General features: G+C 58.0%; 46 protein-coding genes and 3 pseudogenes (1 of these 49 running past the window's edge). 17 read left to right on the forward strand and 32 right to left on the reverse strand.

The annotated features are described in order from the left end of the window. Window positions 1-108 precede the first annotated feature (108 nt). From QRN38_RS15890 to QRN38_RS15965, 16 genes and pseudogenes are all read right to left on the reverse strand, one after another. Window positions 109-288 (reverse strand): annotated as a pseudogene (locus QRN38_RS15890) (RHS repeat protein); the annotation flags it as partial. Window positions 289-363: 75 nt separating this feature from the next. Next, window positions 364-816: an NTF2 fold immunity protein gene (locus QRN38_RS15895; protein WP_057418422.1), complete on the reverse strand. Its 453-nt coding sequence runs from the start codon at window positions 814-816 to the stop codon at window positions 364-366. A gap of 180 nt (window positions 817-996) precedes the next feature. Beyond that, on the reverse strand, window positions 997-1614 hold the full coding sequence (locus QRN38_RS15900) for a hypothetical protein (RefSeq protein ID WP_057418421.1): 618 nt from the start codon (window positions 1612-1614) through the stop codon (window positions 997-999). Between the two features lie 116 nt (window positions 1615-1730). Beyond that, window positions 1731-1906, reverse strand: a pseudogene (locus tag QRN38_RS15905) (RHS repeat-associated core domain-containing protein); the annotation flags it as partial. Window positions 1907-2016: 110 nt separating this feature from the next. After that, the gene (locus QRN38_RS15910; RefSeq protein WP_081025418.1) at window positions 2017-2487 is read right to left on the reverse strand and encodes an SMI1/KNR4 family protein; all 471 of its coding nucleotides are present in this window, start codon (window positions 2485-2487) and stop codon (window positions 2017-2019) included. A 9-nt stretch (window positions 2488-2496) separates the two neighbouring features. Continuing rightward, a complete protein-coding gene (locus QRN38_RS15915; RefSeq protein WP_285362443.1) occupies window positions 2497-3879 on the reverse strand; it encodes an RHS repeat-associated core domain-containing protein in 1383 nt (460 codons plus the stop codon). Window positions 3880-3885: 6 nt separating this feature from the next. Continuing rightward, window positions 3886-4197 (reverse strand): MafI2 family immunity protein, encoded by a 312-nt coding sequence (locus QRN38_RS15920; RefSeq protein WP_055001575.1) that lies wholly within the window; start codon window positions 4195-4197, stop codon window positions 3886-3888. After that, complete coding sequence (locus tag QRN38_RS15925; RefSeq protein ID WP_285362444.1) at window positions 4194-5618, reverse strand: RHS repeat-associated core domain-containing protein; 1425 nt, start codon at window positions 5616-5618, stop codon at window positions 4194-4196. Before QRN38_RS15925 ends, QRN38_RS15920 begins: the two co-directional genes overlap by 4 nt. A 329-nt stretch (window positions 5619-5947) precedes the next feature. Next, the gene (locus tag QRN38_RS15930; RefSeq protein ID WP_010203123.1) at window positions 5948-6400 is read right to left on the reverse strand and encodes an NTF2 fold immunity protein; all 453 of its coding nucleotides are present in this window, start codon (window positions 6398-6400) and stop codon (window positions 5948-5950) included. Then, window positions 6378-7106 (reverse strand): annotated as a pseudogene (locus QRN38_RS15935) (RHS repeat-associated core domain-containing protein); the annotation flags it as partial. The gene QRN38_RS15930 and the pseudogene QRN38_RS15935, both read right to left, overlap by 23 nt. Before the next feature lie 143 nt (window positions 7107-7249). Then, window positions 7250-7498: a hypothetical protein gene (locus QRN38_RS15940; protein WP_007247664.1), complete on the reverse strand. Its 249-nt coding sequence runs from the start codon at window positions 7496-7498 to the stop codon at window positions 7250-7252. A gap of 7 nt (window positions 7499-7505) precedes the next feature. Then, window positions 7506-11618 (reverse strand): RHS repeat-associated core domain-containing protein, encoded by a 4113-nt coding sequence (locus QRN38_RS15945; protein WP_285362445.1) that lies wholly within the window; start codon window positions 11616-11618, stop codon window positions 7506-7508. Window positions 11619-11730: 112 nt separating this feature from the next. After that, a complete protein-coding gene (locus tag QRN38_RS15950; protein ID WP_044393945.1) occupies window positions 11731-12318 on the reverse strand; it encodes a hypothetical protein in 588 nt (195 codons plus the stop codon). 303 nt (window positions 12319-12621) lie between these two features. Further along, window positions 12622-15783 carry a CusA/CzcA family heavy metal efflux RND transporter gene (locus QRN38_RS15955; protein WP_054069289.1) on the reverse strand — a complete coding sequence of 1054 codons (3162 nt, stop codon included), beginning with the start codon at window positions 15781-15783 and terminating at the stop codon, window positions 12622-12624. A gap of 24 nt (window positions 15784-15807) precedes the next feature. Then, window positions 15808-17076, reverse strand: coding sequence for an efflux RND transporter periplasmic adaptor subunit (locus QRN38_RS15960; RefSeq protein ID WP_005763543.1), 1269 nt, complete (start codon window positions 17074-17076; stop codon window positions 15808-15810). Window positions 17077-17144: 68 nt separating this feature from the next. Beyond that, on the reverse strand, window positions 17145-18371 hold the full coding sequence (locus QRN38_RS15965; protein WP_057418147.1) for a TolC family protein: 1227 nt from the start codon (window positions 18369-18371) through the stop codon (window positions 17145-17147). 253 nt (window positions 18372-18624) lie between these two features. On the opposite strand from QRN38_RS15965, the gene QRN38_RS15970 reads away from it, so the two are divergent. The 3 genes from QRN38_RS15970 (at window position 18625) to QRN38_RS15980 (ending at window position 21203) form a co-directional block, all read left to right on the forward strand. Further along, window positions 18625-19299 (forward strand): heavy metal response regulator transcription factor, encoded by a 675-nt coding sequence (locus tag QRN38_RS15970; protein WP_003382360.1) that lies wholly within the window; start codon window positions 18625-18627, stop codon window positions 19297-19299. Next, the gene (locus QRN38_RS15975) at window positions 19296-20687 is read left to right on the forward strand and encodes a heavy metal sensor histidine kinase (RefSeq protein WP_057418148.1); all 1392 of its coding nucleotides are present in this window, start codon (window positions 19296-19298) and stop codon (window positions 20685-20687) included. The genes QRN38_RS15970 and QRN38_RS15975 overlap by 4 nt, the downstream gene beginning before the upstream one ends. Before the next feature lie 114 nt (window positions 20688-20801). Further along, window positions 20802-21203, forward strand: a complete 402-nt coding sequence (locus QRN38_RS15980; RefSeq protein ID WP_057418149.1) for an MAPEG family protein — start codon at window positions 20802-20804, stop codon at window positions 21201-21203. 53 nt (window positions 21204-21256) lie between these two features. Here the strand turns inward: QRN38_RS15980 and QRN38_RS15985 are convergent, their stop codons facing one another. The 4 genes from QRN38_RS15985 to QRN38_RS16000 form a co-directional block, all read right to left on the reverse strand. Continuing rightward, on the reverse strand, window positions 21257-21667 hold the full coding sequence (locus tag QRN38_RS15985) for a DUF1090 domain-containing protein (protein ID WP_005763550.1): 411 nt from the start codon (window positions 21665-21667) through the stop codon (window positions 21257-21259). A 40-nt stretch (window positions 21668-21707) separates the two neighbouring features. Then, window positions 21708-23393 (reverse strand): NAD-dependent DNA ligase LigB, encoded by a 1686-nt coding sequence (ligB, locus tag QRN38_RS15990; protein WP_057418150.1) that lies wholly within the window; start codon window positions 23391-23393, stop codon window positions 21708-21710. Between the two features lie 222 nt (window positions 23394-23615). Next, entirely contained in the window at window positions 23616-24806 is a 1191-nt protein-coding gene (gene metK, locus QRN38_RS15995) for a methionine adenosyltransferase (protein WP_002555698.1), read from the reverse strand. A gap of 20 nt (window positions 24807-24826) precedes the next feature. Next, window positions 24827-25822, reverse strand: a complete 996-nt coding sequence (locus tag QRN38_RS16000) for an ArsR/SmtB family transcription factor (protein WP_005763555.1) — start codon at window positions 25820-25822, stop codon at window positions 24827-24829. 259 nt (window positions 25823-26081) lie between these two features. Here QRN38_RS16000 and tkt point away from each other — a divergent pair, with 259 nt between their 5' ends. The 6 genes from tkt (at window position 26082) to fba (ending at window position 32303) form a co-directional block, all read left to right on the forward strand. Further along, window positions 26082-28079 carry a transketolase gene (gene tkt / locus QRN38_RS16005; RefSeq protein ID WP_007244559.1) on the forward strand — a complete coding sequence of 666 codons (1998 nt, stop codon included), beginning with the start codon at window positions 26082-26084 and terminating at the stop codon, window positions 28077-28079. A gap of 143 nt (window positions 28080-28222) precedes the next feature. Beyond that, window positions 28223-29266 (forward strand): erythrose-4-phosphate dehydrogenase, encoded by a 1044-nt coding sequence (gene epd, locus QRN38_RS16010; RefSeq protein ID WP_005763559.1) that lies wholly within the window; start codon window positions 28223-28225, stop codon window positions 29264-29266. Between the two features lie 21 nt (window positions 29267-29287). Next, window positions 29288-30451 (forward strand): phosphoglycerate kinase, encoded by a 1164-nt coding sequence (locus tag QRN38_RS16015; protein WP_005763560.1) that lies wholly within the window; start codon window positions 29288-29290, stop codon window positions 30449-30451. Window positions 30452-30478: 27 nt separating this feature from the next. Further along, window positions 30479-30712: a lipoprotein gene (locus tag QRN38_RS16020; protein ID WP_003382372.1), complete on the forward strand. Its 234-nt coding sequence runs from the start codon at window positions 30479-30481 to the stop codon at window positions 30710-30712. 86 nt (window positions 30713-30798) lie between these two features. Next, the gene (locus tag QRN38_RS16025; protein WP_003382373.1) at window positions 30799-31125 is read left to right on the forward strand and encodes an MliC family protein; all 327 of its coding nucleotides are present in this window, start codon (window positions 30799-30801) and stop codon (window positions 31123-31125) included. A gap of 113 nt (window positions 31126-31238) precedes the next feature. Continuing rightward, a complete protein-coding gene (fba, locus tag QRN38_RS16030) occupies window positions 31239-32303 on the forward strand; it encodes a class II fructose-bisphosphate aldolase (protein WP_005763563.1) in 1065 nt (354 codons plus the stop codon). A 157-nt stretch (window positions 32304-32460) separates the two neighbouring features. Here the strand turns inward: fba and QRN38_RS16035 are convergent, their stop codons facing one another. Further along, window positions 32461-32880 carry a DUF3010 family protein gene (locus tag QRN38_RS16035; RefSeq protein ID WP_005763565.1) on the reverse strand — a complete coding sequence of 140 codons (420 nt, stop codon included), beginning with the start codon at window positions 32878-32880 and terminating at the stop codon, window positions 32461-32463. Between the two features lie 55 nt (window positions 32881-32935). Next, on the reverse strand, window positions 32936-33346 hold the full coding sequence (locus tag QRN38_RS16040) for a lysozyme inhibitor LprI family protein (protein ID WP_005763567.1): 411 nt from the start codon (window positions 33344-33346) through the stop codon (window positions 32936-32938). 228 nt (window positions 33347-33574) lie between these two features. Between QRN38_RS16040 and QRN38_RS16045 the strand changes: the two genes are divergently transcribed. The 6 genes from QRN38_RS16045 (at window position 33575) to etfB (ending at window position 41333) form a co-directional block, all read left to right on the forward strand. Further along, on the forward strand, window positions 33575-34552 hold the full coding sequence (locus tag QRN38_RS16045) for a dipeptidase (protein WP_003382379.1): 978 nt from the start codon (window positions 33575-33577) through the stop codon (window positions 34550-34552). A gap of 83 nt (window positions 34553-34635) precedes the next feature. Further along, window positions 34636-35166 (forward strand): DUF5943 domain-containing protein, encoded by a 531-nt coding sequence (locus tag QRN38_RS16050; protein WP_005763569.1) that lies wholly within the window; start codon window positions 34636-34638, stop codon window positions 35164-35166. A gap of 15 nt (window positions 35167-35181) precedes the next feature. Beyond that, the gene (gene dgcA, locus QRN38_RS16055; protein ID WP_011103128.1) at window positions 35182-37242 is read left to right on the forward strand and encodes a dimethylglycine demethylation protein DgcA; all 2061 of its coding nucleotides are present in this window, start codon (window positions 35182-35184) and stop codon (window positions 37240-37242) included. Window positions 37243-37364: 122 nt separating this feature from the next. Further along, entirely contained in the window at window positions 37365-39326 is a 1962-nt protein-coding gene (gene dgcB, locus QRN38_RS16060) for a dimethylglycine demethylation protein DgcB (RefSeq protein ID WP_057418151.1), read from the forward strand. Then, the gene (etfA, locus tag QRN38_RS16065) at window positions 39326-40546 is read left to right on the forward strand and encodes an electron transfer flavoprotein subunit alpha (RefSeq protein WP_057418152.1); all 1221 of its coding nucleotides are present in this window, start codon (window positions 39326-39328) and stop codon (window positions 40544-40546) included. The genes dgcB and etfA overlap by 1 nt, the downstream gene beginning before the upstream one ends. After that, complete coding sequence (etfB, locus tag QRN38_RS16070; protein WP_057418153.1) at window positions 40536-41333, forward strand: electron transfer flavoprotein subunit beta; 798 nt, start codon at window positions 40536-40538, stop codon at window positions 41331-41333. The genes etfA and etfB overlap by 11 nt, the downstream gene beginning before the upstream one ends. 584 nt (window positions 41334-41917) lie before the next feature. Here etfB and QRN38_RS16075 read toward each other — a convergent pair. Together QRN38_RS16075 and gbca are read right to left on the reverse strand one after the other, a co-directional pair. Next, window positions 41918-43735, reverse strand: coding sequence for a fibronectin type III domain-containing protein (locus QRN38_RS16075; protein ID WP_057418154.1), 1818 nt, complete (start codon window positions 43733-43735; stop codon window positions 41918-41920). Window positions 43736-43937: 202 nt separating this feature from the next. Continuing rightward, window positions 43938-45236: a glycine betaine monooxygenase oxygenase subunit gene (gene gbca, locus QRN38_RS16080; RefSeq protein WP_007244552.1), complete on the reverse strand. Its 1299-nt coding sequence runs from the start codon at window positions 45234-45236 to the stop codon at window positions 43938-43940. Between the two features lie 297 nt (window positions 45237-45533). Here gbca and gbcB point away from each other — a divergent pair, with 297 nt between their 5' ends. Continuing rightward, on the forward strand, window positions 45534-46634 hold the full coding sequence (gene gbcB, locus QRN38_RS16085) for a glycine betaine monooxygenase reductase subunit (protein WP_005763583.1): 1101 nt from the start codon (window positions 45534-45536) through the stop codon (window positions 46632-46634). 128 nt (window positions 46635-46762) lie between these two features. Here the strand turns inward: gbcB and QRN38_RS16090 are convergent, their stop codons facing one another. Next, window positions 46763-47029, reverse strand: a complete 267-nt coding sequence (locus tag QRN38_RS16090; protein WP_005737430.1) for a hypothetical protein — start codon at window positions 47027-47029, stop codon at window positions 46763-46765. A gap of 128 nt (window positions 47030-47157) precedes the next feature. Beyond that, on the reverse strand, window positions 47158-47388 hold the full coding sequence (locus tag QRN38_RS16095) for a DUF6124 family protein (protein ID WP_005763587.1): 231 nt from the start codon (window positions 47386-47388) through the stop codon (window positions 47158-47160). A gap of 377 nt (window positions 47389-47765) precedes the next feature. Between QRN38_RS16095 and QRN38_RS16100 the strand changes: the two genes are divergently transcribed. Beyond that, entirely contained in the window at window positions 47766-48602 is an 837-nt protein-coding gene (locus QRN38_RS16100) for a 23S rRNA (adenine(2030)-N(6))-methyltransferase RlmJ (RefSeq protein ID WP_057418155.1), read from the forward strand. A gap of 229 nt (window positions 48603-48831) precedes the next feature. Here QRN38_RS16100 and msrA read toward each other — a convergent pair whose 3' ends face one another. The 6 genes from msrA to QRN38_RS16130 all read right to left on the reverse strand — a co-directional run. Continuing rightward, the gene (gene msrA, locus QRN38_RS16105; protein WP_057418156.1) at window positions 48832-49479 is read right to left on the reverse strand and encodes a peptide-methionine (S)-S-oxide reductase MsrA; all 648 of its coding nucleotides are present in this window, start codon (window positions 49477-49479) and stop codon (window positions 48832-48834) included. A 150-nt stretch (window positions 49480-49629) separates the two neighbouring features. Then, window positions 49630-52323 carry a sensor domain-containing phosphodiesterase gene (locus QRN38_RS16110; RefSeq protein ID WP_007244549.1) on the reverse strand — a complete coding sequence of 898 codons (2694 nt, stop codon included), beginning with the start codon at window positions 52321-52323 and terminating at the stop codon, window positions 49630-49632. A 248-nt stretch (window positions 52324-52571) separates the two neighbouring features. Then, a complete protein-coding gene (gene mdtD / locus QRN38_RS16115; protein ID WP_005763597.1) occupies window positions 52572-53984 on the reverse strand; it encodes a multidrug transporter subunit MdtD in 1413 nt (470 codons plus the stop codon). A gap of 9 nt (window positions 53985-53993) precedes the next feature. Beyond that, window positions 53994-55319, reverse strand: coding sequence for a TldD/PmbA family protein (locus QRN38_RS16120; protein ID WP_057418157.1), 1326 nt, complete (start codon window positions 55317-55319; stop codon window positions 53994-53996). Then, window positions 55319-56761: a TldD/PmbA family protein gene (locus tag QRN38_RS16125; protein ID WP_057418158.1), complete on the reverse strand. Its 1443-nt coding sequence runs from the start codon at window positions 56759-56761 to the stop codon at window positions 55319-55321. Before QRN38_RS16125 ends, QRN38_RS16120 begins: the two co-directional genes overlap by 1 nt. A 123-nt stretch (window positions 56762-56884) precedes the next feature. Beyond that, a protein-coding gene (locus QRN38_RS16130; RefSeq protein WP_005613930.1) for a threonine aldolase family protein crosses the window boundary here: on the reverse strand, window positions 56885-57671 show its 3' portion. It continues 254 nt past the right edge of the window; the window shows 787 of its 1041 coding nt (coding positions 255-1041); its start codon lies off the right edge, out of view — the gene reads right to left on this strand; its stop codon occupies window positions 56885-56887.

Consider the following 57671-nt stretch of genomic DNA (forward strand, 5'->3'; position numbering starts at 1 on the left):
ACCCGGAAAGTGTAGACACTCCGGGTTTCTCGGATCGGGCTGACCATCTCATTATTCCAGCTTTTCAGCCGTGACTCCGAGTTTTCTGCCGCTGTCGGTGGGCTTGCGCAGCACTTCGCCGCCGGGTTTGCGTTCCAGCGTGGTGGTGTTGTTCAGGGCATCGGTGACGGCGATCAGTTGATGGCGTTCGTCGTATCGGTAATAGGTGGTCTTGCCCGAGCAGTCCTGAAAGCGTTCGACCTGCGCCAGGCTGTTCCACCACAGGTATTTTGACTTGAGGGCCGCCTCATTGAAGCATGAAGAAGGCTAACGCGATGTTAGCAGTACCCTCTGTCTGCTTGGTTTTTAAAGAGCTATTTAATGTTAAATATAAGTAGTTCTCCATTTGTCATCATCTTGAAATTCGCATTTCTGTATTTTGCATGCGTTATCGACTATCGAGAAGGTCAATCTGTATGTCTGGGCTAGTCCGTGTTTTTTCTTATATATAACAGTTGCCTTTTTTTGTGAGGAAATCTCTAGCTTCACCGAGTTGTGTTCAAATTCATAATCAGGATGCACGCTGCACACTAAATTTTCTAATCTGTCATAGTTTCTGTCTTTCCTGGTGACATGAGCAGAAAAGATTGCTAGTAATTCGGCATACGCACGCTCATCGGCATCAGATGAATCGTTTTCCACATCTCTCATTGCTCTTTTGTGTTCGTAAAGCCAAAGTTCCCAATTGCACATTGCAGTCGAAAAATCACGAAATGAGCGCTCCACAACTTCTTCGCTGATAATTGTTTCGATTTTAGGTTTTAAAATCTGCGCCATCGATTAACTTCCCATTACGGTAAAAGTCATAATAGATATTAGTAGTGACCGTGGGTGTTGTAGGTAAAGCGTTCGCTTGTCTGTTACGAAGCTACTGCCTTTATAAAAAAGGGGCGGCCGAGGCGGTGTTAGCACTAATTTCAGTTCTAGGCTTTTAAAGAGCAAAAAAACATCGAGAGTTCATAAGGTGCAGTTATTTAGAAGTTCAAGGTCAAAAGCCTTGTTTTTAATTATATGCTTATTGGCTTTGACCTTCTCCATTACTCCATTTCTCACTATCAATGGATTGCAAGTGGCGGCACAATGAATAAATGCAGCGGGATATGAGTAATCTCTTGGTGAGTAGAGAACATCATCAATAGTTCGCTCGCTAGGCAGTATGCAGCCAACAACTAGAGGGGTGTAATACTCTTCAAGTGAGAGCCGAATATGTTTACAAACCTCATTTGCATTTTCCGGGCGGGGGACAGCTATGGTTCCATTAATGCTGGGGCTGAACTTTTTGTCCTGTCTTCCATCAGTAATAAATGCAAAACATGAATCGCTGCCCAAATTGCTTTTGTAAGGCATATCTATTTTAGACATGCAATCAAAGATTGGCCCGCCGAAAACGCGCCCGCCGAGCATGAACTCGTGTGACTTGACTAAGTATTGAAAATTGAGCACAGCAATTATTTCCTTATCCAGGCGAAATCTCAGGCCTTTTTTAACCGCTGTGACGGTTAACTCCTTGCACTCAATAGCCTTAAGCTCTTTTTGCAATTCGTTCTCAAAATAGATTCGATCGTCTTTTTTCATAAATCACCGATATTTTAGCACGTGGAAAGTTGCATCATGTACAGCTCCTTTCCCTCCCAAATATTCTCCAGGCTCCCCCTTAGTATCCACTCGAAAAGTTTCTGCGATACCTACAGATAAAGATTATCCCCCTACTCAATCCAATCGGATCCTGCGTAATAAACCGCCCGATCTCGGGATCGTAATACCGAAACGTGTTGTAGTGAAGCCCTGTCTTCACATCGAAATAATGACCCTGAAACCTCAGGTTCTGCTCGACCTCGTTCACCACCAGCTGCTTGATCAGCCCCCACGAGGAGATATTGTCTGTAATTTTAATTGTTTCCTCTAGGAGCATTCCTGCCGGATCTTAAGTGACATTCGCCTCTACGCGCGAATTTCAATTATTAATTCAGGCTATTTTCAAAGCTCTTCGATTGCTTTTCTGATTGTAGATAGTAAAAAGGTTTCGTAGTTTTCAAAAACTTTTTTTTTGACAGGGTCTCTTTTGAATGATAACTCTGTTTCTATTATGGGGTTTTCGTTGGGTCCACTGTTGATCGATGTATCTATAGAATATATTGGGCCGTATCCAGAAGAGTAAATGACCACCATTTTTGAATCCGCATCGCCTTGTGAGCGAGCTTTCATTGTCGCAAAAAATACGCTGGGAATTGAAGTGGCTGCTAATCCGCTTTTGGTTGCTCCATAATATGTGTCTCCTGCAAATGATAATGCGCCAAATTTTTTAAGAAATAGCTTATATGATGCAGGGAACGCGATACCCATTTCTTTCTCGAAATCTAGAATTAGGCTATCGCTTGCACCTCCTGCGCACGTCAACTCTTCACCACTTGCATTAATTTCTGACTCAATAATATCTAGGTAATTCATAGAAACCTCTCAAAAATCTAGGGAACGCTGTTTCCAATAACTTTTTTTCCACGTATTGAAAGGGCCGCGATTCATGCTTGAAGGAGCACTAGCATAAAGCCTTCTACTACCATCTGCTCCCACCCAAGTCTTATCCCATTGATTAGAATACATATGTAGCACTCGATCATTCTTTGAGTGGAAACTGCTTAAAATCTCCGCCATGGATCCCGGTTCGTCTTGAGTAAGATGGTGCAAGTTTACCTCGCTTCCATCTTTGCCTATAGGTGCTTCCCCTTTTCTCATACGCTGAATATTGGTTTTACCTAACTCATCCATATAGTTAGGGTCGAAAAGATCGTTTCGCTGATAAACTTTTCTGCCTGCCACATTTTTTGGTGACCAGCAACTCCATCCAAGTGGATCAACCCACCCATAAGGATTAGGCGCATACAGATAAAGATTATCCCCCCCACTCAACCCAATCGGGTCCTGCGTTATAAACCGTCCGATCTCAGGATCGTAATACCGAAACGTGTTGTAGTGAAGCCCTGTCTCCACATCGAAATACTGGCCCTGAAACCTCAGGTTCTGCTCGACCTCGTTCACTACCAGCTGCTTGATCAGCCCCCACGGCGCGTACTTGGCCTGCCAGACGATGTGCCCTTCGGCATCGGTCATCTCCAGCGGCGTGCCGATCTGGTCGGTGTGATAGTAGTAAATCGTGTTCTCGGTTTCGCCTTCTTTCTGATCAACTCGGGCCAAAGGCGCATAGCTGCCTGGCTCGTAGAGGTAAAGGCTGCTCTGCTCGGGGCTTTCTTCGCGCAGCATGCGCAGGCCCTGCCAGAGGAAGCGTTTCTGGTCGGTCTGGCCTTGGATGTCGGACTGTTTGCCCACGCGTCTGCCGAGGCTGTCGTACTGGTAGCTGCTGGTGACTTCTACCTGGCTGTTGGCCATGGTCTCGGTTTTGACCAGGCGGTTTTCGCTGTCGTAGGTGAAGGTTTGCCAGCGCACGATGCCGACGATTTTCTCGATCAGGTTGCCCCAGGCGTCGTATTTATATTCGTGGTTGCGCCATTCCTTGAGGCGGTTGTCTTTGACGTGGTCGAAGCGGCTGGTGTTGAAGTTGAGGCGGTTGCCGGCGGCGTCGTAGCGGAACGCTTCGCCCTCGAAGCGTTTTTTGGGGTTCTGTTCCAGCAGGCGGCCGTTGGCTTCGTATTCGTAGCTGACTTCGCCGCGCAGTTTGTCGAGGGTGCGGCTCAGTTCACCGGCCAGGTCGTATTCGTAACGACGATGGATTGAGTTGTAGGCGTGCTCGACGTAGCGCTCGGGTTTGATGAGCGGGTTCTGGATCTGTGACAGTTTTTCAGCCGGCAGGGTGGTCGCGTATTGCCAGGCCTTAGCTTGCCCCACTTGTATCTATAGCTCATACTCTCGGCGACAATAGACAAAGCCTCCGAAGCGTTCGAGACTTCCAATCGAATCTTGCTCAAATTTGCATTCCAAGTTTATAAGAAGAATTTTATCTTGACCAATTGACGCTGAAATATTTGTAGCAATGACCTCTAAACTTTCCCAATCAAAGTCTATAGGTTCTCTGTCAAGATAGTAACGAATAAGCAGTGTTCGATCGTCCGTTAGAGAAAGAGCGATCGCTCTAATTGCAGGATATATTTCACCAATTAAAGCGCGCCACACACACAGAACTAACCAGTCAGGCAAGTTTTTCATGGTGCCGCTCCGATAGTGTTAGGGTTTGTTGGGACAATATGTGCTCCGCTTTTTCCTGAGTGTATTGTTCCATATCTCGTTGCCAATCCTGAAGAGCCGTCAATACCAATATTTTTACCAAAATCAACTATTGGCTGTCCTCGTGAACCATAACCTATGACGGAAAACTCTCCAGCACGAGCGCCATTCAAAAGTCTCTGAGGATCGACTCCCTCATTAAAATAACTGCGTCCGGGAATAAAATTGTTATGTCCTATAATATGCTTGCCTTGCTGTCCAGTATGAATGTTGCTGGCTATGTTGTCCAGCGAGGTACCAGTACCTTTCGCGCCACCCGAAGAACTATTGCACAGACCCCAAGGATCAACCCACCCATAAGGATTAGGCGCATACAGATAAAGATTATCACCGCCACTCAACCCAATCGGATCCTGCGTTATAAACCGCCCGATCTCCGGATCGTAATACCGAAACGTGTTGTAGTGAAGCCCTGTCTCTACATCGAAATACTGACCCTGAAACCTCAGGTTCTGCTCGACCTCGTTCACCACCAGTTGCTTGATCAGCCCCCACGGCGCGTACTTGGCCTGCCAGACGATGTGCCCTTCGGCGTCGGTCATCTCCAGCGGCGTGCCGATCTGGTCGGTGTGATAGTAGTAAATCGTGTTCTCGGTTTCGCCTTCTTTCTGATCAACACGGGCCAGCGGCGCATAGCTGCCGGGCTCGTAGAGGTACAGGCTGCTCTGCTCGGGGCTTTCTTCGCGCAGCATGCGCAGGCCCTGCCAGAGGAAGCGTTTCTGGTCGGTCTGGCCTTGGATGTCGGACTGTTTGCCCACGCGTCGGCCGAGGCTGTCGTACTGGTAGCTGCTGGTGACTTCTACCTGGCTGTTGGCCATGGTTTCGGTTTTGACCAGGCGGTTTTCGCTGTCGTAGGTGAAGGTTTGCCAGCGCACGATGCCGACGATTTTCTCGATCAGGTTGCCCCAGGCGTCGTATTTGTATTCGTGGTTACGCCACTCCTTGAGACGGTTGTCTTTGACGTGGTCGAAGCGGCTGGTGTTGAAGTTGAGGCGGTTGCCGGCGGCGTCGTAGCGGAACGCTTCGCCCTCGAAGCGTTTTTTGGGGTTCTGTTCCAGCAGGCGGCCGTTGGCTTCGTATTCGTAGCTGACTTCGCCGCGAAGCTTGTCGAGGGTGCGGCTCAGTTCACCGGCCAGGTCGTATTCGTAACGGCGGTGGATTGAGTTGTAGGCGTGCTCGACGTAGCGCTCAGGCTTGATGAGCGGGTTCTGGATCTGTGACAGTTTTTCAGCGGGCAGGGTGGTTGCGTATTGCCAGGCCTTGCGACCCACGGCGTCGTAGCCGAAGCGGGCTTTGTAGGTAAAGCGTTCGCGGCTGCCGTCCGGGTGGTCGATGCGTAGCACTTCGCCGTCGGGTTTGCGTTTCAGCGTGGTGGTTTCTGATTCAGTTTTTAAAGAGCTGGTTTTTAATACCCAGAATCAATAACTAGCAGAGGTTCAATCAATGGTGCCTCATCGACTCGATGGACGGTAACTACAGCTAGCGCTGGTCCGAAGTCGCCATGTATTGGATCAAATGCTCTGATATGAATATTGAATTTAACTGATTAGTAGTTGCCTGGAATATTTATTATTGAACAATTTTTCTCTCGCTGTAACGGCTAGCTTGTCAGTTACTATTCCAGTGTGATATCCATATTTGCAACCATATTTTAACTGCCAGAAATTTTATTTTAAACGTAAGTGGATATCCATTTTTCTTGATCATTAAATTTACGGTTTTGGATCATTAGTTTGCCGTTAGTTTCGGTAAGACTTAAGCGATATTGCTCAAATGATCCGGAGTTTTTTTCAAACACGACAGTGGCAGTATTTTTTTTTGTAATAGATACTTTGACCGATTTTTCGTTTATGTCATATTCAGGATTTGCTCCGCAAACTAAATTTTCTACCCGGTCGTAATTTCTGCCTTTATCTATAACGTGCTCAGAAAAAATAATCAGCAAATCAGCACGCCCTTTTTCGAGTAGTGTTGATCTGCACCCATTACCATCTAGAACCTCCAGCCTTTTTTTATAAAAGTCCTTCTCCCAGCTATACATTGCGGCTGCAAATGCAGAAAACGTATTTCGGACAATCTCAGCTGTTAAGGCTGCTGTGGTGTTAGTTTGTGAATACTCGTCCATCTATTAATACCCCTTTTCTGTAATAGTTGTAAATAATGTCAGTTGGTCGTGTTCCACCATTGGCATATTTGAAAGCTATGTCTATATTGACTGGGCCGTTGTCTCGCACATCTTTAGCGATGATCTTCTCATAGTTACGAAACAGTCCTCGATTAACTTTTGATAACTGCGGAAATACCCCATCCTTACCCCCCGAACCACCGAGAAGCTTAGCGATTATGTGCCCCGCATCATCATTTGCATTACCAAGGCTTCTCGCCCAACTCCGTGATGACGCGTTTGTAGCCGTTCCGCCTTTTTGGATGTCGTTCTTGGTAATTGTAGCCGTCGCTCGCAAAGGCTGTCCCGCAGCCCCTCGAGTGACATTCGCGCTGACGCACCAGCCTAACGGATCAACCCACCCATAAGGATTAGGCGCATACAGATAAAGATTATCCCCCCCACTCAACCCAATCGGGTCCTGCGTAGTAAACCGCCCGATCTCCGGATCGTAATACCGAAACGTGTTGTAGTGAAGCCCTGTCTCCACATCGAAATACTGACCCTGAAACCTCAGGTTCTGCTCGACCTCGTTCACCACCAGTTGCTTGATCAGCCCCCACGGCGCGTACTTGGCCTGCCAGACGATCTGCCCTTCGGCGTCGGTCATCTCCAGCGGGGTACCGATCTCATGGGGGTGGAAGTAGCAAATCGTGTTTTCTGCCTCACGCAACTCTTGTGTAGAATTGAATCCAAAATATTCAGAGTGTTTAGTAACGACTCTACCGGCACTGGTAATAGTTTGGCCGCCTTTGAATGGCGATAAGGCGGAAGCTAAAAGGCTATTTGTCGCCCCTTTTGAGCAGCAGTTCAGTCAAAAACAATTGAGTCCAAAATAAACTGTAGTTTTACAGGGTCTGCAGCATTCCCAAAATAATATTCATTCCCTCCATCATCGACCAGTTCAGGGGGTGTCGACTTCCAATACAGCACGAAATATTTTTCGTCCAGCAAATCCTCTAATGCGCCTGCATCATCGTATGTTGAAATTCTAATGAAAGGCCCATATTCCGAATGAATAAACACCGTCACCCTCTTTCCGATTTTTGAATCAATCATAGCTCACCTACCACGTAATGCTGTTAAACCAGTCCAACTCCTGCTGAGTAGGCGCTCGTTTGATACCTTTATTATCTAAAGCGTCTTTATATCTAACTGGGCGTGTTGCTCCAGATACATATGGGTTGGCTTCTGTTTCTTTAACTCGAGTGCTAGTCATATCGAATTCTGTACGATCTTTATAGGTTATTTTGACCCCCGGCTCACCAGCCTCACCACCCAGTCGAGTGATGTTCTTTGTCGTTCTGGTAGTAATCGTTCCAATTTCTTTTGTACCACTCGAAGAACTATTGCACAAACCCCAAGGATCAACCCACCCATAAGGATTAGGCGCATACAGATAAAGATTATCCCCCCCACTCAACCCAATCGGGTCCTGGGTTATAAACCGTCCGATCTCCGGATCGTAATACCGAAACGTGTTGTAGTGAAGCCCTGTCTCCACATCAAAATACTGTCCCTGAAACCTCAGGTTCTGCTCGACCTCGTTCACCACCAGTTGCTTGATCAGCCCCCACGGCGCGTACTTGGCCTGCCAGACGATGTGCCCTTCGGCGTCGGTCATCTCCAGCGGCGTGCCGATCTGGTCGGTGTGATAGTAGTAAATCGTGTTCTCGGTTTCGCCTTCTTTCTGATCAACACGGGCCAGCGGCGCATAGCTGCCGGGCTCGTAGAGGTACAGGCTGCTCTGCTCGGGGCTTTCTTCGCGCAGCATGCGCAGCCCCTGCCAGAGGAAGTGTTTCTGGTCGGTCCGGCCTTTGATGTCGGACTGTTTGCCCACGCGTCGGCCTAGGCTGTCGTACTGGTAACTGCTGGTCGTCTCTACCTGACTGTTGGCCATGGTCTCGGTTTTGACCAGGCGGTTTTCGCTGTCGTAGGTGAAGGTTTGCCAGCGCACGATGCCGACGATTTTCTCGATCAGGTTGCCCCAGGCGTCGTATTTGTATTCGTGGTTGCGCCACTCCTTGAGGCGGTTGTCTTTGACGTGGTCGAAGCGGCTGGTGTTGAAGTTCAGGCGGTTGCCGGCGGCGTCGTAGCGGAACGCTTCGCCCTCGAAGCGTTTTTTGGGGTTCTGTTCCAGCAGGCGGCCGTTGGCTTCGTATTCGTAGCTGACTTCGCCGCGAAGCTTGTCGAGGGTGCGGCTCAGTTCACCGGCCAGGTCGTATTCATAACGGCGGTGGATTGAGTTGTAGGCGTGCTCGACGTAGCGCTCGGGTTTGATGAGCGGGTTCTGGATCTGTGACAGTTTTTCAGCGGGCAGGGTGGTTGCGTATTGCCAGGCCTTGCGACCGACGGCGTCGTAGCCGAAGCAACTGGTCAGTTTGCCTTGGGTGCGGTAGATCTCGCGGTGCAGGTCGTCGCGTTCCATGTCGCTGATCAGTTGCCCGTCGAGGTTCAACTGGTGCAGGTGGCCGCTGCCGTAATACAGGTGGTTCAGGTGCTGGCCGGTGGGAAGGGTCAGCGTGGTCAGGTTGCCGAGCGTATCGTAGTCGTAGGTCAACGCGCCTTGGGGCGAGGCTTCTTTCGTCAGGCGGCCGAGGATGTCGTAGGCAAATTCCAGCTTTTCAGCCGTGACTCCGAGTTTTCTGCCGCTGTCGGTGGGCTTGCGCTGAATGGACAGCAGGCGGTCGCTGTCGTCGTACGCGAAATCCTGACGGGCGTCGTCGTTGAGTCTGGCCAGCAAACGGCCAATCGAATCACGCTCGAAATACGTGCTGCGCTGTGGCCGTTCGCCTTTTTCGCCGTAGCCGGTTTCCTCAACCTGAGTCAGATGCCCGCCCAGGTTGTAACTGAAACGGCGGGTCAGCTGGTCGATGCGTTTTTCTTCGATCAGCCGGTCGGAATGGTCGTAGGCGAAAGTGTAGGTCGCATCGTTTTCATTGGTCAGTGCCACCAGGCGCAGGGCCTTGTCGTACTGGTACGCGACCATCAACCCCTTGGGGTCCTGGCGGCGGACCGGCAGGCCACGGGCGTTGCGTGCCAGGTGGGTGGTCTGGCCCTTGCCGTTGGTGTGCGTGAGCACCTGGCCGTGGGCGTTGTAGGTAAAGCGTTCGCGGCTGCCGTCCGGGTGATCGATGCGCAGCACTTCGCCGCCGGGTTTGCGTTCCAGCGTGGTGGTGTTGTTCAGGGCATCGGTGACGGCGATCAGTTGATGGCGTTCGTCGTATCGGTAATGGGTACTTTTGCCCGAGCAGTCCTGAAAGCGTTCGACCTGCGCCAGGCTGTTCCACCACAGGTATTTTGATTTGAGGGTCGCGTCGGTGATGGTGTGCGGCAGGCCGTCTTCGCCGTTGTAGTACTCGGTCTTGTTGCCCAGCGCATCGATTTCGGTGATGAGGTTGCCCCGATCATCGTAACGGGCCTGCCAGGTGCTGCCGTCGGGGTAGGTGACCTGTTTGACCAGCGTGGTCTTGTAATGATGTTTGAAGCGCGTGGTTCGGCCCAGTGGGTCGGTTTCGGCCGTGAGGCGTGACAGTTCGTCGTACTCAAAGCCCAGCTGATTGCCGTCGGGCAGTGTCAGGCCGGTGATGTTGCCGCTGTCGTCCAGCGCGATGCGGTACTGCTCGCCACCGAAATCGGTGCTGGCGATGACGCGGCGGTCCTTGTTGTAGGTCACTTCGGCGCAGCGGCCCAGTACATCGGTTACGCGGGTCTGGCGCGCCTCGAAATCGTAATCGAAGTGAAGGTGCTCGCCGTCGCTGGTCCAGTGTTCGACCACGCGCGGCTTGTCATCCAGCACTTCCCAGCGGTACTCGCAGCCAAGCCCCAGCGCATTGGCATGGCGGGTCATCAGGCCGTCGGTGTAGCTGAAGGTGCGCACCGAATCGCCATTGCGGTTGTACACGCCGTTCAACTGGCCATTGCTGTCGTAGTGGTAGCGCACCAGCGTTTCGACCGCCTTGCCGTCAACGATGCGTTTGACGGTGCTCAGGCGGTGGGACACTTCGTCGTAGTGCAGGTGCACGCGCTGCCCGCCGGTGGCGCAGATGTCGGTCAGCACACCGTCTTCACTGCGCACAAAATGCAGAAAATGCCCGAGGGCGTTTTCGATGCGTTCCAGCGGCACCGGCTGGTTGTCGTCGGGTACTTCGCCGAAGTAGTAGAAAACGTTGTCCAGCGTTTGCACCAGGTAATGACCGCCGTTGGTGCGCACCAGGTACAGCTGTTCCTGTGCGTTGTAGATGCGCTGGTTGTAGTCCAGTGTCACGAACGGCACGCTGCGGCCCTGATTGTCGCTGAGGTACAAAAAACTGCCCTTGCGGCGCAGGCTTTGTTCCCACGGCAATACCCAGCCTTTGCCCAGCACGCTGTCGACATTGAGGTCGCTGGCGTAGAAGCGTGTCCACTCGATGGGCATCCGGCCGGGCAGGCTGAAGTCGAACTCGTCGATCAGCAGTTTGCGCCCGGTGGTGGTGTCCACCGGGTTGCCGTGCAGGCCGCCGAGCACTTTTTCCGCCAGCGGGGCGACGCCAAAGCGAACGATGGCATCGCTCAACACGATGCCGCCCATAAAACGCAGCGCACAAGGGCCAGCGGCTTTGAGCCCGGCCTGCAGGCCCAGCTTGGCGATGCTGCCCACCGCTTTGGCACCGCCTGCGACCACCAGCAGAATGTCCACGGTGTAGCGGGCTGTCGCCGACACTTCATCGTCCACCGCCAGGTAGCGATGGGTGCCGCCGCCAATGAACACGTTGTTGGAGCCGGTGCCGATTTTTGCGCCGCAGGTCAGTTTGTCGCCTTTGCGCGCGGCAGGCTTGCCGTTGATGAACACATTGCTGGAGCCTTCGGCCACCTTGACGATGGGCGAGTGCTTTTCGCACACCGCCGTGCTGTCGATGGCAAACGCGGCGGGGCGACCGTTGATGAACACGTTGGGCGAGCCCGATTCGATCTGCCCCGCCGCAGAGCTGAAGGCGGCGCCGATACTCTCCCCGAGGCTGGCAATGGCATTACCGGCCAGACCGACCGCAAGACCCAGTAAAATCCCGCCCAGCCCGCAGGTGGCGACGGTGAACGACACATACGCCACTGCCGCAATGCCCACAATCGCACCGAGCATAAAGCCTGTCATGGCACTGGTGTGATCAATCTCATCCATCAACCGCGCCGCCTCGAACATCGCCGTTACTCCTGCAGACTGCGGACAGTTGAGGGGGCGTCACCGGGAGTGCGGCTGATGTTGTGCAGTGGATAGTCCATTAAAACGTGTCCTGTCAGCGGTGAAGTAGAGTTCAGGAGGCGGTCAGGCCTTCAAGCATGCTGTCGAAATCCAGCAGCCAGGTGGTGAGCGCGGGTTTTTCAGAGTCGATCACGCAGCCCACGCTCAGCCACTGACGCTGATTGTGATCGGCGACCGGTACGATGGCGCCGATCAAGCGCCCGTGTCGCTCCTCAAAGCCTTCGCGAAAGTGAAAGTCCAGCCCCAGCGCCGCATTACCGGCCAACAGCGTTTCATAGTGGCGAATGATCCGGACCTCGCCATGCAGGGGCTTTAGCGCCTTGACGGCTTCGTCGAATGCCTCGGCAAGGTTTGCCCCTTCAGGCACATCGCGCCGCTGAATGGAGACGACAACAGGCTCTCCCTCAACGTGAACAGTGGCTTCAATCGCGCTACAGCGGAACCCTTCCGGGAAGCCGAAATGGAACCCGCCGAAGTTGAAGCTGCAGGGGGCGTCGAGCAAGGGCTGTGGAACGGGAATGGCCGCTTGAATGAGGTCAAGTTCACGTTGCGCAGCGGCGCGTTCAGCTTCCTCGCGCGCCAGGGCTTCGTTAGCCAGTCGGCGCTCGGAGATACGGTCGTAGAGACTGGGTCGTGTCATAGAGCCTTGGCCTTGTTCATCAATGTCTACATCTCCTTATGCAGGGGGGCGTCGGTCAATGCCGCGCCAGACACCCATTTGTGCGCTGACGATAGGCATTTGAACGAGCCGGTTGCATCTCCAACGGCGAACGGCCGACATGGAAAAAACTGAAAACCCTGTGGGACAAAGGCTACGGACAGGTTCTACTTGCAAAAGTTAAGCGTTCGACCTTTGCTCAACCGAAAGTTCACTATCGGCACGTGAAAGCTTCAGGATGCCCTGTCTTGAGCTTCCTGAAGCGTGAGTGGTTGGCGGTTAAAACTATTTCAGCACCTTAACCTCATCCTCTTCCTGCTCCTCCTCGCGCCGATGCGCCCACTGATACAGCGCCGGCAACACCAGCAACGTCAGCGCCGTAGACGACAGAATCCCGCCAATCACCACCGTTGCCAGTGGCCGCTGCACTTCCGCGCCGGTTCCGGTGGCGAGGGCCATGGGGATGAAGCCCAGGGAGGCGACGAGTGCGGTCATCAGTACCGGGCGCAGGCGGGTGAGGGCACCTTCGTTGATGGCGTCGTGCAACGAGCGGCCTTCTTCGCGCAGGCTGCGGATGAAAGAGATCATCACCAGGCCGTTCAGCACGGCCACACCCGACAGGGCGATGAAGCCCACGCCTGCGGAGATCGACAGGGGAATGTCGCGCAGCCACAGGGCCATGACGCCGCCGGTGAGGGCGAACGGTATGCCGGTGAACACCAGCAGGCCGTCCTTGAGGTTGTTGAACATCATGAACAACAGTGCGAGGACCAGCAGCAATGCCACCGGCACGACGATTTGCAGGCGTTTGGCGGCCGATTGCAGCTGCTCGAACTGGCCGCCCCAATTGGTCCAGTAGCCCGCCGGGATCTGCACGCCGCTGTCGATGGTGGTGCCCGCTTCTTCGACGAACGAGCCAAGGTCGCGACCGCGCACATTGGCGCTGACGATCACCACGCGCTTGCCGTTCTCGCGGCTGATCTGGTTCGGGCCTAATACCAGATCAAGGCTGGCGACCTGGGACAGGGCGATGAAGCTGATCTGCTGGCTGCTCGCGTTCGCGGGCACCGGAATGAGCAGGCTGGACAGCCCGTTCACGTCGGTGCGCAGTTGCTCGGACAGGCGCACCACCATGTCGAAACGCCGATCACCTTCATACAAGGTGCCTGCCTGACGACCGCCCAGCGCAATGGCGATGGCGTCCTGCACGTCGGCTACGTTGAGGCCGTAACGCGCAGCCTTGTCGCGGTCGATGTTGATGGTCAGTACCGGCAGGCCGGTGGTCTGCTCGACTTTGACTTCTGAGGCGCCCGGCACTTTTTGCAGCGTGGCGGCGATTTTGGCGGCGGTCTGGTTGAGCACGTTCATGTCGTCGCCGAACACTTTCACCGCCACGTCACTGCGCACCCCGGAAACCAGTTCGTTGAAGCGCAACTGGATCGGCTGGGACAGTTCGTAGTTGCTGCCCGGCACACTGGCGGCGGCCTTTTGCAGGTCGGCGATCAGCGTTTCGCGGGATTTGTCCGGGTCCGGCCATTCGCTTTGCGGCTTGAGCATCACGTAGCTGTCGGAAATGTTGGGCGGCATCGGGTCGGCGGCGATCTCGGCGGTGCCGGTACGGGCGAAGACGCGCTGCACTTCCGGCACTTTTTCGATGATGGCTTTTTCCAGACGCTGCTGCATGTCCACCGACTGGCTCAGGCTGGTGCCGGGTACGCGCAGCGCCTGCAAGGCGAAGTCGCCTTCGCTGAGGCTTGGGATGAACTCGCTGCCCATGCGGCTGGCAGTGAAGCCGGACAGCACGATCAGCACGAAGGCCATGCCGAAGGCGATGGCGCGATGGCCCAGCACCCAACTCAGGATCGGCGCATAGCGCTGGCGAGCGGTGCGCATCACAAAGCCTTCTTCTTCCTTGACCTTACCGGTGACGAACATGGCGATGGCGGCCGGCACGAAGGTCACCGAGAGGATCATGGCGCCGAGCAGGGCGATGACCACGGTGAAGGCCATCGGGTGAAACATTTTGCCTTCCACGCCGGTGAGGGCAAAGATCGGCAGGTACACGACCATGATGATCAACTGGCCGAATATCAGCGGCCGACGGGCTTCTCGGGCGGCGGCGAACACTTCGTGGAAGCGCTCGCTGCGGGTCAGCATGCGGCCGTATTTCTTTTGGGCATGTGCCAGCCTGCGGATGGCGTTTTCGACGATCACCACCGCGCCATCGACAATGATGCCGAAGTCCAGCGCGCCCAGGCTCATCAGGTTGGCGCTGACCTTGTTGGTGAACATGCCGGTGAAAGTGAAGAGCATGGCCAGTGGAATCACCATGGCGGTGATCAGTGCGGCGCGGATGTTGCCCAGGAACAGAAACAGAATCACGATGACCAGAATCGCGCCTTCGATCAGGTTCTTTTTCACCGTCGCGATGGCCTTTTCGACCAGGTTGGTGCGGTCATACACCGTGACCGCCTCGACGCCTTCGGGCAGTGTGCGGTTGATGTCGGCAAGTTTGGCCGCCACGGCCTGCGAAACGGTCCGGCTGTTTTCACCGATCAGCATGAACACCGTGCCGAGCACCACTTCCCGACCGTTTTCAGTCGCGGCGCCGGAGCGCATTTCCTTGCCGATGCCGACCTCGGCCACGCTGCTGATTCTGATCGGCGTGCCCTGCACATTGGCGATGACGATGTTGGCGATGTCGTCCACCGTGCCGAGCTGGCCCGGTGCGCGGATCAACAGTTGCTCGCCGCCGCGCTCGATGTAACCCGCGCCAACGTTGGCGTTGTTGCGCTCCAGTGCGGCCACCAGGTCGTTTAGGGTCAGCTTGTAGGCCGCGAGTTTTTTCGGGTCGGGGGCTATCTGGTATTGCTTGGCGAAACCGCCGATGGTGTTGATCTCGGCCACGCCCGGCACGTTGCGCAGTTGCGGCTTGATAATCCAGTCCTGGATCACTCGCAGGTCCGTCGGCGTGTAAGGCGTGCCGTCTTCTTTCAGCGCGCCGTCGCGGGCTTCGACCGTCCACAGAAAAATCTCGCCGAGGCCGGTGGAAATCGGCCCCATCATGGCATCGACGCCTTCGGGCAACTGGTCCTTGGCAATCTGCAGGCGCTCGCCCACCAGCTGGCGAGCAAAGAACAAGTCCGTGCCGTCTTCGAAAATCACCGTGACCTGGGACAGGCCCGAGCGCGACAGCGAGCGGGTCTGTTGCAGGCCAGGCAGGCCGGCCATGTTGGTTTCGATGGCGAAGGTAACCCGCTGCTCGGTCTCCAGCGGTGAGAAGCCGGGCGCGGAGGTGTTGATCTGCACCTGAACGTTGGTGATGTCGGGGACGGCATCGATGGGCAGTTTCTGGTAACTGGCAATGCCCAGCCCAGCCATGAGCAACACAGCGAGCATCACGACGATGCGCTGTTCAATCGCGAATTGAATCAACCGTTCAAACATGGAGGTGTACTCGTGTGGCGCAGATCAATGGGCGTGCTCGGCGGAGCCTTTGCCCAGCTCCGACTTGAGGATGAAGCTGCCAGCGGCGGCCACTTGCGTGCCGGCGGCCAGGCCTTTGACGATTTCCACATGACCGCCATCGCGGCGGCCGAGCGTCACCGGCGTCAGCTGAAAACCTTCAGCGTTACGCACGAACACCGACGGTTTTTCTTCAATTGACTGGATTGCGGAGTCGGGCACGCTGACCGCGACACTGGACTGCTCGGCAGCCACTTCGACCGACACGAACAGGCCGGGACGCCATGCGCCCTGCGGGTTGGCAAGTGTGACGCGTACGGCGGCGGCGCGGGTCTGTTCGCCCAGCAAGCTGCCGACGTAACCGATCTTGCCTTCGACCCGCGCATTCAGATCAGGCGCGCTGACGATGACCGGGCGACCGACCACCACCTTGTCCAGATCCCTTGGCGCCACACCGAAGGTCGCCCACACGCGGGACAGATCCGACAGGGTGAACGCGTTGCTCGCTTCGTTGACCATCTCGCCGATGCCGAGGTGTTTCTCCACGACCATCGAGTCAAAGGGCGCGATCAGCTCGTAGCGATTGCCTGCGGAGGGGCTGAGGCTGGCACCGATGGCGCTGATCTTCTGCCGGGCATTGGCGAGGTTGATGTCGGCTTCCTGAAAGTCCTGGCGCGCTTGCAGGTAATCCTGCTCGGCGGAGATCTTGTCTTCCCAGAGTTTCTTCTCGCGTTGCAGGGTCAGGCGCGCCAGTTCCTGACGTCGCTGCGCGGCATTCAGTTCGCTGCGTTGGTCGGAGATCTGCTGGCTGGCGATGACCGCCAGCACCTGGCCCTTTTTCACAGCCTGACCCAGATCGACCTTGACCGACTCGACCACGCCGCTGACCCGGGGCACCACATGCGCGGTGCGGTCTTCATCGAAGCGGATTTCGCCGGGGAAGGTCACGGTGGTGCTCATTTGCCGAGGCTCGGCGGTGGCCAGTTCGATGCCGGCCGTCTTGATCTGCTCGGCGGTCAGCTCGATGTGGCCTTCTTCCTCCTCTTCATGGGGCTGTTCTGCGGCTGCGGCACTCGCCTTTTTCGGGTCGCTGGCGTGGTCATCGTCGCCGTGGGCGTCCTCTGACTCATGGCCATGCTCCTTATCTGCAGGCTTTTTGTCCGAGGCGTCGGTTTCAGCGGCAAAGGGCAGCATCTGCTGGCTCACCGTCAGACTGCCCAGACCAATGATGACCACCACCGCCAGTGCGATGGCAATGCTTCGTTTGTTATTCATGAAGGCTCCCGGCGATCAGGTACGTGCAGCACCTTTGGATACGCTCGATGTAGGCGGAAAAAAGACAGTCAGGGGGTGAAGCTGAACCGGTTGAGATCACCGTGGATACGCTCGATGGCGACCCGCGCTTCGGTGGCCGTAGCCAGTGACTCCAGGTACTGGCTACGGGCCGAAATCAATGTGCGTTGCGCATCCAGCACTTCGAGGAAGCCGAACTTGCCCATCTCGAAACCACGGGTTGCGGTGTCAACGGCGCTTTGCGCGGCAGGCAGGATGACCTTGTTGAATGACTCGACTTCCTGTGCCGCGGTGCTCCACTGATCGAGGGCTGATTGCGTCTGGGTGCGCAGCTTGAGTTCGACGGCATTGCGCACGTCACGGGACTGGTCGGCACGGCGTGAGGCGGCGAGCACATTGCCCTGATTGCGATCGAACAACGGTAGCGGCATCGACAGCCCCACAACGTTGACCCGCTCGCGCTCTTCGCGGCTGTACTGGCTGCCGACGCTGACGGTCAGGTCGGGAATGCGCTTGGCGCGTTCCGAGCCGAGTGCGGCTTCGCGCTGTTCGATCCGGGTCTGGGCCAGGCGCAGCTCGGCGGACTGATTGAGGGCGGTCATCATCCTTGCACTCGATGGCGATTTGCCCGGCGACAGGTCGGTGTAATCCAGGCGCTCGAAAGAGGCGGTCGGCGAGCCGGTGGCGCGTGCCAGTTCACGGTTGCTGTTGATTTTCAGGGTTTCGGCACGGCGTACCAGCAAGTCGGTTTCTGCCAGCTGCACTTGTGCGCGGGTGGCTTCGACCGGCGAGACCTTGCCCGCCCGCACACGCCCTTCGGCGACATGCAGGCCGCGCTCGGCCAGGGCCCTGGACTGACGCGCCAGCTCCAGACCTGCCTGCGCCCGCGCTGCGGCATAAAACGCCTGAACCACGTCGGCGCGCAGTTCGTTGCCACGCTGTTCAAGCTCCAGTCTGGCAGCGTCCTGACCCTTGCCGGCCGCTTCGATACGCGCACCGCGTTTGCCGCCCAGTTCCAGCGCCTGGCTGAGCATCACGGTGGTGGTGCTGGTGTCGCGGCGGGTGTCTTCCACTTCCCACGACAGCACCGGGTTGGGGATCAGTCCGGCCTGCTGGCGATCACCCTCTGCAACACCGATTTCCCACTGCGCGGCTGCAAGCTCAGGGTTGTGGGCAAAGGCCGCTTCCAGTGCCTGCGGCAGGCTGATGCCCTGGGCACTTGCCACACCGGGGGCAACAAGCGGTAACAGCAACAGGCAAAATGCGCCGACTCTCATGCCGGGCACCTTGCAAAGCGGTCTGTACGTTGCATGCGTACATCGTTGTGCAGTCCCATGAATCACCCCTCAAAACAGAAAATAACAACCAGGCACCTGGGCGCTGAAGTTGGCTGGGGTGACTTTATGCAATGGGAGTTATCAGAGGGATTGCCGGAAAATTACGATTCTGTTATCCAGCAAGATAAGCGTTTCTTTTCAGTACACTGCACGGCATCGTCATCATCCGTTCATCAAACAGGAAGCCTGACTTATGCGAATCCTTGTCGTCGAGGACGAGCCGAAAACTGCCGAGTACATGCATCAGGGTCTGACCGAGAGTGGCTATGTCGTCGATATCGCCGCCACCGGGCTCGATGGGCTCTACCTCGCGCAGCATCAGGCTTACGATGTGGTGATACTGGACGTGAACCTGCCGGAAATGGACGGCTGGGAAGTGCTGAGCCGCCTGAGAAAAACCGTCAATACGCGCATCATGATGGTCACGGCGCGAGGGCGTCTGGAAGAAAAGGTAAAAGGCCTGGAAATGGGCGCAGACGACTATCTGGTCAAGCCGTTTGAATTTCCCGAGCTGCTGGCGCGGGTTCGCACCCTCATGCGCCGCAGCGAGCAGACCACGACGGCCAAGGTGTTGCAGGTCGGCGACCTGGAGCTCGATCAGGGTCGGCACCGGGCGTTTCGCGGCAAGCAGCGCATTGATCTGACCACCAAGGAGTTCGCGCTGCTGCACCTGTTGATGCGTCACAGCGGCGAGGTCATGTCGCGCACCCAGATTATCTCGCTTGTCTGGGACATGAACTTCGATTGCGACACCAACGTGGTGGAAGTGTCGATCCGCCGCTTGCGGGCGAAGATCGATGATCCGTTCGAGACCAAGCTGATTCACACCCTGCGCGGCGTGGGCTATGTGCTGGAAGTGCGCGAATGACGCCGACCCGTCTCTCGACGCGCCTGGGGCTGACGGTTACCGCGTTGATTGCCTGCCTGGTGCTGGTGATGGAAATGCTGGCTTATATGGCTATTTCCCGGCAGCTCGATGTACGCGCCGAAGACAGCCTGAACGAGAAGTTCGCGCAGATCGAACACAGCATGAGCGAGGGGTTTCTCGGGGTCGAGGACATCGTTCAATACCCCCACACCCTGCGTGACCAGATTGTCGGCCACGACAGCTACACGCTGACGGTGCTCGATTCGAGCAAACCACGCCAACAATTGATGATGGTCGGTAACGAGGAAGGCCGGAACCTGCCTATCCCCGAGGCCGATCGCATACCCCAGGGGTTTCAGGAGTTGCAGTCGGTACACGGCCACAAGATTCTGATGGGTTATCGGGAAATACGCCTCAAGACCGGCCAGGACATTCTGGTCAGGCTGTCAATGGACCGGGAAAGCGACAGCACTCTGCTGCATGCTTATCTGAAATCGACATTCTTTATCCTGCCGTTGATTCTGCTGCTGGTCGGCTTTGGCGTCTGGTGGGTGGTGCGTCGTGCCCTCAGGCCGTTGCGGGCGTTCCGTAAAGTGACCGCGCTGATCTCGGCCCGCGATCTGTCGCATCGCATGAAAATAAAAGGCTTGCCTGATGAGCTGCGCGATCTGGCCCATGCGGTCAATTTCATGCTGCACCGGCTGGACGGCGATGTGCAGCAACTGGCGCAGTTTTCCGACGACCTGGCGCACGAATTGCGCTCGCCGATGAACAACCTGATGGGCAAGGCGCAGGTCACGCTGTCCCGGCCGCGCCCTTCGGAAGAATACAAACAGGCGCTGGAGTCTTGCACCGAAGAACTGGAGCGCATGTCGCGCATGATCAGCCAGATGCTGTTTCTTGCCAGTGTAAGTCAGCCCGCTGCGCCGTTGCCGCTTGAGGTGATCGATCTGGGGGAAGAAGCAGAGAAGGTCGCCGAGCTGTTTTCATCGTCGGCCGAAGATCGCGACATCACCCTGCAGGTGCACGGGGCTGCGAAGGTGTCGGGCGACAAACTGATGATCCAGCGGGCGATTTCAAACCTGCTGTCCAATGCCATTCGCCACGGCTTGGCTGGCAGTGTCATTACCATCACCCTTGATACGCACGAGGATGAAGTCTGGTTGGCAGTGCGCAATGCGGGCGACGGTATCGACGCCGACCACTTGCCGCGACTGTTCGACCGTTTTTACCGCGTGCACGTCAGTCGTGCCCGGCAGCAGGGCGGTACGGGGCTGGGGCTGGCCATTGTGCGTTCCATCATGAGCCTGCATGAGGGGCAGGTGACGGTGCAGAGCGAGCCAGGACAGTTCACTACCTTCAACCTGATTTTCCCGAGACGGGTCTAAGTGGGCGGTTATAGGTCGCACGTCGAGAACCTTTCGCTGAGCTATGGTTCATAAGGTTGTAACCGGGTGTGCCCGGCATGCTTCAATCGAAGCTGAACCTATAAGGATGGACGTATGACAGTTGCTTTCTGGTGCGTGCTGGTCGCGATATTGCTGCCGATTATCTGTGCGGGCATCGCCAAGTTCGGCAGCGGCAAATTTGGCAGCGGACACAATCATGATCCGCGCGCCTTTCTCGACAGGCTGGAGGGTTTTCCGCGACGCGCGCACGCCGCGCAGCTCAACAGCTTTGAAGTGACCCCTGCGTTTGCCGCCGCGGTGATCATTGCGCACATCGCGGGCAATGCGCAGTTGGTCACCATTGATGTACTGGCGGTGCTGTTTATCACCAGCCGTCTGCTCTACATCATTTTCTATCTGGCAGACCTTGCGGCGTTGCGTTCGGCTGTCTGGCTGGCCGGCATGGGCCTGATTATCGCGCTGTTCGGGGTGTCGGCTTTCCCGGCGGTGTCCTGACACATGCTGCGGCGCTGTCGGTCAGCCGAAGCGCCGCGTCCTGGCAACCTTGATCAATCGTCTGACTGGACTTTTTCGAGGTCAGTCTGGGCTTCCTGCAGTTCCTTGCGCGACTCGGCAAGCTTGTCTTTGCGCTTGTTGATCTTCTCTGGATCACCCTTGTCCATGGCCTTGTTCAGATCGGTCTGACGACGGCTGACCTCACGTTTGGCGTCCAGCACCTTTTGTTCGCGCTGTTTGAGCAGCGAGGTTTCCGTGCAGTTGGCATTGACTTCGGCGAGCGCCTTTTCCAGCCCGCTTTGCTCGGCCTTGTTGCCCTCGGTCTTGGCATCCTGAATCTGGCTGCTGATTTGCTGACTTTTGATCAGGCACTCAGAGGGTGGCGGTGCCTGTTCGGCGGCCAGCAAGCTGGTTGCCAGCAGAGTGCAACTGGTGAAAAGGATCAGCGGTGACAAAAACTGCATATGAACTCCGTTTGAATACGGACAAAAAAATGAACGTCCGTTACTTAAAACCTGAAATGCCCTGAGCCTGCAATTGCTGGCTTAGTGCCTGTACGTGTGGGTCCTGAAAAAATGCCCTGAGTTTTGCCGCGCGCCCTGGACCAATACCCGGTTCTGCCTGCCATTGCTGGACACTGCGTTCGGCCAGGTCGTGCCAGTTATCAGGCAGTTTTGCATTCCCGGCAGGCGGCAAGCCAATGGCCTTGAGCCATGTCTGGAAGGGCCTTTCACGGGCTGTTTGCAGGCTGTCGAGCAGTTTATCGCTGCTGCGCTCGGCGAGGCCGGGAATGTTAGCAAGCTCAGCATGATTCAGGGTCATCCAATCGAGCAAGCCACTGATGTGGCCACTTTCAATGAGCTTGTCCCAAGTCCCCGGACCCACGCCGGGCAAGGCTAAACCCTTCTTGCCGCTGAGCCACACCAGCCTGGCGCGGAACTGGCTTTCGCAGCCGGGTGCGGCTTGCCAGCAGCTCGATTCATGATAGTCACTGGCGTGCGGAACGCTCATTTCAGCGCGCTCGGCGGCACGAGAGACCACGCCGTCGAGCCGAGGGATGGTCAACCCGGCCAGGCTCACGGCGATATGGTCGCCCGGCCTTATGTCGAGTTTTTCCCAGCGTGACAGTGAACCTGCGCTGATATGGCTGACGGTGCGATCATCGAGGCGCACTGGCGTCAGTTCCAGCACCGGTGCGATCTTGCCGGTGCGGCCGATGTTGAAATGCACCTTGCGCACCTCCGCCAGCGCTTGGGCATAGGGATGTTTCCAGGCAGCAATCCAGTAGGGCGCGCTGGCCTGCCAGCGCTGCGCCGGTGGCCGCTGACCCTGGCGCATGATCACGCCGTCTGTGGCGAACGGCAGAGGGTTACGATACCAATGCTCGCGCCAATCTGCTGCCTGAGCGTGGTTTTCCAGCGGGTGCGTGTACGCAACACTGTGGTTAAAACCCAGGGCTTGCAGGCCGGCGAGTCGCTGAGCCATATCGGCAGGCCCGTCTGGCCAGTCCCAGACGAACAAGCCGATGGCGTCGGCCTGTTGCGGGCTGATGGTCTGCCGGGCCAGCATGCCTGCCACCTTGCTGCGAGCGTTGACGCTGCCGGACGTCGCCTGTACGTGGTCGGTCAGTCGCCAATACAGTTCGCCCTGCAGGATCAGCGAGTCGGGCTGGGGTAACTGTTGAGGGATCGCCTTGATCAGCCGTGCCTGTGGGGCCCAGTCCTGGCCTTGTGTCCCGTCACCGCGACTGATCGCCTGCACGAGCCTGCCCTCGTCGTAGACCAGCGTGACCGCCACGCCATCGACCTTGGGCTGAATCCACAGATCGGTTCTGCCCTTGAGCCAGGCCTTGACGTCTTTCTCGTCCGCGAGTTTGTTCACACCTGTGTGCGGGACGGGGTGTGCCAGCGGGCCAGTGGCGGTTTTCAGCGGATTGGCCTGAGGTGTAGACACTGCAAAGCACGAACGCCAGTCGTTCAGCTTTTGCCGGGATTGGTCATAAAGCTCGTCCGGGATTTGCGAGAGGCCTTGCCGGTGGTAACTGTCGTCCCAGCTGGCTATTTGCTGTTGCAGAGCTGTGATTTCGCTGCTCGCCCTGGCGTGAGACCAGTCAGGGCACTGGCTGGCATGGCTGAGCGTGGTGAACAGAGTCAGAAAGGCGCAGGTCATCAGGCGTAAGGCAGGCAACATCGAAGCATCCTTGCTTTGGGGATAGGCTCGATGAGGCTAGTTGCTGGTGTGGTTTACAGACGGGTTGCTTGGTTACCGGGTTTTGCCGAAGCCCGGTGCCGCATGTTTGATGAGAGGACGCAGAGCGTCCAGAACGGCATGCGACGCAGAGCGTCGCACGATAATCTTCAGGCGAAAAAAAGCCCCGAACGACTTGGTCGTTCGGGGCTTCTTTCGGGGTTTTTACAGGCCGGCAGCGGCACGCAGGGCGTCGGCGCGGTCGGTTTTTTCCCAGGTGAAGGCGGTGAAGGTGTCATCGCCAACGGTCATTTCGACCGGGGTACGACCGAAGTGGCCGTAGGCCGCAGTGGCCTGGTACATCGGGTGCAGCAGGTCGAGCATGGTGGTGATTGCGTAAGGACGCAGGTCGAAGTTGTCGCGGACCAGCTTGATGATCTTGTCGTCCGACAGCTTGCCGGTGCCGAAGGTGTTCAGCGAGATCGACGTAGGCTGAGCCACACCGATGGCGTAGGACACCTGAATTTCGCAGCGCTCGGCCAGACCGGCAGCGACGATGTTCTTGGCCACGTAACGACCGGCGTAGGCCGCCGAACGGTCAACCTTCGATGGATCCTTGCCGGAGAACGCACCGCCACCGTGACGGGCCATGCCGCCGTAGGTGTCGACGATGATCTTGCGACCGGTCAGACCACAGTCGCCTACCGGGCCACCGATGATGAAGTTGCCGGTCGGGTTGATGTGGAACTGGGTGTCCTTGTGCAGCAGGTGCGCAGGAATGACGTGCTTGACGATCAGTTCCATTACGCCTTCGCGCAGGTCTTTGTAGGACACATCCGGGTTGTGCTGGGTCGACAGGACGATGGCATCGACGCCGACCACTTTGCCGTTTTCATAGCGGCAAGTGACCTGGGATTTTGCATCCGGGCGCAACCACGGCAGCAGGCCGGATTTGCGGGCTTCGGCCTGACGCTGTACCAACTGGTGAGAGAAGGTGATCGGCGCTGGCATCAGCACGTCGGTTTCGTTGCTGGCATAGCCGAACATCAGGCCCTGGTCGCCAGCGCCCTGATCTTCAGGCTTGCTGCGGTCAACGCCCTGAGCGATGTCCACCGACTGCTTGCCGATGATATTCATCACGCCGCAGGTCGCGCCGTCGAAGCCGACGTCGGAGCTGTTGTAGCCGATGTCGAGGATGACGTTACGCACGATGTCTTCCAGATCGACCCAGGCCGAAGTCGACACTTCGCCAGCGATGATTGCAACGCCGGTCTTGACCAGCGTTTCGCACGCTACACGGGCGTATTTGTCTTCAGCGATGATGGCGTCCAGAACCGCGTCGGAAATCTGGTCGGCGATCTTGTCCGGATGCCCTTCGGACACGGACTCGGAGGTGAAAAGTGAGTATTCGCTCATCTCTACGGGTTTCCTTCATTTTACCGATGGTGAGTGTTGCCAGCCGGTCGCTGAAAATGGCGAACCTGGATCTGGAAACCATTACGTAAGCCTACATAGAGGCTTTCCCCGGGAACTAGCCCCGCAGCGATGGCCCAACGGGCCAGGTCTTCCTGCTCGAAACCTAACCAGAGATCGCCACAGGCCTCTCTGGCCCAACTCTGGTCATGACTACACAGTTCTGTTACCAGCAAGCTACCGCCGGGTTTTACATGGTCGGCCAGTTGCCTCAAGGCTTCGGCCGGTGCTGCAAAGTGGTGAAGCACCATGTTGAGGACGACACAATCGGCACTGACTTTAGTGTCGGTCAGTGCATCGGCCAGTCTCAGCTCAACGTTAGCCAGTGCCCTGCGCTCGCACAGGCCCCGCGCCAGTTCAAGCATGGCCGGGCTGCTGTCCATGGCAATCACCTGCTGGAAGCGTTGCGCCAGCTCTGGCAGAAAGCCGCCGTCCCCGGGGCCTACTTCCAGCGCCGTTGCCTGCGCACCGAAGCTCAGTTTGTCGAGCAGCGTCAGCAGGCTCTCGCTGTATTGCGCCAGCCCTGCAATCAGGTCTTGCTGAGCGCGAAATTTCTCTGCAGTGCGGGCAAAAAAGTCCTGGCTGGCCAGTGCGCGCTGGCGATGCACCAGGCTGATACGCCCCTGAACATCATCGGGCAAGCCTAGCGTATCGATTTCATCGAGCAACGCTGCATGCAGCCTGCCGCCGGGCAGATCGGTATGCGGCAGGGCGCGACGGTAGAAAATCGCATTGCCTTCACGCCTTGTCGCAACCAGATCAGCCTGTGCCAGCACTTTGAGGTGGTGACTCATGCCGGACTGGCCAATGGCAAAAATCTGCGCCAGTTCCAGCACGCCAAACGAATCGTTGCTCAGCGCGCGCAGCACATTCAGTCGCAAAGGGTCGCCGCCGGCCTTGCACAATGCAGAGAGGTCGTCGCAGGCGTCATGGCGAATGGCAGGTACGCGCAGGTTCATGGTTGCGCAGTCTAAAGAGCGATCCTGAACGTCGCAAGGGCAATATCAAAAAGTTTTGATATTGCTTGATGGGTGGCATCGGTCAGGCGTTGTGAACTTGTCGCGCTGATGGGTAATCCAGTTCTTACAGGCCAAATAATGTCCGTGATGCAGGAAAAAAGCCTATGGTCGACTATCTGTGATTGCCCCCGGCCTGTCCCTGAGGGAAAATGGCCGTCTTTTTTCCGATCCTAATTTTACAATTCCCAGGAGATCAGCGATGCCAAGCCGTCGTGAGCGTGCCAATGCTATTCGTGCCCTAAGCATGGATGCCGTGCAAAAAGCCAACAGCGGCCATCCGGGTGCCCCGATGGGCATGGCGGATATCGCCGAGGTTCTGTGGCGCGATTATCTGAAACACAACCCGACCAACCCGTCGTTTGCCGACCGTGACCGCTTCATCATGTCCAACGGCCACGGCTCGATGCTGGTCTATTCACTGCTGCACCTGACCGGCTATGACCTGTCCATCGACGATCTGAAAAACTTCCGTCAGTTGCACAGCCGCACGCCGGGCCACCCGGAGTTCGGCTACACCCCAGGCGTTGAAACCACCACTGGCCCACTGGGTCAGGGTTTTGCCAATGCCGTCGGTTTCGCCGCTGCCGAGAAGACACTCGCTGCACAGTTCAACCGTCCAGGCCACTCCATCGTTGATCACCATACCTACGTGTTCATGGGTGATGGCTGCATGATGGAAGGCATTTCTCACGAAGTCGCCTCCCTGGCCGGTACGCTGCAACTGGGCAAACTGATCGCGTTCTACGATGACAACGGCATCTCCATCGACGGCGAAGTTGAAGGCTGGTTCACCGATGACACGCCAAAGCGCTTTGAAGCCTACGGCTGGCAGGTCATTCGCAATGTCGACGGTCATGACGCCGACGAGATCAAGACCGCCATCGACACGGCCCGCAAAAGCGATCAGCCAACGCTGATCTGCTGCAAGACCACCATCGGTTTCGGCTCGCCGAACAAGCAGGGCAAGGAAGAATCCCACGGTGCACCGCTGGGCGCTGACGAAATCGCCCTGACCCGCGCTGCCCTGAAGTGGAACCATGGTCCTTTTGAAATCCCGGCTGATATCTACGCCGAGTGGAATGCGAAGGAAAAAGGTCTGGCTGTTGAAGCCGAGTGGGACCAGCGCTTTGCTGCCTACTCTGCTGCCTTCCCGGAGCTGGCCAATGAATTTATCCGTCGCATGAGCGGCGAACTGCCTGCTGACTTTGCCGAGAAGTCGGCGGCTTACGTTGCCGAAGTCAACGCCAAGGGCGAAACCATTGCCAGCCGCAAGGCCAGTCAGAACGCGCTGAGCGCACTGGGCCCGTTGCTGCCGGAAATTCTCGGCGGTTCGGCTGACCTGGCCGGTTCCAACCTGACCATCTGGAAAGGCTGCAAGAGCATCACCGGCGAAGACCCTAACGGCAACTACCTGCATTACGGCGTTCGCGAATTCGGCATGGCCGCCATGATGAACGGTATCGCTCTGCACGGTGGCTTCGTGCCATACGGCGCAACCTTCCTGATCTTCATGGAATACGCGCGCAATGCGGTGCGTATGGCCTCGTTGATGAAGAAGCGCGTGATCTACGTGTTCACCCATGACTCTATAGGTCTGGGCGAAGACGGTCCGACTCACCAGCCAATCGAGCAGCTGACCAGCCTGCGTACCACGCCGAACCTGGACACCTGGCGTCCGGCAGATGCCGTTGAATCGGCTGTGGCCTGGAAATACTCGCTGGAGCGTAACGACGGCCCGTCCGCGCTGATCTTCTCGCGTCAGAACCTGACTCACCAGGCGCGCGAACAGCAGCAAATAGATGCCATCGCTCGTGGTGGTTATGTATTGCGCGACTGCGCTGCAGAACCCGAGCTGATCCTGATCGCGACCGGCTCTGAAGTCGGTCTGGCCGTTGAAGCCTACGAAAAGCTGACCGCTCAGGGTCGCAACGTTCGTGTGGTTTCCATGCCATGCACCAGCGTGTTCGAAGCGCAGGATGCAGGCTACAAGCAAGCCGTTCTGCCGCTTCAGGTCAGCGCACGTATCGCCATCGAAGCGGCCCATGCCGACTACTGGTACAAATACGTGGGCTTGGAAGGTCGCGTGATCGGTATGACCACCTTTGGCGAGTCGGCGCCTGCGCCGCTGCTGTTCGAAGAGTTCGGCTTCACGCTGGAAAACGTCCTGAGCATTGCTGAAGAGCTGCTGGAAGACTGATCAGCTGCTTGATGGTTTGTGTTTGATTTTGTGGGAGCGGACTTGTCCGCGAATGCAGCAACTCGGTAAATCAGCTACACCGAGTGCTCCCATTCGCGGACAAGTCCGCTCCCACATGACTGTTATCCCCTGGCGAAAATGTCATGCCCCAGCCCCGCCCTTACAAAGTTGCTCTGAACGGTTACGGCCGTATTGGCCGTTGTGTTGTACGCGCGTTGTGCGAGCGGGGGACCAAGGCCGGGTTTGAAGTGGTTGCCATCAACGATCTGGCTGACATGGCCAGTCTCGAATACCTCACGCGCTTTGACTCCACACACGGCCGGTTTCCCGGCGAAGTGCGGGTCGAAGGGCAATACCTGCATATCAACGACCACCGTATCAAGGTGCTGCGCAGTGCGACGCCGGAGGGCATCGACTGGGCCGGGCTGGAAGTCGATCTGGTGCTTGAATGCTCAGGTGTTTACAACACCCGTGACGACGGCCAGCGTTTTCTCGCGGCCGGCGCGCCACGGGTGCTGTTTTCCCAGCCGATGGCCAGTGAGCGCGATGTCGATGCCACTGTGGTGTTCGGCATCAATCAGCAGAAAATGACCGGCCGGGAATTACTGGTTTCCGCAGCGTCGTGCACCACCAACTGCAGTGTGCCGCTGCTGCGTTTGCTGGATCAGGCCATCGGGCTTGAATACATCACCATCACCACAATCCACTCGGCGATGAACGATCAACCGGTGATCGATGCTTATCACCACGAGGATCTGCGCCGCACACGCTCGGCGTTCCAGTCGATCATTCCGGTGTCCACCGGTCTGGCGAGGGGAATCGAGCGGCTGCTTCCGGAACTTGCCGGCCGAATTCAGGCCAAAGCTGTTCGTGTGCCGACCGTCAATGTGTCGTGCCTGGACATCACATTGCAAACGGCGCGGGACACCGATGCCGTGGAAATCAACCGTATCCTGCGCGAGGCTGCCACCAGCGGCCCGCTCAAGGGGCTGCTGGCCTACACTGAGTTGCCGCACGCCAGTTGCGATTTCAATCATGACCCGCATTCGGCGATTGTCGATGCGAGTCAGACCCGCGTTTCTGGTCCAAGGCTGGTGAATCTGCTGGCCTGGTTCGATAACGAGTGGGGCTTTGCCAATCGAATGCTCGACGTCGCTGATCACTTTTTGCGCGTCGCTGACCAATAACAGTAAAAAACAGGAATGCTCATGACCGTCTTGAAGATGACCGACCTCGATCTGCAAGGTAAACGTGTACTGATCCGCGAAGACCTCAACGTCCCGATAAAGGACGGCGTTGTCAGCAGCGATGCACGTATTCTTGCTTCGCTGCCGACCATCAGGCTGGCGCTGGAAAAAGGCGCGGCTGTCATGGTCTGCTCGCACCTTGGCCGTCCGACCGAGGGCGAGTTTTCTGCTGAAAACAGCCTCAAGCCGGTTGCTGAATACCTGAGCAAGGCATTGGGTCGTGACGTTCCGCTGGTCGCCGATTACCTGGACGGCGTTGACGTCAAGGCGGGCGATATCGTGCTGTTCGAGAACGTTCGCTTCAACAAGGGCGAGAAAAAGAACGCCGACGAGCTGGCGCAGAAGTACGCGGCCCTGTGCGACGTGTTCGTGATGGACGCTTTTGGCACCGCTCACCGCGCTGAAGGCTCGACCCACGGCGTGGCCAAATACGCCAAGGTTGCCGCTGCTGGCCCGTTGCTGGCTGCCGAACTGGAAGCGCTGGGCAAGGCGCTGGGCGCTCCGGCTCAGCCAATGGCTGCTATTGTTGCCGGCTCCAAAGTGTCCACCAAGCTGGACGTGCTCAACAGCCTGAGCGCGATCTGCGATCAGTTGATTGTTGGCGGCGGGATTGCCAACACCTTTCTGGCTGCAGCCGGTCACAAGGTCGGTAAATCGCTTTACGAGCCAGACCTGCTCGACACCGCGCGCGCCATTGCCGCCAAGGTCAGCGTGCCGTTGCCGACTGACGTGGTGGTTGCCAAGGAATTCGCCGAGAGTGCCACTGCAACCGTCAAGCTGATCGCCGATGTGGCCGACGACGACATGATTCTGGATATTGGTCCACAGACTGCTGCGCACTTCGCAGAACTGTTGAAATCTTCCGGGACTATCCTGTGGAACGGTCCGGTTGGCGTGTTCGAATTCGACCAGTTCGGTGAAGGCACCAAAACGCTGGCCAAGGCCATTGCTGAAAGCAAAGCGTTCTCCATCGCGGGCGGTGGCGACACCCTGGCCGCGATCGACAAGTACGGTGTGGCAGATCAGATTTCCTATATTTCGACCGGTGGCGGTGCGTTCCTCGAATTCGTGGAAGGCAAGGTTCTGCCAGCGGTTGAAATGCTCGAACAACGTGCCAGGGCCTGAGTAGTGGCTTTGGACAAGGAGTAGTCAATGGTCAGGGCGTTACCGTGGTTTCTCATCGCAGGTTTGCTGGCCGGTTGCGCGGGCAAACCTGCGGCTGATGAGGTGGAGAGTGATTCCCAGACCCAGCCGCTCCAGCTGAGCTGCTATCAGGCGGGCTGGCAAGCCGAGACCGTGCCGGTGATCTACAAGCGTGGCGGGCCGGAGGTGTGGGATCGGTACGAATTCATGCCGCGCAAAACCGGCAGCGTGGGTTGCCTGTAGTTCAGGCCTGAGACCGGTCAGTCACGATTGACCGGCTTCGGTGGTTTTTATTGAATGAATATTTTTCCGAGCAGCCAGGAGACGTGATGAAAGGCGTGATTGCCCTTGGGGTTTTTGCACTGCTTGGCGGTTGTTCGAGCATGAGCACACCGCAGCAGAATGACCCTTGGAACCGTTGGGTCTGCGACAGCAATGCAGAGGTCAACTGGCGCTACATCGACTCGGCCAAAAAGGAAGTCGATGTTCGCCTCAATCAGAGCGACCAGGTGTTCAGGCTCAAGGCTGAACCCGGCGCTGCCAGCGGAACGCTGTACAGCAACAACGTGTTGGCATTCGTCAACAAGGGTAGCGAGGGCCTGATCTACTGGGACGCTACCAACGATCTGATCGGTCGCGGCTGCAAGGCCCGATAAGCCGGATCACGCGCACACACGCCCGGCCCTTGTGGCCGTGCCTATAACTTGAATAGCAGCCGCCACTACGGCAGGCTTGCACGATAACGACCCTACCGGGAGAGAGACAGACAATGGCACTTATCAGCATGCGCCAGATGTTGGACCACGCAGCCGAATTCGGCTATGGCGTTCCAGCTTTCAACGTAAACAACCTGGAACAGATGCGCGCCATTATGGAAGCGGCCGACAAGACCGACTCCCCGGTGATCGTTCAGGCTTCTGCCGGTGCCCGCAAATACGCCGGTGCGCCGTTCCTGCGCCACCTGATTCTGGCGGCAATTGAAGAATTTCCGCACATCCCAGTGGTCATGCACCAGGACCACGGCACCAGCCCTGATATCTGCCAGCGCTCGATCCAGCTGGGCTTCAGCTCGGTCATGATGGACGGCTCGCTGCGCGAAGACGGCAAGACCCCGGCTGACTATGACTACAACGTCGATGTGACCCGTCGCGTAGTGGCCTTTGCCCACGCCTGCGGTGTTTCCGTGGAAGGCGAGCTGGGTGTTCTGGGTTCGCTGGAAACCGGCATGGCCGGTGAAGAAGACGGCGTTGGCGCAGAGGGCGTTCTGGACCACAGCCAGATGCTGACTGACCCCGAGGAAGCGGCTGACTTCGTCAAGCGCACCCAGGTTGATGCACTGGCCATCGCCATCGGCACCAGCCACGGCGCGTACAAGTTCACCAAGCCGCCTACCGGCGACATCCTGGCGATCGAGCGGATCAAAGAGATCCACAAGCGCATCCCGAACACTCACCTGGTGATGCACGGTTCTTCGTCGGTCCCACAGGAATGGCTGAAGATCATCAACGAGTTCGGCGGCGACATCAAAGAAACGTACGGCGTGCCGGTCGAAGAAATCGTTGAAGGCATCAAGCACGGCGTGCGCAAGGTCAACATCGACACTGACCTGCGTCTGGCTTCTACCGGTGCCATCCGCGAATTCATGGCCAAACACCCAAGCGAGTTCGACCCGCGCAAGTACCTGGCCAAGACCGTTTCGGCCATGCGCGACGTGTGCATCGCGCGTTACGAAGCATTCGGCACCGCTGGCAACGCCTCGAAGATCAAACCGGTCTCCCTGGACGCCATGTTCGAACGCTACGCCCGTGGCGAGCTGGATGCCAAGATCAACTGAGTTGATCGAGCATTGAAGAAACCCGCAGAAATGCGGGTTTTTTTATAGCGCTTTGAAATTGGTTGCGAGGCTTGGATTTGTGACGCAGAGCGTGCGGTTATCGTGCGACGCTCCGCGTCGTATGCCGTTCTGGACGCTCTGCGTCCGGTCTTCGCAACTAAACGCTTTTCATCAACCCCGCACACGCCGCCTTGTACGCCTCGTGCTGATACTTGTTCAGGGTGTCGGGCAAGGCGAAGTTGTGTTTCTTGTTCTGCGCATTGATGGTCTGCGGCGAGATCAACAGGACTTCGCAATCGGACATCAGTTGAAAAATGGTTTCGATCTTGAACGTGGTCGGGCCGCCGGCGAATTCGCCTTTCTTGCTGCGTTTTTTGATCACCACATGGCTGACGCCGTTTTCGCGCACGAAGCCTGCGAGCTGTGAGGCGAAGACTTTGACGTTGGCGGCCTCGTCGTCGTCTTCCAGCGCAAGCTTTTTGGTGGCGAGTGGCAAATGCCCTATATCACCGCCTTGGCGGGTGGCGAGGGCGAAAATGGCTTCGCTGCCTTTGATTTCTACACCGCAAATAATCATGAGAAAACCTGATGAGCTGGTTCATATAAAGAAACAGGTTATCTCATCGTAGCCGTTATTCCTGCGCAATCGACTCCAGGTATTCCGAACGCTCATCGCTCATGCGCGCAATACAGTCGTTTTCACTGATGGTGAACGCCTTGCTGCCGGCGGCAGAAGGGAACACATCGACCGCGCAATCGGCATCACGCAGCTTTTCCCACGCCTGCTGAGCCGTCTTGAGTTTGCTCGTAAAGTCGTTGTACTGCGTCTTGTTGGCGACGAACTGCGACTGAACACGCTTGAGCAGGTTGTTGAAATTTTCCTTAAGCAATTCTTCTGCGGTCGTGCGGCTGTAAACCGAGCATTCCAGGGTCTGCTTGTCGTCGTCAACACCGTCACAAGGCGAAGCGTCCGGGTTCTGAGCAGCCTGCACGCCTGTTACAGCCGTCGCCATCAGGGCCAAGGTCAGCAAAAACGTTTTCATCGAGTCGCTCCGATCCATTGATACGCTGGATTCTGTCTCAAGCGCGAGACAATGAACAGGTTTACGACATCGCAGGACGATACGCCGTCACCCTTTGTCGCATCTTGACGCTTTCGGCAAACCCCCTGTCGTTTTTGCACCCGGCTCACCTGACCCTCCGGCATATGCTGGCCTCATTAGCGCCGACAGCCGATTCGGCGCGCCGCAAGCAAAAAAGGGGACAGCCTGATGAGCCCAGCCGAACTGCACGCCGACAGCATCGTTATTGACGGGCTGATCATCGCCAAGTGGAACCGCGAGCTGTTTGAAGACATGCGCAAGGGCGGCCTGACCATGGCCAACTGCACCGTATCGGTATGGGAAGGCTTTCAAGCCACTATCAACAGCATCTGTACCAGCCAGAAACTGATGCGCGAGAACAGCGACCTGGTCATGCCGGTGCACACCACCGCCGACATCCGCAAGGCCAAGGAGCTGGGCAAGACCGGCATCCTCTTCGGCTTCCAGAATGCGCATGCCTACGAAGACCAGATCGGCTACGTCGAGATCTTCAAGCAGCTCGGCGTCGGCATCGTGCAGATGTGCTACAACACGCAGAACCTGGTCGGCACCGGGTGTTACGAACGCGACGGTGGCCTGTCGGGTTTCGGCCGCGAAATCGTCGCTGAAATGAACCGCGTCGGGGTGATGTGCGACCTGTCCCACGTAGGGTCGAAAACCTCTGAAGAAGTCATTCTCGAATCGAAGAAACCGGTCTGTTATTCCCACTGCCTGCCCTCCGGCCTCAAAGAGCACCCGCGCAACAAGTCCGACGCTGAACTGAAGTTCATTGCCGACCACGGCGGCTTTGTCGGCGTGACCATGTTCGCGCCGTTTCTGGCCAAGGGCATCGAGTCGACCATCGACGATTACGCCGAAGCCATCGAATACGTGATGAACATCGTGGGCGAGGATGCCATCGGTATCGGCACCGATTTCACCCAGGGCCACGGTCAGGACTTTTTTGAATACCTGACCCATGACAAGGGCTACGCCCGCCGCCTGACCAGCTTCGGCAAGATCATCAACCCGCTGGGCATCCGCACCGTGGGCGAGTTCCCCAACCTCACTGAAACCCTGCTCAGGCGCGGTCACCCCGAGCGCGTGGTGCGCAAGATCATGGGCGAGAACTGGGTCAACGTGCTGGCGGACGTCTGGGGCGAGTAACCCGCCAGCCAAACCTTATCGAATTGAACCCCCATGGCCCTGATGGCGGTGGGTGTAGCCCCTCTTATCTGGAGTTTGACCCCATGGCTAAAATCGCCCCGCAACTGCCCATCGAAGTCGACAGCGAAACCGGTGTCTGGACCTCCGATGCGTTACCGATGCTCTACGTACCACGGCACTTTTTCGTCAACAACCACATGGGCATCGAAGAAGTACTGGGCGCCGACGCCTACGCCGACATTCTCTACAAGGCCGGCTACAAATCTGCCTGGCACTGGTGTGAAAAAGAGGCCGAATGCCATGGTCTGCAGGGTGTTGCGGTGTTCGAGCACTACATGAAACGCCTGTCGCAACGCGGCTGGGGGCTGTTCAGGATTCAGGACATCGATATCGAGAAAGGCACCGCCAGCGTCAAGCTTGAGCATTCATGCTTTGTGTACGTCTACGGCAAGGTCGGGCGCAAGGTCGATTACATGTTCACCGGCTGGTTCGCCGGTGCGATGGACCAGATACTCGCCGCCAGTGGCAGCTCGATCCGGACCGTTGCCGAGCAGATTTACGGTGGCTCCGAAGAAGGTCACGACGACGGACTGTTTGTCGTCAAGCCGCTGTAAATCGAGGATCGCGTTATGGCTTTCGAAGCGATGTTCCAGCCGATCCAGATCGGCAAACTGACAATCCGCAACCGTGTGCTCAGCACCGCGCACGCCGAGGTGTACGCCACCGACGGCGGCATGACCACTGACCGTTACGTGAAGTATTACGAAGAGAAAGCCAAGGGCGGTATTGGCCTGGCGATCTGCGGCGGCTCGTCGAGCGTGGCCATTGACAGCCCGCAAGGCTGGTGGAAGTCGGTCAATCTGGCGACCGACAGGATTATCCCGCATTTTCAGAACCTCGCCGACGCCATGCACAAGCACGGCGCGAAGATCATGATCCAGATTACCCACATGGGCCGACGCTCGCGCTGGGATGGTGATCACTGGCCGACCCTGATGTCGCCATCGGGCATCCGCGAGCCGGTGCACCGGGCGACCTGCAAGACCATCGAACCGGAAGAAATCTGGCGCGTGATCGGCAATTACGCCAGCGCAGCGGCTCGCGCCAAGGCTGGTGGGCTGGACGGCGTCGAATTGTCTGCCGTGCATCAGCACATGATCGACCAGTTCTGGAGCCCGCGCGTCAACAAGCGCACCGATGAATGGGGCGGCAGTTTCGAGAACCGCATGCGCTTCGGCCTGGAAGTCATCAAGGCGGTGCGCAAGGAAGTCGGCCCTGATTTCTGCGTGGGCCTGCGCATCTGCGGCGATGAATTTCACCCTGATGGCCTGAGCCACGAGGACATGAAACAGATCGCCAAGTATTACGACGACACTGGCCTGATCGATTTCCTCGGCGTGGTGGGCTCGGGCTGCGACACCCACAACACCCTGGCCAACGTCATCCCGAACATGAGTTACCCACCGGAGCCGTTCCTGCATCTGGCGGCCGGTATCAAGGAAGTGGTGAAAGCGCCGGTGCTGCACGCGCAGAACATCAAGGACCCAAACCAGGCCACGCGCATTCTGGAAGGTGGCTATGTCGACATGGTCGGCATGACCCGCGCGCACATCGCCGACCCGCACCTGATCGCCAAGATCAAGATGGGTCAGATCGACCAGATCAAACAATGCGTGGGCGCCAACTACTGCATCGACCGTCAGTATCAAGGGCTGGATGTGCTGTGCATCCAGAACGCCGCTACGTCCCGCGAATACATGGGCGTGCCGCATATCATCGAAAAATCCGCCGGGCCGAAACGCAAGGTCGTGGTGGTCGGGGCTGGCCCTGCCGGCATGGAAGCTGCGCGGGTTTCTGCCGAGCGCGGCCATGACGTGACCCTGTTCGAGAAGAAGGCGTTTATCGGCGGGCAGATCACCACCGCATCGAAAGCACCGCAGCGCGACCAGATTGCCGGCATCACGCGCTGGTTCCAGCTGGAACTGGCGCGCCTGAAAGTCGATCTGCGCCTTGGCACCGCCGCCGATGCGGCGACCATCCTCGACCTGCGCCCGGACATCGTGGTGCTGGCAGTGGGCGGTCATCCGTTTCTGGAACAGAACGAACACTGGGGCGCGGCAGAAGGGCTGGTGGTCAGCAGTTGGGACGTACTGGACGGCAAGGTCGCGCCAGGCAAGAACGTGCTGGTCTACGACACCATCTGCGAGTTCACCGGCATGTCGGTGGCTGACTTCCTGGCCGATAAGGGCTGCCAGGTCGAGATCGTCACCGATGACATCAAGCCGGGTGTGGCGATCGGCGGTACGTCGTTCCCGACCTACTACCGCAGCATGTACCCCAAGGAAGTGATCATGACCGGCGACATGATGCTGGAAAAGGTCTATCGCGAGGGCGACAAGCTGGTCGCGGTGCTGGAAAACGAATACACCGGGGCCAAGGAAGAACGGGTGGTCGATCAGGTGGTGGTGGAAAACGGTGTGCGCCCGGACGAAGCGATTTACTACGCACTCAAGGAAGGCTCGCGCAACAAGGGCCAGATAGACATCGACGCACTGTTCGCCATTGAGCCGCAGCCTTCATTGAGCCAGCCGGGCGACGGTTATTTGCTGTTCCGCATCGGCGACTGCGTGGCGCAGCGCAATACCCATGCAGCGATCTACGACGGCTTGCGGCTGTGCAAGGATTTCTGACCGCAGCGGCAAGTTGTCAGCTGCAAGCTGCAAGTAAGAGCTTTTGCCCCATGCTTTTTCTTGCAGCTTGAGGCTTGCAGCTTAAAGCCCGCACCTTAAAGCTCGCACCTGAGGTCAACGTGATGCTAGACACCCTTCTCCCCATCCTGCTGTTCAGCGCCCTGGCCCTCGCGGCGCTGGGTGCCTGGCGGCGGGTGAATATGTGGCGCATGGGCCGTGCTTCCAGAGTCGATCTGCTCGGCGGGCTGTTGGCCATGCCCAAGCGCTACATGGTCGATCTGCACCACGTGGTTGCCCGTGACAAATACATCGCCAACACGCATGTGGCGACGGCAGGCGGCGCGGTCGCCTCGGTTGTGCTGGCGATTCTGGTGCATGGTTTCGGTCTGCATAACCGTGTGCTGGGCTACGCGCTATTGCTGATGACCGCAGTAATGTTCGTCGGCGCAGTGTTTGTCTATCGCCGTCGCCTCAACCCGCCTGCGCGTTTGTCCAAAGGACCGTGGATGCGCCTGCCGAAAAGCCTGATGGCGTTTTCCGCGAGCTTCTTTCTGGTCACGTTGCCGGTGGCCGGTATTCTTCCCGAACACTTCAGTGGCTGGGTGCTGGTCGCCATGCTCGGGTTGGGGGTGTTGTGGGGCGTGAGCGAGCTGTTCTTCGGGATGACCTGGGGCGGCCCGATGAAGCACGCTTTCGCCGGGGCCTTGCACCTGGCCTGGCATCGCCGTGCCGAGCGTTTTGGCGGTGGACGTTCCACCGGGTTGAAACCGCTTGATCTGAATGATCGGACTGCACCGCTGGGTGTCGAGAAGCCCGCAGACTTCACCTGGAACCAGTTGCTGGGTTTCGACGCCTGCGTGCAGTGCGGCAAATGTGAAGCAGCGTGCCCGGCGTTCGCGGCGGGTCAGCCGCTGAACCCCAAGAAGCTGATCCAGGACATGGTCGTCGGCCTTGCCGGCGGCACCGACGCAAAATTTGCCGGCAGCCCGTACCCATCGCTTGATGGCAAAGGCAAGCCACTGGGCGAGCATGGCGGCAACCCGCATCAGCCCATCGTCAACGGTCTGGTGGATGCCGAGACGCTGTGGTCCTGCACCACCTGCCGCGCGTGTGTCGAAGAGTGCCCGATGATGATCGAGCACGTTGATGCCATCGTCGACATGCGCCGCTACCTGACCCTGGAAAAAGGCGCAACGCCGAACAAAGGCGCGCAAGTGCTGGATAACCTGATCGCCACCGACAACCCCGGCGGCTTCGCACCGGGCGGACGAATGAACTGGGCCGCCGACCTGAACCTTGATCTGCTCAGCGTGAGGAAGACAGTAGACGTGCTGTTCTGGGTTGGCGATGGCGCGTTTGACATGCGCAATCAACGCACGCTGCGTGCGTTCGTCAAAGTCCTCAAGGCGGCCAGGGTGGATTTCGCCGTGCTGGGCCTTGAAGAGCGCGACAGCGGTGACGTGGCTCGGCGTCTGGGCGATGAGGCGACTTTTCAGACGCTCGCCCGCCGCAACATTCAGACCCTGGCCCAGTACCACTTCAAACGCATCGTGACCTGCGACCCGCACAGCTTTCATGTGCTGAAAAACGAATACGGCGCATTGGGCGGTGACTATCAGGTGCAGCATCACAGCACCTTCATGGCCGAACTGGTACAGCGCGGCACCCTGAATCTGAGCCAGCACAAAGGCGCCAGCGTCACCTATCACGACCCGTGTTACCTGGGCCGCTACAACGGCGAATACGAAGCACCGCGTGAAGTGCTGCGCGCGCTGGGTATCGAAGTCAGGGAGATGCAGCGCTCCGGCTTTCGTTCTCGCTGCTGCGGTGGTGGGGGCGGCGCACCGATTACGGACATCCCCGGCAAACAGCGGATTCCCGACATGCGTATGGACGACATTCGTCAAACCGCTGCCGAGGTGGTGGCGGTGGGTTGTCCACAATGCACGGCCATGCTTGAAGGTGTGGTTGAACCGCGCCCGCTGATCAAGGATATCGCCGAGCTGGTGGCTGATGCGCTGGTTGAAGAAGTTATCCCCAGCCCGTCTGTTGCCGCCAAACGTGAACCCGCGGAGGTGCACTGATGAGCGACATTATCCGCCGCGATCCTCGTGCTCAATGGATCGCTCGTAATCGACTGCACCCGCTGCACGCGGCCATGCAGCCCGCACAAAGCAGCTGGATGGGTCCCAACGGCTTGATGCGCAAGAACGTGCATGGCCTGGGGTTTATCGGCCCCAATGGCATCAAGCGCATCGACCGTAGCGGCGCGCAGCAGGGCGGGACGAGCAAGCGTTCGGTGGTGTCCGACGTCCAGTTGCCGCTGCATGTGATCGCTACGCCAGCGTTCTATATCAACGTTGTTCCCGACATGGTCGGCGGTCGTTTGAGCAGCCATGATCGCGACGTGCTGGGCCTGGCGCGTCAATTGGCGGGGGCCGAAGGCGCGGTGCTGGCGGTGGTGTTCGGCGAGCATAAAGAGACGGCGTTCGACAGTGCAGGTGTGGACCGCCTGTTGTTGCTCGACGGTAACGAGTTCGATGGCTACTCCCCTGAACAGCGCGTGCAGGGTTTGCGCGCTGTGGATAACCAGTTTGGCCCGCAACACTGGGTATTTCCTGACAGCCGCACTGGCGGTGGTGAACTGGGGCGGCGCTTTGCGGCCAGCCTTGGCGAACGTCCTGCAACGCGCGTCTGGCAGGTCAAGGGCGAGCACTGCACAAGCCGCGCCGGGGCAGGGCGCGAAGACCTTGTGCGTCCCTTGGCGCGTTTGATGCTGGCCGACGTCGAGTGTGCCGAGCCGGTCAGTGAAACCCGTCACGAAGCATTGCCTGTCGAGTTATCCACAGGCGCTGCACGCAGCTTGTCGCGCATTGAAGACCTAGGCGCAGTGGCGGTTGACCCGGCAGTTATCCCCATGGCTGAAGCGGAGTTCATTCTGTCTGGCGGTAATGGCGTCAAGGACTGGGATCTTTTCCACCGCGCCGCGCTGGTCCTTGGCGCAACCGAGGGGGCTTCGCGGGTGGCGGTGGACGATGGTTTCATGGGGCGCGAGCGTCAAGTGGGCGCCAGCGGCACTTGGGTCACCGCGCGGGTTTACCTCGCTGTCGGCATCTCCGGGGCGATTCAGCATCTGCAAGGTATTGGTGCCTGCGACAAGGTCATTGCGATCAATCTGGATGCGGGCTGCGACATGATCAAACGCGCTGATTTGTCGGTCATTGGTGATGGTGGCGAAATCCTCACCGCCTTGGTCGCAGCAGTCCAAGCCTGGCGTAACGGGGAGAAGCGTGATGCGGCCTGACGTGCCTGTGGATAAACATGGCGTACAGATCATCAGCCTGGTTTCCGTAGGCGCGCACCCGACATCAGGCCGTGCGCGGCGCGCCGAACAGGATGCGCGGGCAGTGGAACTTGGCTTGCAACTGGTTGGGGATAACTTGCAGGTGCTGCACGCCGGCAATCCTGCAGAGCCAGCATTGCGCGCCTATCTGGGCATGGGCTTGAGCGAACTGCATGTGCTTGAGCAGCCAGACGGTGCTGACTCGCTGGCCGCGCTGACCGATTACATACGCGACTCTGACGCACAGATGGTGCTGGCTGGCAGCCAGGCGGAAACCGGCGAAGGCTCGGGCATGCTGCCGTTTCTGCTGGCCGAGGGGCTCGGCTGGCCGCTGGTGACGGGGCTTGCTGAGGTCGAGTCGCTGAGTAACGGCACTGCACTGGTTTTGCAGGCATTGCCACGTGGTCAGCGTCGTCGTCTCAAGGTTCGTTTGCCGTTTCTCGCCACTGTGGATAACGCAGCGCCTGCGCCTCGGCAAAGTGCTTATGGGCCTGCGCAGCGCGGAATTCTGGATGTGGACAAGATTGAAACGGTGATTGACGACTTATTCACAGCTCAATCACTGCAGCCTGCCAAGCCGCGCCCCAAGCGTCTTAAGGTGATCAAGGCCAAGAGTGGCGCGGACCGTATGAAAGCGGCTACTGCCAAGGCCAGCGGGGGTTCGGGACAGGTCTTGAAGGGCCTGTCACCCGAAGAAAGCGCGGCGGCGATACTGAAGTTGTTGATTGACGAAGGCGTTGTCAGGTGAGGTGATCGAGTTACACACATTCTCTGTGTGTGCGCCTGTGGATAACGTGTTGGCCGGTTACCAAACGTCACGGATAACGTGGCCTGTAGGGTGGTGATCAAAAAATGAGCAGCTTGGCTTCGACGGTAGTGATCTTGAATGTGGATAAAAAAACGTCTCGGAAACGAGTTTGCGTATTTGCCCACAATCTCTGTTGGTGTGCCTGTGGGTAAGTTGTTCATGGTTGTCTGCACGCCTTTAAATGCTTGATCTCTAGAGGTTTGTGCAAAAAATGATCAAAGTTTGAGCCAGTGTTGACGGTTTCTTTCGCAGGAGGCGTAGGTGGACTTGCTTCAAGTTTTCCACAGGGGACAACTCCGCCGACCTAAGTTATTCCCAAAGTCTGTTGGTGCATCTGTGGATAAATTGTTTGCGTCTGGCTGTAGCCTTTGAAGTACGGGCTTTGCAGTGAGCTGGTTGAAAAGTAACCAGCTCATCTGTACGCCTTGTCCAGTCGCCTGGGCGAGTGGCTTCATCACCCACGTGAGTATGCTTTATTACCGGGAAGGTTTAACTGCTGCTCCCCGGTAATGCCGTTTGAGCAGTTAGTGTTGAGAACCCGTTGACCGCCCAATTAACTTCCACAAGGACGCGGAGCCGAGTTGTTCTGGCGACCATTCAGGGATTGATCGATGGGCCTGAATGCATTCGTAGGTAATGCGCTGATGGGTCACCAATTGGCCTATCTGATACTGCACGTCTGGCGCCCACACCGTGGCATCACCGCCGCTTTCGAATTCAGTCGTGACGGTCAAAGGTACGCTTGCACCAGAAAAACCGTCATTTTGGCTCTGCGCGATAATCTTGTAACTGTATTCAGTTAAAGGAGTGAGTCCAGCGTCGGTATAGGTAGTTTGTGGTGCGATACCAATACGCATCTCATTCCGGTAAACAAGATACTGCTTGATGCGCCCTGTAGGAGCTGTCCACTCAAGGGACACGCTGTAAGCAGTGATATCCGTTGCTTTAAGATCAGTGGGTGCTGATGGCGGTTGATCGTGATCCATGTACACCGTCAGCACTGGGGACAGGTCCGATGTATTCCCCTCAATGTCAGTCGCGCTGATCTGATAATCGTAGACAGCGCCAGGTGAAACATCTGTATCGACAAACGGTGGCGCCGTTGGATCGCCTACAGGCGTGCCGTTTCTGAACAAATTATAGACTCGGATCGGGTGTGTACCTTCCGAAAGCCGCCATATCAGCGTTACCGAATCCTTGGTCTGCCATGACAATGTCAGGTCAGCAGGCGCTGGAGGTTTGTCCGGCACAGGTGTTTCGCCGCCGGTGAGGTACCCGTAGCGGTTCACGAACTCCCAATTGTAGTCCTTGCCGGTCTTGTCCTTGCCCGCATCCCAGTTGACAGACCAGGTCATCAGGCCGCGGATGGGGTTGCCAGCATCTTTCAGTTCTTGCAGTGCGTCTTTGACGTCCTGTGGGTTAATGACGTAACCGGTAGCGGCGGCGTCATTGTTGGTCGGTAGACCAATGGCCAGTCTGTCGGCCGGAATTTTAGTGAAGCCACGCGTACCGTGGATCAAACTGTCGGTCAGATAGTAAAGAAACGCTTTCTTGTGGGCGTCGTTGTTTTGAGTGACCCACAGGTTCAGCTCTTCGACCCATATGCCATCGCCGCCCTGGTTGTAATACTGCGGCGCGATAAAGTCATAGATGTCTTCCAGTGCATTGATATAAGCGAGGTAGGCACCACCGCTTCTCAACGATTCGAGGAACGTCACAAACTCCTTGAGGATAGGGAAGTAGGTGGTGATCTCTTTCAAGACAGGAAGTTTCTTGCTGGCTCTCAGGTAAGGAAACTCCGGGGCCATGCTGATAATGAAGTGCTTGCCTTCCGTTTCGTAGTGTTCGCGCACCATCCTCAGCGCCGCTGGCAATACCGTACGGTTATCAGCAAACGTGATAGCGGCCTGCTCAAGGTCGATGTCCAGCCCGTCAAAGCCGTAGACTTCAACCAGGCGAATAATTTCATAGGCCAGTGGTTCTTCCTGGCCCGCGTGCAGCTCAATGTGCGCATCAGCGCCGCCAAGAGAAATCAGCACCGCACGGCCTTGTGCATTCAGGGCTGCCACTTGGGCGCGAAACGCCTCGTCACTGAGGTTATAAGGCTTGAAGGTGGGAATGCCGGCGCCTTTCATGAAAGCCACTGCCACGACGTTATACGCTTCGGATATATCGGTCAGTTGCATCTCCTTGAACAAGCCCTGCTGGTAGCCCTGGCCGGGTTCGGAAGGCCAGTTGTGCCAGAAGCCCATGAGAATATTTTTGCCTCTTATATCCGGCATGTCAGAGGCTGCGTCGACTTTCTTGTTTTTATATTGATTGATGATTTTTGGGTTGAGCATGGTTCGTGTCTCCGTCCGTTGGATTGACTTCAACTGGAGTTGATCACGAAAGGATTTTTCACGTAACTGTCAGAAATGACGGTATCGATGGAGCAATTTTTTTGCAGGGGAGCGGGAAAGTCGTCAGTCGAGGATCATGCGAGCAGGCTCACCTCGCAGGAGAGTGAGCCGTACCTGGTATTGCCAAAGGCGTGGGAGCCCGCTACTCGTGATTCACCGCCACCCCTTTCAGATAAGGCGCGGGCTCTGCGCCGAGGTTTTCCAGCATACGTGCGCTGTACCAGTCGATGAAATTGACCACGCCGAACTCATAGGTTTTCGAGTACGGGCCGGGCTGATAGGCAGTGGAGTTGATGCCGCGCTGGTTTTCTTCGGCCAGACGGCGGTCCTGGTCGTTGGTGGCGTCCCAGACCTGACGCATGCGCGCCACGTCGTAGTCCACACCCTCTACCGCATCCTTGTGGACAATCCATTTGGTGGAGACCATGGTTTCCTGTGCACTGATCGGCCACACCGTGAACACGATGATGTGATCGCCCATGCAGTGATTCCAGGAGTGTGGCAGGTGCAGAATGCGCATCGAACCCAGCTCCGGGTTCTGGATACGCCCCATCAGTTTCTTGCAGCCGACCTTTCCGTCCATGGTCATCGAGACGGTGCCCTTGAGCAGCGGCATGCGCACGATGCGGTTACGCAGGCCGAAACTGGCGTGGGCGTAAGGGATTTTCTCGGCGTCCCACGCGGCGGCGGACGCGGCGACATGATCCTTGAAGGCCTGGTCGGCACGCGGGTCGGTGACGTCGTCCCATTCCAGCAGGGTCTTGAGCAATTCAGGGTGCGCGCCACCGCAGTGATAGCACTCGCGGTTGTTCTCCAGCACCAGCTTCCAGTTGGCCTTCTCCATCAAGGTGGTTTGCACCGCCACCTTGGTGTTTTCCATGTCGTAGGGTTCCATGTAGTGCTTGAGTGTCGCCAGGAACTCATCGATGGCAGGCGGATTCTCCGCCAGGCTGATAAAGATGTAACCGCCTGCGGTCTTGACGTGCACCGGCTTGAGGCCGAACTGCTTCATGTCGAAGTCGTCGCCCATTTCAGTACCGGCGTAAAGAAGGCGGCCGTCCAGTTCGTAGGTCCACTGGTGATAATGACAGACCAGTTTGGCGACCTTGCCTTTCTCGGCCGTGCACAGGCGCGAGCCGCGATGGCGGCACACGTTATGGAACGCGTTGACTGCACCGTCCGGGCCACGCACTACCAGGATCGGGTTCTTGCCGATCTGCAGGGTCAGGAAGTTGCCCTTGGTCGGGATCTCGCAGGTCATTCCGGCGATCAGCCATTCTTTATGAAAGATTTCCTGCATGTCGATTTCAAACAGCCGGTCATCACTGTAAAAAGGCTGCGGCAGCGAGTACGTGCGCTCGCGATTCTGCAGCATCTCGGCAGTGGCCTTGCGTGCAGGTTCCAGCGGATCGCCCAGGCTCAAGGTTGCGGTGACGTCCATCGTTAAAATCCCTCATGACCGCGTCATGGGCGGCCTGCGAATGTGGCTGATACGGTTGTGGTCAAGACGATAGATCAGTCGTTCACGCTTATGACCCTTGATGGCGAGTGTGGAGCCGGGCGCAGAGCTGACCTTATCCATGGGCGACATGGCCCAATCTGTTCCCGACGCGACAGCCCTTGTTCTTCGGGGCTGGTCGCGGTAAGTACGTGAATGTCGTTGATGGATAAACGGTCGCTTCGCGCGTTACGCAGAATCGGCACATGAGAGGCCGACAGTCGGCCGTGGAGATCAAGTATGTCCCAAAGTTTCCTCAGCCCGGTTACCACCCAGACATGGGCCAACGGGCGTCACCTGGTTCGGGTCGTCAAGGTGATCCAGGAAACCTGGGATGTTCGCACCTTTTGCTTCATGGCCGACCAGCCGATCATGTTCTTTTTCAAGCCCGGGCAGTTCGTGACCCTGGAGCTTGAGATCGACGGCGTGCCGATCATGCGCTCGTACACCATCTCCAGCTCGCCGTCGGTGCCCTACAGTTTCTCGATTACCGTCAAGCGCGTGCCAGGCGGCAAGGTCTCCAATTACCTGCATGACACGCTGAGTGAAGGGCAGGAGCTGGCGGTGCATGGCCCGGTCGGGCTGTTCAATGCCATCGACTTCCCGAACCCGAAAATCCTGTACCTCAGTGGCGGTGTCGGTATCACGCCGGTGATGTCCATGGCGCGCTGGTTCTACGACACCAACGCCAATGTCGACATGGTCTTCGTGCACAGCGCGCGCTCGCCCAAGGACATCATCTACCACCGCGAGCTGGAGCACATGGCCTCGCGGATCGACAACTTCAGCCTGCATCTGGTCTGTGAAAAGCACGGGCTGGGCGAGCCGTGGGCCGGTTATCGCGGCTACCTGAACCAGAAAATGCTCGAGCTCATGGCCCCGGATTTCATGGACCGCGAAGTGTTCTGTTGCGGGCCGACGCCGTACATGACCGCGGTCAAGCGCCTGTTGCAGGAAAACGGCTTCAACATGGCCCAATACCATGAGGAATCGTTCGGCGCGACACCGCCCGAAGCCCGCGCCGATGCGGTCGAACAGGCTGAAATCGCTGCCGACGCACCTGATGTCGACGCCGCTGACCTGCATCAGGTCGAGTTTACCGACACCGGCAAGAGCATCCGCGTGGCCCCGGGCGAAACCGTCCACGCCGCCGCCGCCAAGCTCGGCCTGATGATCCCCAAAGCCTGCGGTATGGGTATTTGCGGCACGTGCAAGGTCATGAAGCTGAGCGGCGAAGTGGAAATGGAACACAACGGCGGCATCACCGACGAAGACGTTGCAGAGGGCTACATCCTGTCGTGCTGCAGCGTGCCGAAGGGCGATGTGCGGATCGAGTATTGAGACCGGACGCGGAGCGTCGCACGACAGTGGGGGGTATCGTTGCGCACGCTCTGGCGTGGGAATGCAGTGCGTGACGCTCTGCGTCACAGATCTGCGCTAAAACGCGTACTCAGGATCTGGCTGGGGCTTCATGACCCCTTCTGACCCTGCCGGTAAATCGCCAGCGCGGGCAGCAGTTGCTGGTCGATGGCCTGGCGGACGGCGGGGAGGAGCGTGGCGCTGCCGCTCAGTAGCTGTTCTACCAAACGTCGCAGGGCGGTAGCGCGTTCGGCGTTCAGGCCGCAGACGGCGTGGGCGCAGGCCTGTTCGGCTGTGGCGCCGCCGGGCGTTTCGAACCCCAGGGCCCTGAGTTGGCCGAGCAGGTCTTCCTGGTCAATCAAGTCTGCGTGCATCATGGCGTCTGTTCCTTTGATCGGGCTTTTTTCCGATTCTGGGAGGGCCGCCTGCCAAGGGCAAGTGCTGTGCGTCGCGCATGGCAGGATTGACTACAGGTACGTCGTTTTCAGTTCAGCTCAGGTCGTGGTCATTGGGTTTGCAGGTTTTCTATCGTGTTGTCGACCATGACTTTTGCCATTTCCACCAGGTGCATGATCGTCAGCGTCATGTCTCGCTGCGCGCCGGTCATGCCGTCGCTGAATTCGTAGGCACTGGTGGCGGCGCAGCGCAGCAGGTCGCTGGCATACATCAGTGCGTCTTCATGGCTGATGGTGGGGTTGGCGCGGTAAGGGGGTGGATCGGGGACGAGTTTGAGCATGTGATGTATCTCCTGGAGTTTTAAAAGACCATTACCGTCGGCTACCAGGCGAGGGTGGTAGTCATGCGCAGGTAGTAGCCCGGTCCAGGAACCCCGGTGCATCCGAAGATGCCCCGCGCACGACCACCATAAAAGTGCAGGCCGTTGAAAGCACCTTGCACGAAGTGGCGCGATGCGCCTGGATAACGAGGGCTACTAATCCTCATCGCTGAATATGCAGCGACGGGCGCAGAGTAGTCATCGAAATCGGCAGGCACAATAGGCCGGGAGCTTCTCGGAAATTTCCTTCAAGTGATACAGACAAATCCCGCAAATTCGTTACAAATTCTTGTTCGTTGCTCAGGTTTGCTAAACTGCGCAGCTTGCCAGGAGCTGCCATGAATTACCGTCACGCCTACCATGCCGGCAACCACGCCGACGTGTTCAAACACCTCACCCTGACTCGCTTGATCGCCCTGATGGCGCGCAAGGAGCAGCCGTTTGCCTACCTCGACACCCACGCCGGGCTCGGGCTTTACGACCTCAAGGGCGATCAGGCTACCCGCACCGGGGAATGGCTTGAGGGTATTGGCCGCCTGTGGAATACCCCAGACCTGCCAGCGCTGGCGGCTGATTATCTGCAAGTGCTGCACGACATGAACCCCGATGGCGAACTGCGCTATTACCCCGGCTCGCCTGAACTGGCCCGTCGGTTGACCCGCGAGCGCGAGCGTGTGCTGCTCAATGAGAAGCACCCCGAAGACGGACGTCTGCTCAAGGAAAACATGAAGGGCGACCGCCGTGTGGCGGTGCATCTGGGTGAAGGCTGGCATGTGCCGCGTGCCTTGCTGCCGGTTGCTGAAAAGCGCGCTGTCATGCTCATCGACCCGCCCTTCGAGCAGCTCGATGAAATGAAGCGTTGCGCGGTGGCGCTCAAGGAAACCATCGGGCGTATGCGTCAGACGGTGGCAGCGATCTGGTACCCGATCAAGGACCCGCGCCTGTTGCGGCGTTTTTATCAGGACCTGGCCGAGACCGGCGCACCCAAGCTGCTGCGCGTCGAATTCTACGTCCACCCGCTGGACACACCGGCAAGCCTGAACGGCTCCGGTCTGGCCATCGCCAACCCGCCGTGGGGGCTTGAAGAAGAATTGCGCCAGTTGATGCCGTATCTGGCCGAAAAGCTGGGCCAGACCCAGGGCGGCTGGAAGATGGACTGGTTGATTGCCGAGTAGGCGTGCCTGCATCCAGAACCGCATGCCCACGCAGAGCGCTCAGCGTGACACACAGGTCCTGACAGGCTTTAGAAGACGGTGTAGGGCGGACCGGGCGACGCTTCGCTTGTCAGCGAAGAGGGTCGTACATCCGCAAAAAAACTGTCGCCCCCACCATCGCCTTCGCGGACAAGTCCGCTCCCACACAAGCGCTCCTACGCTCTCCGGACAGAAGTCCGAGGGGAGTGCCTCAAGCAGGCAGACAAACCCCGGTGCCGCCCAGGCCGCAGTAGCCCTGCGGGTTTTTGGCCAGATATTGCTGGTGGTAGGTCTCGGCGAAGTAGACCGTCGGGGCTTCTTCGATTTCAGTGGTGATACCGCCCAGACCGGCTTTGCTCAATTCGGCCTGAAACGCGTCGGCGCTGGCTTTGGCGGCTGCGAGTTGCTCAGGGGTTGTGCAGTAGATCACCGAGCGATACTGAGTGCCGATGTCATTGCCCTGACGCATGCCCTGGGTCGGATTGTGCGCTTCCCAGAACACTTTCAGCAGCAAGTCATAGCTGATTTTCTCAGGCTCGTAGACCACCAGCACCACTTCAGTGTGACCCGTCAGGCCCGAGCAGACTTCCTCATACGTCGGGTTCGGCGTAAACCCGCCCGCATAACCTGCAACGGTGCTAACCACACCTTCCTGTTGCCACAGGCGGCGTTCTGCGCCCCAGAAGCAACCCAGACCGAAGATGGCGAATTCCACGTTGCTGGTGAACGGCCCCAGCAGCGGGTTGCCGTTGACGAAGTGAGTTTCCGGGAGCGTCATCGGTGTTTCACGACCCGGCAGTGCTTGTTCAGCGGTAGGCAGTACGTTTTTGTTCACTAGAATTTCCGAGCGCAAAGTCATGAACCATATCCTCTCGTGTGGAGACAGGCAGCGGGGGCCAGGACGGATGATCAATACAAATACATAAGTCCCGTTACACGCAGAAACAAGTGCTGCCGTGTAATAACAGACTTACAGTGTGCCCGAGAGAGCGGGGTGCAGGGAAGGTTGTCAGGCAGACGGGCGACGAGGGTAACGCGTCAGTTTTTCGATCAGCTCTTCGCCGGGGATGGGCCTGTCGAACAGGTAACCCTGGCCGACATCGCAACGATGGCGACGTAAAAACGCCAGCTGGGCTGCGGTTTCAATGCCTTCGGCGACCACTTTGAGCTTGAGGTTGTGAGCCATGGCGATTACCGCCGAGGTGATTTCCATGTCGTCTTCATCGTCCGGAATGTCGCGGATGAAGCTGCGATCAATCTTGATCACATCGATGGGGAATTTCTTCAGGTAGCTGAACGATGAGTAACCGGTGCCGAAGTCATCCATCGCCAGCGACAGGCCGAGCTTCTTCAGCGAGTCGAGTTGCTGGCGAGTATCTTCTGTGGCTTCCAGCAGCAGACCTTCGGTCAGCTCAAGTTCCAGCAGCGACGGGTCGAGCTGTTCCTCTTTGAGGATGGCGGCAATCGAGGACACCAGTTCCGGGTCGGAAAACTGTTTGGGCGATACGTTGATCGCCACTTGCAGGTTACCGAAGCCTGCAGCGGTCAGGTCCTTGCTCATGCGGCAGGACTGCCGGGCGACCCATTTGCCGATCGGAATGATCAGCCCGGTTTCTTCAGCCACGCTGATGAACTGGTCCGGACGGATCATGCCTTTTTCAGGATGATTCCAGCGCAGCAGCGCTTCCATACCCAGCAATCGGCCTGTCAACAGGCACAGCTTGGGCTGATAAAACACTTCCAGCTCATTCTGGGTCAGCGCGCGGCGCAGGTTGTTCTCGACGAACAGCTTGTAGCTGGCCTCGGCATTCAGCGCTTCGGTGAACACCTGAACCTGATGTTTGCCGTTGGCCTTGGCCTTGTGCAGGGCCAGCCCGGCGTTTTTCATCAGGGTTTGCGGGTCACGACCGTGCAATGGCGCGCAGGCCAGGCCCACGGAGCCTGTCACACTGATCAACTGGTTATCTACGAACATCGGCTTGTCCAGCGTCGCCAGCACCTGGCTGGCGGTGGCCTGCCCGGCTTCCTGACCGGTGTTGTCCAGTAGCACCGCGAATTCGTTACTGGCAAAGCGCGCCAGCACGTCGGTCGGGCTCAGTGTGTTGCGCAGGCGGCGTGCGAGGCTGATCAGCAACTTGTCGCCGGTCTGGTGGCCGAGGCTGTCGTTGATGCGCTTGAAGTTGTCGATGTCGACCAGCAACAGGCTCATCGGCGTGTCGGTGTCACGGGCAAAGCGTTCGTCCAGATTGCGGATGAAGGCCGGACGGTTGCCCAGATTGGTCAGGTTGTCGGTGTACGCCAGGCGCTCGATGCGCTGCTGGGCAAGCTTGCTTTGAGTGATGTCTTCATAAATGCCGATGTAGTGCGTCAGCTCGCGGTTGTCGCCGTATACCTTGGAAATCGACAACTGACCCCAGTAGGGTTCGAGATTCTTGCGGCGGCTCTTGAATTCGCCCTGCCAGCTGTTACTGCTGGTCAGGCTGGAGTTGGCCTCGAGCAGCAACTGGTTGAGGTTTTCCAGCGCGGGCAGCTCCGACAGCTTGTTGCCGGAGACTTCCTCGGAGCTGTATTGAGTGATCGCCGTGAAGCTTGGGTTGACGTACTCGACCACGCCATTGCAATTGACCAGCAAAAAGGCGTTGGCGCTTTGTTCGACGGCGCGCTGGAACAGGTGCAACGCGTTGGTCGCGGCCCGGCGGTTATGATTGTTGATGACCTGAGCGAACTGGTCGGCCAGCTCGCCAGCAAACGCGATTTCGTCGGACTGCCATTCACGCGTCGAGCCCGACTGCTCCAGGCAGAGCACACCAATGACTTGCCCGTCGATACGGATACTGGCGTCCAGGACCGCGCGCGTCTCTCCAGGTCTCAGGCTTATCGCCATTTCCCGGGTGCGCGGGTCTGTCTGGATATTGCTGGCGTCAATCGCCCTGCTGGTGTTCAGGGCTTGCAGATAAGTAGGGTAGGCGCTGATGTCAATCGCCGTACGGGTCTGGTAGTCGCCACTTTCACGACGATAGTCGGTGATCGGCTCGAGACGCTTGTCGTTCAGGTTCCAGATGCTGGCGTGATCGACATCGTAGATGTCGCACGCGCTTCTGGTAATCAGCTCTGCCGCTTCCAGCAGGGTATTGGCCGTGGTGTAACGGTGGCGGGTCAGGCGCAGGATAAGGTCTTGCTGGGCGCGCACTCGTTCAAGGTGTGCAAACTGGTCACGCTGGGCACGCTGGTTGAGTTCCAGGGCAATCTGCAGCCGTGAGTTGCGGGTTTCCAGGTCAGAGTCAGTGACTGATTCGCCATCGGTGACAAGGTCTTCCACGATCATGAAATAACCGCGCAGCAAATGACGATTGTGTTGTTTGTAGGCTTCGCCGATTTCGAGCAGGCCAAGTGGGCCTTTAGGGCTGTGCAGCGTATAGCGGATCAGGTAATTCGGAGACGAGGCCAGTTGCAGTTGGATGTCATCGTGCAGTTGATAACGTGCTTGCGGCTCCATGAGGCTGGCGTAAGGGGATCCAATCAGGGCGCAAAGGTCAACAGCCGGCAGCCCGAGCTGTTTTTCACAGTTCGGGTCGAGAAACAACAGCGCCCAATTGGCTTCATTCAGCCGCTCGAAACGCAGCATGCCCAGGCGCGATGGCACCGGCAATTGCGTCACTACCTCGGCTGCGGATCTACCGGCAGCATCGGTTTGGCTTTTCATGAACAAACTCGCTTCCGGAATACTAGTCGCGACGGGGGTAAACCCACGTTCGCTTATGGCAAGGTTGCATCATGCGGCCCGTGCTTACAAGAGACCACAGTGGCTTAGTGCTATAAAAGTGTCGGCCGCAGGCGCAGGTTCTTCAATGTAACTGGTCGGATACTCGAAATTACCCGTTTTAAGCACAAAACCCCTGTTTTCAGGGGGTATCGGCCGTGCGGGTTCAAGCTTCTCGAGAGGGCGTGCGGTCAGGCCTTCGCCGCCTTTACCTCTTTGGGCGGCAATTGCAGGAAGATCCCGGCTGCGAACATGGCCAAGACTCCGACGCTCAGGAAGGTCAGCTGGAATGCACCTAGCACACTGCTGACCTCGCCGCTGGTCACCTCCTCACTGAAGCCGCCCAACAAGGCCGCAGCGCTGGCAACCCCAAGGCTCAGCGACAACTGTGCCACCACCGAGAGCAGGCTGTTGCCACTCGCGGCGCTGGCGTCGTCCAGGTCGATCAGGGTCACGGTGTTCATCGCCGTGAACTGCAAGGAATTCACCGCGCCGAGCAGCCCCAGGTGGATCAGCAGAATCCAGTACGGCGTCTGCCCGTCCACCAGCGCCAGGCTGGCCAGCAGAATGCCGAGCAGCAATGTGTTGCTGGTCAGGATGACCCGATAACCCAAGTGTTCGATCAACCAGCGCGCCACGGTCTTGGCGAACATTCCCGCCGCCGCCAGCGGCAACATGCTCATGCCGGCCTGCGAGGGCGAATACCCCAGCGCGACCTGCAGCAGCAAAGGCACCAGAAAGGGCAGGGCACCGCTGCCCAGCCGGGCGAACAGGTTGCCCATGATGCCGACCGCAAACGTGCGAGTACGGAACAGCGAGGGTGCGAACAGCGGCGACTCGATGTGCCCGGCCCGCAGCCAGTAGGCCGCCAGGCAGCCCATCCCGGCAAACAGCAGCAGCACCACGCGCATGTGCGGCAGGTGCAGTTCGCCCAGGCCTTCCAGCGCAATGGTGATCAGCACCATCGCTGCGCCAAACAGAATGAAGCCGATTCCGTCGAAATGCGTTCGGCCACCGCCGGGCAGATCCGGGATGAAGTGCTTGACCGCGTAACAGCCCAAGAGCCCGACCGGAATGTTGATCAGGAAAATCCAGTGCCAGCTCAGGTATTCGACCATCCACCCGCCCAGCGTCGGACCCAATAAAGGGCCGAGCAAGCCGGGTATGGTGATGAAGCCCATGATCCGCACCAGCTCTGATCGCGGGTAGGCGCGCAGCACAATCAGCCGCCCGATAGGCACCATCAGCGCACCGCCGAGCCCCTGAATGATTCGCGCCGCGACCAGCATGGTCAGCGAATTGGACAGCGCGCACAGCAGCGATCCGAAACTGAACAGCAAAATGGCGCTGAAAAAGATGCGTTTGATCCCGAAGCGATCGGCAATCCAGCCCGAGGCCGGGATCAGCAGCGCGATCGTCAGCATGTAGGCGATGACCACCGACTGCATGCGCAGCGGATCTTCTGCCAGAGAGCGGGCCATGGACGGCAGGGCGGTATTGAGAATCGTGCCGTCCAGGCTTTGCATGAAGAACGCAATGGCGATGACCCAAGGCATCCAGCGCAGGGTCTTTTCGTCCATGATCGGCGCTGCTGAGTTCTGCATAGGCTCCTGCTATAACGTGAAGGTGATGTGGCTGACCAGCGCACCCGGCAGTTGAATGGAGCCGGTCTGGCGCTGAGTGTAGGTACTCGATTGCAGGATCAGTTCCCGCTCGCGGGTCAGGTCTTCCAGCGCGCTGCCCAACAGGCTGTAGGCGCTGTCATCGAAGCGCATGGTGCTGACCGGTGCGACGATCCTGCCCTCTTCGACCCAGAACGTTGCGAAACGTGTCATGCCGGTCAGACGCGCGGCGGCTTTGTCCGAGAAGTTCAGGTACCAAAGGTTGCTGATGTAAAGACCTGTGCCCAGCTTTTCAAGCACCTGATCGAGCTCCAGCGAACCACCGGAAATGTCCAGCGCGCTGGGCCATTCACCGTAATCCGCGCCATTGGCGGGCAGGTCGTATTCGGCAGCGCTGCTTGAATCCACCAATCGCTCACGGGCCTGACCGTCGACGATCAGTGTCAGGTCCTTGCGCGGGTAGCCTTCGCGCGAGAACGCCGGCGAAAGCGAGCCACTGACGTGCTCCTCGACATTGAATAACGGGCTGAACCGGGTATCACCGTCATACAGCCGTTGCAGCGGGCTGCGTTTGCTGGCCAGCGCCTGCGCGGAGAAGCCACCCCAGGTGAGCATGCCGATGATTTCGTCAACGGCTGCCGGGGCCAGATAGGCGCGGTATTGGCCCGGTTCAAGGGTGTGCAGCGGGCGACCGAGAAACTCCAGTTGCTCACGCGCCTGCTCGAAACGTCTTACGAAGGCCTCATTGTTCCAGTGATGACCGGCATAGTTGGCTTTCACCGCCTGCCCGTTCTCATGAAACAGGCTCCAGTCGAAATTGAAGCTGTTGGCCTGATGCCAGCCCAACGCGCCCCAGGAACTGGCGAAGCCCCGATACAGCGGGCCTGCGGCATAAAAACCCACCAAATCCAGTTCGCCCGATAACTCGCAGATCTGCTCGACGACCTTTGCGCTGTCGGGCAGCGGCAGGTCCTGAACATTACTGCTCTGCCAGGCCTCGGTGTTGGGCAGCAGATACGGATCTTTCGCCAGGGCAGGCAGCGTTTCGCGCAATTGCTGCAAGGCATCGGTCAGGCGCTGGGTGTCTGTCTCTGAATCGCCTGAAAGTGTCACTTCCAGATTGGCATGCCGTCCGTCATCGATCAGCTTGAACGTCGCGATGACCTGCTGCACGCGGCCGGCCTGGCGTACCTGGCCGTGGTTGAAGCGAATGAAGTCCGACGCTTCGGCGTCGTAAGCCAGGGTGAAGTGTTCGGTCGGGCTGATGGCAGCCTTGAGCACGGCGACCAGCGCCTCGAATTGCTGTTGGTGCGACATCAGGCGTCTCCTCCGAATACATCGACATTGGCAAATACACACGCCGGAGAGGCGTGACCGACACGGATCACCTGATTGGGCTCGCCCTTGCCGCAATTGGGTGTGCCGAGCACCTTGAAGGTGCTGGCATCGCCGACAGCACTGAGGTTTTTCCAGAATTGCGCGGAGATCGCCCGGTAGTTGGGGTTTTTCACCACGCCCTTGAGTTCGCCGTTTTCAATCAACTGACCCCATTCGCAACCGAACTGAAATTTGTTGCGCGCATCGTCGATGGACCACGAGCGGTTGCTCGACATCAGGATGCCGTGCTCGATAGTGCCGATCAGGCCGTCCATCGACTGGTCGCCCGGTTCGATGTTCAGGTTGGCCATGCGATCAATCGGTGCGCGATTCCAGCCACAGGCGCGGCTGTTGGCAACGCCGTCCAGGCCGCTGCGGTACTGCGACAGCGCGCCACCGAGCGGACGCTGCAGCAGGCCGTCGCGGATCAGAAACTGCTTGTTCGCCGGGGTGCCGTCGTCGTCATGCGCGTAACTGGCCAGTTGTTCGGGAATGTCCGGGTCGAAGGTCACGTTCAACAGGCTGGAGCCGTATTGCAGGATGCCGAAATCCGACGTCTTGACGAAGCTGGTGCCGGCGTAATTACGCTCGTCGCCCAGAATCCGGTCCAGTTCCAGCGGATGGCCGATGGACTCGTGAATTTGCAGCACCATCTGATCCGGCATCAACAGCAGGTCGCGCGGGCCTGTTGGCGTGTTGGGTGCGAGGATCAACTGCAAGGCCTCATCGGCCACCCTTGCAGCTGAGCCGATCAGCCCGCAACTGCTCAGTACTTCGATGCCGCCCTGTTGGCCGAAATTGTCGCCGCCCAGGTTACGCGTCTGGCTGTCGCGGCCGTCGTAAGCTGTCACGCTCATGCCGGGGAACACAAAACGCTGCGCCTGACGAAGCTGCGCACCTGCACTGTTCAGGTAGATCTGCTCGACGGTTTCCAGCCCCAGAATGGCCTGCCAGTTGACCAGGCGCTCGTCCTTGGGGACTGCGCTTGACTCAGCCATCAGCAGGCCAATGCAGTCGCTCAACGGCGGGAAGGCTTGATCCATGTTCGGTGACAGGTAGTCAGCCCTGGCGGTTGAAACGGCTTGCTCGCTCAAGTCCAGCAAGGCGTGCGGTGCCAGTCGGCGGGCCAGTGCCTCGGCCTGCTGCAAGGCGGCCTGCAAACCCTGGCGGGAAGTGTCGTTGGTGGCGGCGTAGGCTTCAACGCCATTGAGGCGCACAGTCAGCATTGCGCCTTCATCGCTGCTTAGCGACGGTGGCTCGGCCACGTTCTTGCGCACACACAAGCGTTGGCCGGTGCGGCGCACGTAACGTACGGAAAAGAATTGCGCTTCACTCTGCAAAGCAGCGAAATGCTGCTTGAGCCGGGCGGAGAAATCGAACATGCAGACAAGCTCCTTCTTGAGGGTGGTCGGTGAAGTCCGGATGGCCTTTTGAGCCGATTGCTTTGAGAGGGGGGTTACCCCAAAGATTGCCAGGCTGCACCTGCAAGCTTTGAGCCAGACGCTTCAGCCCTGCATCACCAGGCGTATGTCCGCGGCGAGTTCACGCACGCGGTCTTCTTCGGTATCCCACGAGCACATGAAGCGCGCGCCGCCATTGCCGATGAAGGTGTAGAAGCGCCAGCCCCTGGCGGTCAAGGCTGCGATGGCAGGCTCCGACAGTTGCAGAAACACGCCATTGGCCTGCACCGGGAACATCAGTTCGACGCCGGCAATGTCCTTGACCAGATCAGCCAGCAACTGTGCGCACCGGTTGGCGTGGCGAGCATGTTTGAGCCACGCGTCGTTTTCCAGCAGGCCAACCCAGGGCGCGGACAGGAAGCGCATTTTCGACGCCAGTTGACCGGCTTGCTTGCAGCGATAATCGAAATCGACGGCCAGATCGTGGTCGAAAAACAGGATCGCCTCGCCCACCGCCATGCCGTTTTTGGTGCCGCCAAAGCACAGCACATCAACGCCGGACTTCCAGGTCAGCTCGGCCGGCGATGCATCCAGAAACGCGCAGGCATTGGAGAAGCGCGCACCGTCCATGTGCAGGTGCAGGCCCAGTTCCTTGCAGGTGGCGCTGATGGCCTTGAGCTCTTCTGGCTGATAGACGCCGCCCACTTCCGTGGCCTGGGTCAGGGTTACAACACGCGGCTTGGGGTAGTGAATGTCCTGACGCTTGAGCGCCACTTCACGAATCGATTCCGGGGTCAGCTTGCCGCCCGGGCTGCGGGCGGTCAGCAGCTTGGAGCCGTTGGAGAAAAATTCCGGCGCGCCGCATTCATCGGTTTCGACGTGAGCCGTTTCC

Source organism: Pseudomonas sp. CFBP2511, from assembly GCF_030209255.1.
GTDB classification, from domain to species: Bacteria; Pseudomonadota; Gammaproteobacteria; order Pseudomonadales; family Pseudomonadaceae; genus Aquipseudomonas; species Aquipseudomonas avellanae.

Coding starts and splice junctions, on each gene's coding strand:
- QRN38_RS16015 (WP_005763560.1), top strand. CDS start 29,288: ATGACCGTCTTGAAGATGACCGACCTCGATCTGCAAGGTAAACGTGTA.
- gbcB (WP_005763583.1), top strand. CDS start 45,534: ATGTCCCAAAGTTTCCTCAGCCCGGTTACCACCCAGACATGGGCCAAC.
- QRN38_RS16050 (WP_005763569.1), top strand. CDS start 34,636: ATGGCTAAAATCGCCCCGCAACTGCCCATCGAAGTCGACAGCGAAACC.
- mdtD (WP_005763597.1), bottom strand. CDS start 53,984: ATGCAGAACTCAGCAGCGCCGATCATGGACGAAAAGACCCTGCGCTGG.
- QRN38_RS15965 (WP_057418147.1), bottom strand. CDS start 18,371: ATGAGAGTCGGCGCATTTTGCCTGTTGCTGTTACCGCTTGTTGCCCCC.
- dgcB (WP_057418151.1), top strand. CDS start 37,365: ATGCTAGACACCCTTCTCCCCATCCTGCTGTTCAGCGCCCTGGCCCTC.
- QRN38_RS15970 (WP_003382360.1), top strand. CDS start 18,625: ATGCGAATCCTTGTCGTCGAGGACGAGCCGAAAACTGCCGAGTACATG.
- fba (WP_005763563.1), top strand. CDS start 31,239: ATGGCACTTATCAGCATGCGCCAGATGTTGGACCACGCAGCCGAATTC.
- QRN38_RS15960 (WP_005763543.1), bottom strand. CDS start 17,076: ATGAATAACAAACGAAGCATTGCCATCGCACTGGCGGTGGTGGTCATC.
- QRN38_RS15895 (WP_057418422.1), bottom strand. CDS start 816: ATGGCGCAGATTTTAAAACCTAAAATCGAAACAATTATCAGCGAAGAA.
- QRN38_RS15940 (WP_007247664.1), bottom strand. CDS start 7,498: ATGATTGATTCAAAAATCGGAAAGAGGGTGACGGTGTTTATTCATTCG.
- QRN38_RS15955 (WP_054069289.1), bottom strand. CDS start 15,783: ATGTTTGAACGGTTGATTCAATTCGCGATTGAACAGCGCATCGTCGTG.
- QRN38_RS15910 (WP_081025418.1), bottom strand. CDS start 2,487: ATGAATTACCTAGATATTATTGAGTCAGAAATTAATGCAAGTGGTGAA.
- QRN38_RS16100 (WP_057418155.1), top strand. CDS start 47,766: ATGAATTACCGTCACGCCTACCATGCCGGCAACCACGCCGACGTGTTC.
- QRN38_RS16020 (WP_003382372.1), top strand. CDS start 30,479: ATGGTCAGGGCGTTACCGTGGTTTCTCATCGCAGGTTTGCTGGCCGGT.
- QRN38_RS16125 (WP_057418158.1), bottom strand. CDS start 56,761: ATGTTCGATTTCTCCGCCCGGCTCAAGCAGCATTTCGCTGCTTTGCAG.
- QRN38_RS15945 (WP_285362445.1), bottom strand. CDS start 11,618: ATGTTCGAGGCGGCGCGGTTGATGGATGAGATTGATCACACCAGTGCC.
- QRN38_RS15985 (WP_005763550.1), bottom strand. CDS start 21,667: ATGCAGTTTTTGTCACCGCTGATCCTTTTCACCAGTTGCACTCTGCTG.
- QRN38_RS16120 (WP_057418157.1), bottom strand. CDS start 55,319: ATGTCGCACCAACAGCAATTCGAGGCGCTGGTCGCCGTGCTCAAGGCT.
- etfA (WP_057418152.1), top strand. CDS start 39,326: ATGAGCGACATTATCCGCCGCGATCCTCGTGCTCAATGGATCGCTCGT.
- QRN38_RS16110 (WP_007244549.1), bottom strand. CDS start 52,323: ATGAAAAGCCAAACCGATGCTGCCGGTAGATCCGCAGCCGAGGTAGTG.
- ligB (WP_057418150.1), bottom strand. CDS start 23,393: ATGTTGCCTGCCTTACGCCTGATGACCTGCGCCTTTCTGACTCTGTTC.
- dgcA (WP_011103128.1), top strand. CDS start 35,182: ATGGCTTTCGAAGCGATGTTCCAGCCGATCCAGATCGGCAAACTGACA.
- QRN38_RS16000 (WP_005763555.1), bottom strand. CDS start 25,822: ATGAACCTGCGCGTACCTGCCATTCGCCATGACGCCTGCGACGACCTC.
- etfB (WP_057418153.1), top strand. CDS start 40,536: ATGCGGCCTGACGTGCCTGTGGATAAACATGGCGTACAGATCATCAGC.
- QRN38_RS16095 (WP_005763587.1), bottom strand. CDS start 47,388: ATGCTCAAACTCGTCCCCGATCCACCCCCTTACCGCGCCAACCCCACC.
- QRN38_RS16075 (WP_057418154.1), bottom strand. CDS start 43,735: ATGCTCAACCCAAAAATCATCAATCAATATAAAAACAAGAAAGTCGAC.
- QRN38_RS16040 (WP_005763567.1), bottom strand. CDS start 33,346: ATGAAAACGTTTTTGCTGACCTTGGCCCTGATGGCGACGGCTGTAACA.
- tkt (WP_007244559.1), top strand. CDS start 26,082: ATGCCAAGCCGTCGTGAGCGTGCCAATGCTATTCGTGCCCTAAGCATG.
- QRN38_RS15900 (WP_057418421.1), bottom strand. CDS start 1,614: ATGAAAAAAGACGATCGAATCTATTTTGAGAACGAATTGCAAAAAGAG.
- QRN38_RS15975 (WP_057418148.1), top strand. CDS start 19,296: ATGACGCCGACCCGTCTCTCGACGCGCCTGGGGCTGACGGTTACCGCG.
- QRN38_RS15950 (WP_044393945.1), bottom strand. CDS start 12,318: ATGACACGACCCAGTCTCTACGACCGTATCTCCGAGCGCCGACTGGCT.
- metK (WP_002555698.1), bottom strand. CDS start 24,806: ATGAGCGAATACTCACTTTTCACCTCCGAGTCCGTGTCCGAAGGGCAT.
- QRN38_RS15920 (WP_055001575.1), bottom strand. CDS start 4,197: ATGAAAAACTTGCCTGACTGGTTAGTTCTGTGTGTGTGGCGCGCTTTA.
- QRN38_RS16090 (WP_005737430.1), bottom strand. CDS start 47,029: ATGATGCACGCAGACTTGATTGACCAGGAAGACCTGCTCGGCCAACTC.
- QRN38_RS16035 (WP_005763565.1), bottom strand. CDS start 32,880: ATGATTATTTGCGGTGTAGAAATCAAAGGCAGCGAAGCCATTTTCGCC.
- gbca (WP_007244552.1), bottom strand. CDS start 45,236: ATGGACGTCACCGCAACCTTGAGCCTGGGCGATCCGCTGGAACCTGCA.
- epd (WP_005763559.1), top strand. CDS start 28,223: ATGCCCCAGCCCCGCCCTTACAAAGTTGCTCTGAACGGTTACGGCCGT.
- QRN38_RS16025 (WP_003382373.1), top strand. CDS start 30,799: ATGAAAGGCGTGATTGCCCTTGGGGTTTTTGCACTGCTTGGCGGTTGT.
- QRN38_RS15980 (WP_057418149.1), top strand. CDS start 20,802: ATGACAGTTGCTTTCTGGTGCGTGCTGGTCGCGATATTGCTGCCGATT.
- QRN38_RS15930 (WP_010203123.1), bottom strand. CDS start 6,400: ATGGACGAGTATTCACAAACTAACACCACAGCAGCCTTAACAGCTGAG.
- msrA (WP_057418156.1), bottom strand. CDS start 49,479: ATGACTTTGCGCTCGGAAATTCTAGTGAACAAAAACGTACTGCCTACC.
- QRN38_RS16045 (WP_003382379.1), top strand. CDS start 33,575: ATGAGCCCAGCCGAACTGCACGCCGACAGCATCGTTATTGACGGGCTG.